The organism is Vibrio cincinnatiensis (assembly GCF_022113815.1).
Lineage (GTDB): Bacteria > Pseudomonadota > Gammaproteobacteria > Enterobacterales > Vibrionaceae > Vibrio > Vibrio cincinnatiensis_A.
This window is the reverse complement of record NZ_SGOM01000011.1, coordinates 57,672-108,420: the sequence shown is the minus strand read 5'-3', so window position 1 is coordinate 108,420 and position 50,749 is coordinate 57,672. Positions and strand designations below refer to the sequence as shown.

General features: G+C 43.4%; 51 protein-coding genes and 1 tRNA gene (1 of these 52 running past the window's edge). 42 read left to right on the top strand and 10 right to left on the bottom strand.

Annotation, left to right across the window (positions count from 1 at the left end):
• The first annotated feature begins 129 nt into the window (after positions 1 to 129).
• Positions 130 to 206 (top strand) — tRNA-Trp (locus EXA13_RS13825).
• Positions 207 to 493: 287 nt separating this feature from the next.
• Positions 494 to 1,216 (top strand): oxygen-insensitive NADPH nitroreductase, encoded by a 723-nt coding sequence (nfsA, locus tag EXA13_RS13820; RefSeq protein ID WP_238133698.1) that lies wholly within the window; start codon positions 494 to 496, stop codon positions 1,214 to 1,216.
• A gap of 44 nt (positions 1,217 to 1,260) precedes the next feature.
• Here the strand turns inward: nfsA and EXA13_RS13815 are convergent, their stop codons facing one another.
• The 4 genes from EXA13_RS13815 to EXA13_RS13800 are packed head-to-tail and all read right to left on the bottom strand — an operon-like array spanning position 1,261 to position 4,993.
• A complete protein-coding gene (locus EXA13_RS13815) occupies positions 1,261 to 2,646 on the bottom strand; it encodes an AmpG family muropeptide MFS transporter (RefSeq protein WP_238133697.1) in 1,386 nt (461 codons plus the stop codon).
• 52 nt (positions 2,647 to 2,698) lie between these two features.
• Positions 2,699 to 3,247 (bottom strand): peptidylprolyl isomerase, encoded by a 549-nt coding sequence (locus tag EXA13_RS13810; protein WP_275949665.1) that lies wholly within the window; start codon positions 3,245 to 3,247, stop codon positions 2,699 to 2,701.
• On the bottom strand, positions 3,240 to 3,815 hold the full coding sequence (locus tag EXA13_RS13805) for a YajG family lipoprotein (protein ID WP_238133696.1): 576 nt from the start codon (positions 3,813 to 3,815) through the stop codon (positions 3,240 to 3,242). The genes EXA13_RS13810 and EXA13_RS13805 overlap by 8 nt, the downstream gene beginning before the upstream one ends.
• A gap of 44 nt (positions 3,816 to 3,859) precedes the next feature.
• A complete protein-coding gene (locus EXA13_RS13800; RefSeq protein ID WP_238133695.1) occupies positions 3,860 to 4,993 on the bottom strand; it encodes a methyltransferase in 1,134 nt (377 codons plus the stop codon).
• A 140-nt stretch (positions 4,994 to 5,133) separates the two neighbouring features.
• On the opposite strand from EXA13_RS13800, the gene bolA reads away from it, so the two are divergent.
• From bolA to EXA13_RS13735, 13 genes are all read left to right on the top strand, one after another.
• Entirely contained in the window at positions 5,134 to 5,442 is a 309-nt protein-coding gene (gene bolA, locus EXA13_RS13795; protein WP_238133694.1) for a transcriptional regulator BolA, read from the top strand.
• Between the two features lie 493 nt (positions 5,443 to 5,935).
• A complete protein-coding gene (locus tag EXA13_RS13790; protein WP_238133704.1) occupies positions 5,936 to 7,276 on the top strand; it encodes a Na(+)-translocating NADH-quinone reductase subunit A in 1,341 nt (446 codons plus the stop codon).
• Between the two features lie 5 nt (positions 7,277 to 7,281).
• Complete coding sequence (locus EXA13_RS13785) at positions 7,282 to 8,529, top strand: NADH:ubiquinone reductase (Na(+)-transporting) subunit B (protein WP_238133693.1); 1,248 nt, start codon at positions 7,282 to 7,284, stop codon at positions 8,527 to 8,529.
• The gene (locus EXA13_RS13780) at positions 8,519 to 9,301 is read left to right on the top strand and encodes a Na(+)-translocating NADH-quinone reductase subunit C (protein WP_238133692.1); all 783 of its coding nucleotides are present in this window, start codon (positions 8,519 to 8,521) and stop codon (positions 9,299 to 9,301) included. The genes EXA13_RS13785 and EXA13_RS13780 overlap by 11 nt, the downstream gene beginning before the upstream one ends.
• On the top strand, positions 9,301 to 9,933 hold the full coding sequence (locus EXA13_RS13775; RefSeq protein ID WP_238133691.1) for an NADH:ubiquinone reductase (Na(+)-transporting) subunit D: 633 nt from the start codon (positions 9,301 to 9,303) through the stop codon (positions 9,931 to 9,933). Before EXA13_RS13780 ends, EXA13_RS13775 begins: the two co-directional genes overlap by 1 nt.
• A gap of 7 nt (positions 9,934 to 9,940) precedes the next feature.
• Complete coding sequence (gene nqrE, locus EXA13_RS13770; protein ID WP_238133690.1) at positions 9,941 to 10,537, top strand: NADH:ubiquinone reductase (Na(+)-transporting) subunit E; 597 nt, start codon at positions 9,941 to 9,943, stop codon at positions 10,535 to 10,537.
• 33 nt (positions 10,538 to 10,570) lie between these two features.
• The gene (gene nqrF / locus EXA13_RS13765; protein ID WP_238133689.1) at positions 10,571 to 11,797 is read left to right on the top strand and encodes an NADH:ubiquinone reductase (Na(+)-transporting) subunit F; all 1,227 of its coding nucleotides are present in this window, start codon (positions 10,571 to 10,573) and stop codon (positions 11,795 to 11,797) included.
• 151 nt (positions 11,798 to 11,948) lie between these two features.
• Positions 11,949 to 12,965 carry an FAD:protein FMN transferase gene (locus tag EXA13_RS13760; RefSeq protein ID WP_238133688.1) on the top strand — a complete coding sequence of 339 codons (1,017 nt, stop codon included), beginning with the start codon at positions 11,949 to 11,951 and terminating at the stop codon, positions 12,963 to 12,965.
• A 9-nt stretch (positions 12,966 to 12,974) separates the two neighbouring features.
• Positions 12,975 to 13,208, top strand: a complete 234-nt coding sequence (gene nqrM / locus EXA13_RS13755; protein WP_238133687.1) for a (Na+)-NQR maturation NqrM — start codon at positions 12,975 to 12,977, stop codon at positions 13,206 to 13,208.
• A gap of 118 nt (positions 13,209 to 13,326) precedes the next feature.
• Entirely contained in the window at positions 13,327 to 13,560 is a 234-nt protein-coding gene (locus EXA13_RS13750) for a DUF2789 domain-containing protein (protein ID WP_238133686.1), read from the top strand.
• A gap of 74 nt (positions 13,561 to 13,634) precedes the next feature.
• Positions 13,635 to 14,702, top strand: coding sequence for a DNA polymerase IV (gene dinB, locus EXA13_RS13745; RefSeq protein WP_238133685.1), 1,068 nt, complete (start codon positions 13,635 to 13,637; stop codon positions 14,700 to 14,702).
• A 78-nt stretch (positions 14,703 to 14,780) separates the two neighbouring features.
• A complete protein-coding gene (locus EXA13_RS13740; RefSeq protein ID WP_238133684.1) occupies positions 14,781 to 15,524 on the top strand; it encodes a DUF2884 family protein in 744 nt (247 codons plus the stop codon).
• Positions 15,525 to 15,806: 282 nt separating this feature from the next.
• Entirely contained in the window at positions 15,807 to 17,162 is a 1,356-nt protein-coding gene (locus tag EXA13_RS13735; protein ID WP_238133683.1) for a sodium-dependent transporter, read from the top strand.
• A 44-nt stretch (positions 17,163 to 17,206) separates the two neighbouring features.
• Here EXA13_RS13735 and EXA13_RS13730 read toward each other — a convergent pair whose 3' ends face one another.
• From EXA13_RS13730 to EXA13_RS13715, 4 genes are all read right to left on the bottom strand, one after another.
• Entirely contained in the window at positions 17,207 to 18,304 is a 1,098-nt protein-coding gene (locus EXA13_RS13730; RefSeq protein WP_238133682.1) for a succinylglutamate desuccinylase/aspartoacylase family protein, read from the bottom strand.
• Positions 18,264 to 19,169 (bottom strand): 30S ribosomal protein S6--L-glutamate ligase, encoded by a 906-nt coding sequence (rimK, locus tag EXA13_RS13725; protein WP_238133681.1) that lies wholly within the window; start codon positions 19,167 to 19,169, stop codon positions 18,264 to 18,266. The genes EXA13_RS13730 and rimK overlap by 41 nt, the downstream gene beginning before the upstream one ends.
• The gene (locus EXA13_RS13720) at positions 19,169 to 19,609 is read right to left on the bottom strand and encodes an ATP-dependent zinc protease family protein (RefSeq protein WP_238133680.1); all 441 of its coding nucleotides are present in this window, start codon (positions 19,607 to 19,609) and stop codon (positions 19,169 to 19,171) included. The genes rimK and EXA13_RS13720 overlap by 1 nt, the downstream gene beginning before the upstream one ends.
• Positions 19,610 to 19,875: 266 nt before the next feature.
• The gene (locus tag EXA13_RS13715) at positions 19,876 to 21,348 is read right to left on the bottom strand and encodes an aminoacyl-histidine dipeptidase (protein WP_238133679.1); all 1,473 of its coding nucleotides are present in this window, start codon (positions 21,346 to 21,348) and stop codon (positions 19,876 to 19,878) included.
• 775 nt (positions 21,349 to 22,123) lie between these two features.
• Here EXA13_RS13715 and EXA13_RS13710 point away from each other — a divergent pair.
• The 14 genes from EXA13_RS13710 (at position 22,124) to pgpA (ending at position 34,524) form a co-directional block, all read left to right on the top strand.
• Positions 22,124 to 23,416, top strand: a complete 1,293-nt coding sequence (locus EXA13_RS13710) for an NCS2 family permease (protein ID WP_238133678.1) — start codon at positions 22,124 to 22,126, stop codon at positions 23,414 to 23,416.
• A gap of 36 nt (positions 23,417 to 23,452) precedes the next feature.
• Positions 23,453 to 23,917 (top strand): xanthine phosphoribosyltransferase, encoded by a 465-nt coding sequence (gpt, locus tag EXA13_RS13705; protein WP_238133677.1) that lies wholly within the window; start codon positions 23,453 to 23,455, stop codon positions 23,915 to 23,917.
• 109 nt (positions 23,918 to 24,026) lie between these two features.
• Complete coding sequence (gene frsA / locus EXA13_RS13700) at positions 24,027 to 25,274, top strand: esterase FrsA (protein ID WP_238133676.1); 1,248 nt, start codon at positions 24,027 to 24,029, stop codon at positions 25,272 to 25,274.
• 93 nt (positions 25,275 to 25,367) lie between these two features.
• Positions 25,368 to 25,757, top strand: a complete 390-nt coding sequence (gene crl, locus EXA13_RS13695; RefSeq protein WP_238133675.1) for a sigma factor-binding protein Crl — start codon at positions 25,368 to 25,370, stop codon at positions 25,755 to 25,757.
• Positions 25,758 to 25,879: 122 nt separating this feature from the next.
• Positions 25,880 to 27,013: a glutamate 5-kinase gene (gene proB, locus EXA13_RS13690; protein ID WP_238133674.1), complete on the top strand. Its 1,134-nt coding sequence runs from the start codon at positions 25,880 to 25,882 to the stop codon at positions 27,011 to 27,013.
• A gap of 11 nt (positions 27,014 to 27,024) precedes the next feature.
• A complete protein-coding gene (locus tag EXA13_RS13685) occupies positions 27,025 to 28,275 on the top strand; it encodes a glutamate-5-semialdehyde dehydrogenase (protein WP_238133673.1) in 1,251 nt (416 codons plus the stop codon).
• Between the two features lie 118 nt (positions 28,276 to 28,393).
• A complete protein-coding gene (nrdR, locus tag EXA13_RS13680; RefSeq protein ID WP_078925473.1) occupies positions 28,394 to 28,843 on the top strand; it encodes a transcriptional regulator NrdR in 450 nt (149 codons plus the stop codon).
• Positions 28,844 to 28,857: 14 nt separating this feature from the next.
• Entirely contained in the window at positions 28,858 to 29,958 is a 1,101-nt protein-coding gene (gene ribD, locus EXA13_RS13675; RefSeq protein WP_238133703.1) for a bifunctional diaminohydroxyphosphoribosylaminopyrimidine deaminase/5-amino-6-(5-phosphoribosylamino)uracil reductase RibD, read from the top strand.
• Between the two features lie 11 nt (positions 29,959 to 29,969).
• Positions 29,970 to 30,626, top strand: coding sequence for a riboflavin synthase (locus tag EXA13_RS13670; RefSeq protein ID WP_238133672.1), 657 nt, complete (start codon positions 29,970 to 29,972; stop codon positions 30,624 to 30,626).
• A gap of 57 nt (positions 30,627 to 30,683) precedes the next feature.
• Positions 30,684 to 31,793 carry a bifunctional 3,4-dihydroxy-2-butanone-4-phosphate synthase/GTP cyclohydrolase II gene (gene ribBA / locus EXA13_RS13665; protein ID WP_238133702.1) on the top strand — a complete coding sequence of 370 codons (1,110 nt, stop codon included), beginning with the start codon at positions 30,684 to 30,686 and terminating at the stop codon, positions 31,791 to 31,793.
• A 189-nt stretch (positions 31,794 to 31,982) separates the two neighbouring features.
• A complete protein-coding gene (gene ribH, locus EXA13_RS13660) occupies positions 31,983 to 32,453 on the top strand; it encodes a 6,7-dimethyl-8-ribityllumazine synthase (protein ID WP_078925467.1) in 471 nt (156 codons plus the stop codon).
• Positions 32,453 to 32,923, top strand: a complete 471-nt coding sequence (nusB, locus tag EXA13_RS13655; protein WP_238133671.1) for a transcription antitermination factor NusB — start codon at positions 32,453 to 32,455, stop codon at positions 32,921 to 32,923. The genes ribH and nusB overlap by 1 nt, the downstream gene beginning before the upstream one ends.
• A gap of 123 nt (positions 32,924 to 33,046) precedes the next feature.
• Complete coding sequence (thiL, locus tag EXA13_RS13650) at positions 33,047 to 34,021, top strand: thiamine-phosphate kinase (protein WP_238133670.1); 975 nt, start codon at positions 33,047 to 33,049, stop codon at positions 34,019 to 34,021.
• Positions 34,018 to 34,524 carry a phosphatidylglycerophosphatase A gene (pgpA, locus tag EXA13_RS13645; RefSeq protein WP_238133669.1) on the top strand — a complete coding sequence of 169 codons (507 nt, stop codon included), beginning with the start codon at positions 34,018 to 34,020 and terminating at the stop codon, positions 34,522 to 34,524. The genes thiL and pgpA overlap by 4 nt, the downstream gene beginning before the upstream one ends.
• A gap of 77 nt (positions 34,525 to 34,601) precedes the next feature.
• On the opposite strand, the gene glnD is transcribed toward pgpA, so the two are convergent.
• Together glnD and map are read right to left on the bottom strand one after the other, a co-directional pair.
• Positions 34,602 to 37,223, bottom strand: coding sequence for a bifunctional uridylyltransferase/uridylyl-removing protein GlnD (gene glnD, locus EXA13_RS13640; RefSeq protein ID WP_238133668.1), 2,622 nt, complete (start codon positions 37,221 to 37,223; stop codon positions 34,602 to 34,604).
• Between the two features lie 118 nt (positions 37,224 to 37,341).
• The gene (map, locus tag EXA13_RS13635; RefSeq protein ID WP_238133667.1) at positions 37,342 to 38,184 is read right to left on the bottom strand and encodes a type I methionyl aminopeptidase; all 843 of its coding nucleotides are present in this window, start codon (positions 38,182 to 38,184) and stop codon (positions 37,342 to 37,344) included.
• A gap of 445 nt (positions 38,185 to 38,629) precedes the next feature.
• On the opposite strand from map, the gene rpsB reads away from it, so the two are divergent.
• The 13 genes from rpsB to lpxA form a co-directional block, all read left to right on the top strand.
• The gene (gene rpsB / locus EXA13_RS13630) at positions 38,630 to 39,358 is read left to right on the top strand and encodes a 30S ribosomal protein S2 (protein ID WP_115174047.1); all 729 of its coding nucleotides are present in this window, start codon (positions 38,630 to 38,632) and stop codon (positions 39,356 to 39,358) included.
• Positions 39,359 to 39,488: 130 nt separating this feature from the next.
• Positions 39,489 to 40,331 carry a translation elongation factor Ts gene (gene tsf / locus EXA13_RS13625; protein WP_238133666.1) on the top strand — a complete coding sequence of 281 codons (843 nt, stop codon included), beginning with the start codon at positions 39,489 to 39,491 and terminating at the stop codon, positions 40,329 to 40,331.
• 143 nt (positions 40,332 to 40,474) lie between these two features.
• Entirely contained in the window at positions 40,475 to 41,206 is a 732-nt protein-coding gene (gene pyrH / locus EXA13_RS13620) for a UMP kinase (protein ID WP_238133665.1), read from the top strand.
• Positions 41,207 to 41,242: 36 nt separating this feature from the next.
• Positions 41,243 to 41,800, top strand: a complete 558-nt coding sequence (frr, locus tag EXA13_RS13615; RefSeq protein ID WP_238133664.1) for a ribosome recycling factor — start codon at positions 41,243 to 41,245, stop codon at positions 41,798 to 41,800.
• 92 nt (positions 41,801 to 41,892) lie between these two features.
• The gene (gene uppS / locus EXA13_RS13610) at positions 41,893 to 42,645 is read left to right on the top strand and encodes a polyprenyl diphosphate synthase (protein ID WP_238133663.1); all 753 of its coding nucleotides are present in this window, start codon (positions 41,893 to 41,895) and stop codon (positions 42,643 to 42,645) included.
• A 16-nt stretch (positions 42,646 to 42,661) separates the two neighbouring features.
• On the top strand, positions 42,662 to 43,504 hold the full coding sequence (locus EXA13_RS13605) for a phosphatidate cytidylyltransferase (protein WP_238133662.1): 843 nt from the start codon (positions 42,662 to 42,664) through the stop codon (positions 43,502 to 43,504).
• Positions 43,505 to 43,552: 48 nt separating this feature from the next.
• The gene (gene ispC, locus EXA13_RS13600; protein ID WP_238133661.1) at positions 43,553 to 44,761 is read left to right on the top strand and encodes a 1-deoxy-D-xylulose-5-phosphate reductoisomerase; all 1,209 of its coding nucleotides are present in this window, start codon (positions 43,553 to 43,555) and stop codon (positions 44,759 to 44,761) included.
• The gene (rseP, locus tag EXA13_RS13595; protein WP_238133660.1) at positions 44,758 to 46,116 is read left to right on the top strand and encodes a sigma E protease regulator RseP; all 1,359 of its coding nucleotides are present in this window, start codon (positions 44,758 to 44,760) and stop codon (positions 46,114 to 46,116) included. The genes ispC and rseP overlap by 4 nt, the downstream gene beginning before the upstream one ends.
• Before the next feature lie 49 nt (positions 46,117 to 46,165).
• Positions 46,166 to 48,574, top strand: a complete 2,409-nt coding sequence (gene bamA / locus EXA13_RS13590) for an outer membrane protein assembly factor BamA (protein WP_238133659.1) — start codon at positions 46,166 to 46,168, stop codon at positions 48,572 to 48,574.
• Positions 48,575 to 48,589: 15 nt separating this feature from the next.
• Positions 48,590 to 49,099, top strand: coding sequence for an OmpH family outer membrane protein (locus EXA13_RS13585; protein WP_238133701.1), 510 nt, complete (start codon positions 48,590 to 48,592; stop codon positions 49,097 to 49,099).
• Between the two features lie 17 nt (positions 49,100 to 49,116).
• On the top strand, positions 49,117 to 50,151 hold the full coding sequence (gene lpxD / locus EXA13_RS13580; RefSeq protein WP_238133658.1) for a UDP-3-O-(3-hydroxymyristoyl)glucosamine N-acyltransferase: 1,035 nt from the start codon (positions 49,117 to 49,119) through the stop codon (positions 50,149 to 50,151).
• Between the two features lie 153 nt (positions 50,152 to 50,304).
• Positions 50,305 to 50,736 carry a 3-hydroxyacyl-ACP dehydratase FabZ gene (gene fabZ / locus EXA13_RS13575; RefSeq protein WP_238133700.1) on the top strand — a complete coding sequence of 144 codons (432 nt, stop codon included), beginning with the start codon at positions 50,305 to 50,307 and terminating at the stop codon, positions 50,734 to 50,736.
• Position 50,737: 1 nt separating this feature from the next.
• Positions 50,738 to 50,749 carry the 5' end (the start) of an acyl-ACP--UDP-N-acetylglucosamine O-acyltransferase gene (lpxA, locus tag EXA13_RS13570; protein WP_238133657.1) on the top strand. Its footprint extends 777 nt past the window's final position, so the window shows 12 of its 789 coding nt (coding positions 1–12); its start codon is at positions 50,738 to 50,740; its stop codon lies beyond the right edge, outside the window.

Sequence of the window (50,749 nt, the reverse complement as noted above, 5' to 3'; positions counted from 1 at the left end):
CGGTAGTTCAGTTGGTTAGAATACCGGCCTGTCACGCCGGGGGTCGCGGGTTCGAGTCCCGTCCGCTCCGCCACTGATTAAAATCTTTGCTGAGGCAAAGATTTTCTGCTATAAGCAAACAACAGATTTAGGGGTGTAGCTCCAATTGGCAGAGCAGCGGATTCCAAATCCGCGTGTTGGGAGTTCGAATCTCTCCACCCCTGCCATCTCACTGAAACCTTAACAGAAATGTTAAGGTTTTTTCGTTTTTATCCCCATCAACTCGATTTTTGACCTATTGAGTTATTTTCTATTTTTTATCCTGTCGTTGGTTTAATAAACCTCGTTAGTTCAGTCGTTTATTGACATTTTCACTGTTATGATAACGTTTAAATCGAGGCATAATGTGCTATTCCACCATTAGGCCATTGTGAATATTACGCGAGTATTGACCACTGCAAAACCTAGTCAATATGATGTCATCTCCAGCATAACTAGGAGTCGGAAAGAAATTATGAATAAGGTTATTGAAACGATCCAAGCACATCGTTCTATTCGTGCGTTTAAAAATATGCCGATTAGCCAGGAACAATTGGATAGTATTATTGCTTCTGGTATCGCTGCTTCATCTTCTAGTTTGATTCAAGCTATTTCCATCATTCGAGTGACGGATAAGAAAAAGCGTGCTCAATTAGCTGAACTGGCAGGGCATCAGCCTTACGTTGAGAGTGCGGCTGAGTTTTTGGTGTTCTGTATTGACTATCAGAGGCATTATTCGATTGATCACGATGTTAAACCGGAGTATATGGAGCTAGCCTTAATTGGTGCGATTGATGCCGGAATTATGGCACAAAACTGCTTATTGGCAGCAGAATCGATGGCATTGGGGGGCGTCTATATCGGTGGTTTGAGAAACTCACCTAATGAGGTGGATCAACTGTTACAGTTACCTCCATACTCAGCGGTTTTATTTGGATTATGTTTAGGTTATCCAGATCAAGACCCTGAATCCAAGCCTCGTTTAAGTTCGAAGGTTATTCTGCATGAAAATTATTATCAGCCGTTAGATTTAAAGCAGATTGAACAATATGATCAAACGATGAAAGACTATTATCAAGCTCGTTCTACCAATACAAAGCAACAAGGTTGGTCGGAACAAATTTGTAGCAAGCTGAGTCAAGAATCGAGACCCTTTATTCTTGATTACTTGAATAAAAAAGGATTAGCCCAAAAATAACAGGCAGAAAAATTCCCCAACCTTTAATAAGGAGGGGGATTTTTTTATGAGTTACTATATTGTTCTGAAGAGGCTTGCTGGTTCTTTCTCGCATTACTGAGCATATCGTTAAAGTAATGGCGTAAGGAGTACAGCATGAATAAGCTTGGGATAACCATTAGTGCCGTTAAAATAAAGAAGAGTGACCAGTTATTAAGGTACTCAGCCAGTTCACCACTGAAGGAGGCGAGAGTGGTTCTGCTGAAATTCCCTAGCGAGGCGAGTAATGCATATTGTGTCGCTGAAAAAGCTTGTCCTGTCATGACTGTTAAAAAGGATACAAATGCAACGGTTGAAAATGCTGTTGTAAAATTATCAACAAAGATCGTGGCGAGAAGCAGGTGCTCATTGGGGCCAGCTTGGGCTATCCAAGCAAACATCAGATTGCTGGCTGACATGGCAATACCGCCAATCATCAAGCCTCGTACAATTCCAAAGCGGACATTGAACATACTACCTACAAACGTAAACAACATGGTCACTCCCCAGCCAATTAGCTTTGAGTAATAGCCGATTTGTTCATTACTAAAGCCAATATCTTTATAAAAAGCGATCGACATTCTGCCGAGAAAAGCCTCGCCTATTTTAAACAAAAAGACAAAAAGTAGTAATGTGATTGCCACTCGAGAGCCATTGCGACGAAAAAAATCAATAAAAGGTTCAAGTAAAGTGACACTTAACCAACTGATGATTTTTGAGTGAACCACTTGGTTATGCCGTTCTTCGGCTTGTTTTTGTAACTCTTCTCTATAGGTTAGGGGTTCACTAACCAATAAAGTAAAAATCATGAGTAAGATAAGAACTGCGGTCATTCCGTAGTAAACCTGATTCCAACCAATATGATCAGCGTTAATAAAAGCAAAGTAACCAGGTAGGGAATATCCCGTCCACCAGCCGATGACGGTCATGGCTGAAGCTTGTGGTAGTTTAGATTGCTCTGATTTTTGAAAGGTATCAATCCTAAAGGCATCAATAGCAATGTCCTGGGTTGCTGAAGCCACAGCTATGCCAAGTGCGAGAATCGACATAGCAAAAAGGTTGTCAGCTGGGTTTATGCCAGCAATTAATAGGGTACAGATAAAAACAAAGAATTGGCAAAAGAGAATCCAGCTCCGTCTTTGTCCTAACCAAGCATGTAAAAAGGGTAATTTTACGCGATCAACCAATGGCGCCCACAAAAAGTTGATGGCATACACAGAAAATACACTACCAAAATAGCCTATAGCCGCAAGAGTTAAACCTGCATCTTTCAGCCATCCAGACATATTGGAACCGATTAATACCCATGGAAAACCACTGGAACACCCCAGCATAAAGACCCACAGAAGTCGGCGATCGAGATAACTTTTAAATGTTTCTGACCAAGTGAGAGACTGAGCTTTGCTCGGCATGAACCTAAATCCTTATCGAGCTAGCCCTAACAAGCGTTAGGGCCAACTAAGATTAATCAATGAGTGTTACTTTCGTAACAATAATCGGCGTGACAGGAACATCATTCATGCGTCCCTGAGTATGAGTAGGCTGGGTTGCCATATGTTGAATTGTGCTAAACCCTTCGATCACTTCACCAAAGACAGCATACCCGGCTTGTTTTGTATTTGCATTGAGAAAATCATTATCAACAAGGTTAATAAAAAATTGTCGGGTGGCTGAGTTCGGGTTAGCTGTTCTTGCCATCGCGATTGTCGCTGCATTATTTTTCAAACCGTTACTGGCTTCATTCTTAATGGATGGATAGTTCTCTTTGGGGGTCATTGTGTTATCAAAACCACCACCTTGAACCATAAAACCAGGAATGATTCGGTGAAAAAGAGTCCCTGTATAGCTGCCGTCCTCAACGTATTTGAGGAAGTTGGCCGTAGTGATAGGCGCTTTTTCTTGATTCAATTCGACAACAAAATGGCCTAAGGACGTTTCAAACTTGACCTTTTGCCCTGCCCAGAGGTTCATACTTACTAAAGTTAAAAGAATCAGTAGCCATTGCTTAGCCATGGAAACGTTCCTTCATATAATCTTTAAGCTCATCATCATTTGCCATTTCTTTAAGAACTAAGTTCATGACATCATTGAGTACTTTTTCTATGTCCTGATTCGACGCGCTTAATGCAGCACTGCGTTTCGCGGTGCCAGTATAGCTTTTTACGAGCTTGCCTCTTGGGGTTTCTGCTGTCACTTCAAGCGTTACTTTCGCATCCATTTCATTGGAGGTAATAGAGTGAGCTACATTAACAAGGAGTTCTTGAACTTCTAGAGTGAGGGTATTTTCACTGTTGACGGTTAAACGGAAACCTTGTGATGAAAACTGCTCTGACAAGGCATTTTCAAGCGCAATTCGGACATTTTGTTTCGGGTGGATAGGTTCGATATTATTACGTCCACTGTCGACGAGCGCTACGTATTGTGCAGAACGGACGTCTTTACTGACTAAAGTAAATGCGGCGTCATCGACAAGGGCGCTATTACTTAGTACCGCTTCAGGCATAAAGTTGATCTGTTCTTGTTTTGGTGCTGCGCATGCAGTAAGTAGAACTAGTGTTGCGGCGATAACCAGTTTTTTCATGGTCAATTCCTTTCGTTAAGTAAATCGGTTTAAGAGCGTCAGTCTTATTGTTTAATAGCCTGTAAGATAACAAATTTTGTATTACTGGCGACAGTTTTTACTTGAGCTTTACCAAATAATCTTTTGAGCTTTATATCGTAGCCGAGATGGCGATTTCCGATCACCAATAACTTTCCTTCTTTTATAAGAACTCGTTTTGAATCACAAAACATTTGCCATGCAATATGATCGGTGATCGCCTGTTGCTGATGAAATGGGGGGTTACAGACGACAAGTTGGGTGCAATGATCCTCAAACCCATCTAAGCAGTTGTTGACTAAACATTCGACGGGGTGATTGGGCATAAGATTATTGAGCAAATTTTGTCTTGCTGACTCCACGGCCATAAAGCTTTCATCTACACAGGTCAGTTTTGCTTGTGGGTTCTGCTGTCCGAGTTTTACAGAGAGCACACCGTTGCCACATCCTAGATCAATGACCGTTTGAATTGTGTCATCAATCGGTAAATAGTTAAGAAGGAAACGAGCTCCTTGGTCGAGTTTTTCTCCAGCATAGACATTGGGTAAGTTTATTAATTCAATCGGATGAGAGTCTACCTTCCAGACTGTGTTGGGTGAGACAGGTTCGATAGGCTTGGCATTCGCTTGGCTAAAAATAAGGCGGTGCTTTTTCCAAGCCAAAGAGGTTTGAGTTTGCCCTAAATATTTAACAAAAAGTTGTAATGTTGAGGTATGAATTTCTTTGGCTTTATTGACCGCAATCACCGGGCAATCGTTAGGCAGAGTATGTCGTAATTGGCTTAATTGCCATACTAAATGACGATTATTGCGAGGTATTTGCATCAACACTAAGTCAATATCCTCGGGGATTTTCGCCATGGTGCTTGTTAGTGTAACGGAGGGACAGCCGTTAGCAGTTAAGTTTTGCTGAATGGCTTGGTGAGCAACAAATGAATCGCTCATTACCGTCACTCTATGTGATTTTGAAAACCAGCAACTGAGCGCTCCAAAATGGTCATTGAGGATCAAAATATGCTTGTTAGGTGTAAGTGATAATGACTCAATATGGGTAATTAGGTATTCGTCTCCGGCATCCCATGCTTGCAGTGTTTCATTACTTCGTGGTGGAAAGCGATGTAAGGTGAAGGTTTGATCATGCAAGGTCAGCTCTGTTTTCATATTGGGTTATCAGCATAAATTAATGACCCTGCTATTGTCGCAAATGGTTGCAGAACAAGAAACCAAAACCTTTCCCTTATTGTTTCCCGCGAGTAGACTTATACTTGTCTTGTATGAACATTGTGTATTAAGGAAACGCTATGCTTCAAGAAGTAATCGAAACGAAATTGCATAATGCATTTCAACCACAGTACCTCAAGGTGGTCAATGAGAGTTATATGCACAATGTCCCCGCAGGCTCTGAAAGTCATTTTAAAGTGATTGTGGTGAGCTCTGATTTTGAAGGGTTAAGATTAATCGCACGTCATCGTCAAGTTAATCAGGCATTATTGGAAGAGCTATCCAACCATATTCACGCATTAGCCATCCACACCTATACACCACAAGAATGGCGCGAACAGCAAGATGGAGTACCAGATAGCCCTATGTGCATGGGGAGTAATCACTAAGGTTACCCCTCTGTGTGATGTCACTGTTTGAAAATGTGCTACTGCGTATTTGTTATTAAAAAATATTAACAAGACTTATCAGTGATAGTGTGAATATCGATTGTGATATTTGATAACTCTACGCAATTATTCGTGAAATTTGTGAAGTATTTTAATTGTGCGATACATCAAATTTATGATTATTAATTAATCTCTGTGGAGTATTTCTTTGTAAATAAAGCGAATGAAGCAGGGATTGGTCATGGCATCACGTTCCCAAAAGATGCTAAACTACTGCACCTAATAAGTCTCATTGCAAAAATGTGATGAGACTTTAAAAAGGATGTTGCGGTTTTGGTGTTTAAAACAACCAAAAGCGGACACTGTAATGTCGTGTCTAGAGTACAGTTAACGGTATTTTGGCTTACATCCTAAAGCCAAAATCGTCGTTTAATGTCTCGAATTTACGCAATGAAAGAATCTTTTTCCCGATAAAAAAGTAGTGCAAGTGCGTATGATTACAATAAAAAAGGGTTTGGACCTTCCTATTGCTGGAACTCCTTCCCAGGTGATTAATGACGGCGTCGCCGTCACAAAAGTCGCCTTGCTTGGCGAAGAGTACGTTGGTATGCGTCCTACGATGCATGTTCGCGTAGGTGATGAAGTAAAGAAAGCTCAAGTTCTTTTTGAAGATAAAAAGAATCCTGGTGTACTGTTTACTTCTCCTGTCTGTGGCAAAGTTATTGAAGTTAACCGTGGTGCAAAACGAGTACTTCAATCCGTTGTGATTGAAGTTTCTGGCGATGACCAAGTTACATTCAATAAATTTGAAGCTAATCAGCTAGCGAGTTTGGACCGTGATGCGGTGAAAACTCAATTGGTTGAATCAGGCTTATGGACAGCACTGCGTACTCGTCCGTTTAGCAAGGTTCCCGCTATTGACTCTCACACTAAGGCCATTTTCGTGACAGCAATGGATACCAATCCATTAGCCGCCGATCCTAGTGTGATCATCAATGAGCAATCTGAAGCCTTTATTGCTGGGTTAGATGTGCTTTCTGCTTTGACAGAAGGCAAAGTGTATGTGTGCAAAAAAGGGACTAGCTTACCTCGCTCATCACAAAAAAATGTTGAAGAACATGTTTTTGATGGGCCTCATCCTGCTGGCCTTGCAGGTACTCACATGCATTTCCTTTACCCTGTCAATGCTGAAAATTTCGCATGGAGTATTAACTACCAAGATGTGATTGCCTTCGGTAAGCTATTTTTGACTGGCGAGCTGTATAATGAGCGAGTAGTTTCCTTAGCTGGCCCTGTAGTTAATCATCCCCGATTACTACGTACCGTAATGGGTGCAAGCTTAGACGAACTAACCAACAATGAATTGATGCCTGGTGAAGTACGCATCATTTCCGGTTCTGTTCTGTCTGGCGTTCAAGCATCAGGCCCTCATGCTTATTTAGGTCGCTACCATCTTCAAGTCTCAGTCTTACGTGAAGGACGCGAGAAAGAGTTTCTTGGCTGGGCCACTCCCGGTAAGAACCGCTTTTCTGTTACCCGCTCTTTCCTTGGCCACCTATTCAAAGGTCAGTTGTTCAACATGACAACTACCACCAATGGTAGTGATCGTGCAATGGTTCCGATTGGTAACTATGAAAAAGTAATGCCGCTAGATATGGAGCCAACGTTGTTACTCCGCGATCTCTGTGCGGGTGATACCGATAATGCTCAACGTTTAGGTGCACTTGAACTGGATGAAGAGGATCTAGCACTATGTACCTTTGTATGTCCTGGCAAATATGAATACGGAGCAATACTTCGTGATTGCCTAGACAAGATTGAGAAGGAAGGGTAATTTTCATGGGCCTTAAAAAGTTTCTTGAAGACATTGAGCATCATTTTGAGCCGGGTGGTAAACATGAGAAGTGGTTTGCATTATACGAAGCCGCTGCAACACTGTTTTATACTCCGGGTACAGTAACAAAAAAAAGCTCGCACGTACGTGATAGTGTTGACTTAAAACGTATCATGATCATGGTTTGGTTCGCCGTATTCCCAGCAATGTTTTGGGGAATGTATAACGCGGGGGGGCAAGCAATAGCTGCGCTTCAACATATGGCCGCGTTAGGTCAGATTGACCTTGCTACTACCATCGCGGGTAACTGGCATTATTGGGGAACCGAGATGTTAGGCGGCAGCTTAGCTGCAGCGGGTTGGGGAACGAAGATGCTTCTAGGAGCAACGTACTTCCTTCCGATCTACGCCATTGTCTTTCTTGTCGGTGGTTTCTGGGAAGTTCTCTTCTGTATGGTGCGTAAGCATGAGGTTAACGAAGGTTTCTTTGTTACTTCTATCCTGTTCGCCCTTATCGTTCCACCAACCTTACCTTTATGGCAAGCCGCTTTAGGGATAACCTTTGGTGTGGTCGTTGCAAAAGAGGTCTTTGGTGGTACCGGTCGTAACTTCCTAAACCCAGCATTAGCAGGTCGCGCCTTTTTATTCTTTGCTTATCCAGCTCAAATCTCTGGAGATTTAGTTTGGACTGCGGCAGATGGATTTTCTGGTGCTACAGCGCTAAGCCAGTGGTCACAAGGGGGGAGTGGTCAGCTCATTAATGCAGCAACAGGACAAGCCATTACTTGGATGGATGCCTTCATCGGTAATATCCCAGGTTCAATTGGTGAAGTTTCGACACTAGCATTAGCCGTAGGTGCTGCCTTCATTGTCTATATGGGCATTGCGTCTTGGCGTATCATTGCTGGTGTTATGATCGGTATGATTGCTCTTTCCACGTTATTTAATGTGGTGGGTTCAGACAGCAACACTATGTTTAGTATGCCTTGGCATTGGCACCTAGTGCTGGGTGGGTTTGCTTTTGGTATGTTCTTTATGGCAACCGATCCTGTGTCTGCCTCATTTACAAATAAAGGTAAATGGGCATACGGTATTTTGATCGGCGCGATGTGTGTGCTAATCCGAGTTGTTAACCCTGCATACCCTGAAGGCATGATGCTAGCGATTCTATTCGCTAACCTATTTGCTCCTCTTTTCGACCATCTCGTTGTAGAGAGAAACATCAAACGGAGACTAGCGCGCTATGGCAAGTAGTAACGATAGCATTAAAAAGACCCTGTTTGTTGTTATCGCACTGAGCCTCGTGTGTTCGATCATTGTATCGGCAGCTGCGGTAGGTTTACGTGAGAAACAGCAGATAAATGCACGTCTAGATAAGCAAAGCAAAATTATTGAGGTTGCTGGTATTGATGCATCAGGTTCTGTACCTGAGCTATATGCACAGTATATTGAACCTCGCTTAATCGACTTCAATACTGGTAACTTTATTGAACAAGCCGAAGATGGTTCTAGCGCAGCTGATTTTGATCAGCGTAAAGCGGCTAAAACAGCGGCTGAGTCCATTAAGCTTCCAGCAGAGAAAGACGTAGCAAAAATTATTCGTCGTTCGAATACTGGCATCGTTTATTTAGTGAAAGAAGGTGATCACGTTTCTCGCGTGATTCTTCCTATTCATGGTAATGGCCTATGGTCGATGATGTATGCTTTTATCGCGGTAGAGACGGATGGTAATACTGTTTCAGGTATTACTTATTACGATCAAGGTGAAACTCCTGGATTGGGTGGTGAAATTGAAAACCCATCTTGGCGTGCTCAGTTTGTGGGTAAGCAACTGTTTGATGAGAATCATAAACCTGCGATTAAAATCGTTAAAGGTGGAGCTCCAGAAGGTTCTCAACACGGTGTCGATGGCTTATCTGGTGCGACGTTAACCAGCAATGGTGTGCAAAATACCTTTGACTTCTGGTTGGGGGATATGGGGTTTGGTCCTTTCCTAACAAAAGTCCGTGATGGAGGTCTTAACTAATGTCTAGCACTAAAGATCTTAAAAAGAGCATTCTTGCACCGGTTTTGGACAATAACCCTATTGCCTTGCAAGTGTTGGGGGTTTGTTCAGCTCTCGCTGTGACCACCAAGCTAGAAACTGCCTTTGTTATGACGTTAGCTGTCATGTTTGTAACAGCATTGTCTAACTTTTTCGTTTCATTGATTCGTCATCACATTCCTAATAGCGTACGGATTATCGTGCAAATGGCGATTATCGCCTCATTAGTGATAGTGGTTGACCAATTCTTAAAAGCTTATCTGTACGATATTTCTAAACAGTTATCTGTCTTCGTTGGTTTGATTATTACCAACTGTATTGTTATGGGACGAGCAGAAGCATTTGCGATGAAGTCGGCACCAATTCCTTCTTTGATTGATGGTATTGGCAATGGCTTAGGTTATGGTTTTGTACTGATTACGGTCGGATTCTTCCGTGAGCTATTAGGTTCAGGCAAGCTATTTGGTTTGGAAGTATTACCACTGATTAGTAATGGTGGTTGGTATCAACCGAATGGTTTGATGCTGCTTGCACCATCAGCATTCTTCCTAATTGGCTTCTTGATTTGGGCGATTCGTACGTTCAGACCAGAGCAAGTAGAAGCGAAGGAGTAAGATAGTAATGGAACATTATATTAGTTTGCTGGTTAAATCGATTTTTATCGAGAACATGGCACTGTCTTTCTTCTTAGGTATGTGTACTTTCCTTGCCGTTTCTAAGAAAGTGAAAACCTCCTTTGGTTTAGGTGTCGCGGTTGTTGTGGTATTAACCATTGCTGTACCCGTTAATAACCTCGTTTATAACCTGATTTTAAAAGAGAACGCATTAGTTGAGGGGATTGATCTTAGTTTTCTTAACTTCATTACCTTTATCGGTGTCATTGCGGCGTTAGTGCAGATCTTAGAAATGATTTTGGATCGTTTCTTCCCACCATTGTATAACGCATTAGGCATCTTCTTACCGCTGATCACAGTAAACTGTGCCATCTTCGGTGGGGTGTCTTTCATGGTTCAGCGTGATTATAACTTTGCTGAATCTGTCGTATATGGTTTTGGTTCCGGTGTAGGCTGGATGTTGGCAATTGTCGCACTTGCGGGCATTCGTGAAAAAATGAAGTATGCCGATGTTCCTCCTGGTCTGCGTGGTTTAGGTATCACCTTTATCACGGTAGGTTTGATGGCGTTAGGCTTTATGTCTTTCTCTGGTGTTCAACTGTAAGTCGGGTAAACCGCAACAATAAAGGAATAGTCAATGCTAAGTATTATTCTTGGTGTCGTGATGTTTACCATTATCGTACTTGCTTTGGTTTTAGTGATTTTATTTGCTAAATCAAAACTAGTACCAACAGGTGACATTACAATCTTAATCAATGGCGATCCTGATAAAGCGATCGTAACTCAGCCCGGTGGCAAACTGCTGAGCGCCTTAGCAGGTGCTGGCGTGTTCGTATCATCGGCCTGTGGTGGTGGTGGCTCTTGTGGTCAGTGCCGAGTTAAAGTGAAATCAGGTGGTGGTGATATCCTTCCAACTGAACTTGATCACATTACTAAAGGTGAAGCTCGTGAAGGCGAACGTTTAGCGTGTCAGGTTGCTGTGAAAACAGATATGGATCTTGAACTGCCAGAAGAAATTTTTGGTGTGAAAAAATGGGAATGTGAAGTTATCTCAAATGATAACAAAGCAACGTTCATTAAAGAGCTTAAGCTACAGATTCCTGATGGTGAATCGGTTCCATTCCGTGCGGGTGGGTATATTCAGATTGAAGCCCCAGCACACCACATTAAGTATTCTGATTTCGATGTTCCCGAAGAGTATCGTGGAGACTGGGATAAGTTTAACCTATTCCGCTACGAATCTAAGGTGGATGAAGATATTATTCGTGCCTACTCAATGGCGAACTACCCAGAAGAGTTTGGCATCATTATGCTTAACGTGCGTATTGCTACGCCACCGCCAAACAACCCTAATGTACCACCGGGTCAAATGTCCTCTTATATTTGGTCATTGAAACCGGGTGATAAATGTACAATTTCAGGTCCATTTGGTGAGTTCTTTGCTAAAGACACGGATGCAGAAATGGTCTTTATCGGTGGTGGTGCAGGTATGGCTCCGATGCGTTCTCATATTTTTGACCAACTTAAGCGTCTTAAATCTAAGCGTAAGATGTCATACTGGTACGGTGCTCGTTCTAAACGTGAAATGTTCTATGTTGAAGATTTCGACATGCTGCAAGCTGAAAACGAGAACTTCGTTTGGCATTGTGCTCTGTCTGATCCGATGCCAGAAGATAATTGGGATGGTTATACAGGCTTTATTCATAATGTTTTGTATGAACACTATCTTAAAGATCATGAAGCACCCGAGGATTGTGAATTCTACATGTGTGGTCCACCGATGATGAATGCGGCGGTAATTGGCATGTTGAAAGATCTCGGTGTTGAAGATGAAAATATTCTTCTGGATGACTTTGGTGGTTAATCTGCTGTAAGCATCATGTCGATGGCTGGCTCTGATGAGTCAGCCATTATTTTTCCAACAGACAAAAGGAATTTGAGTGAGAGAAAATAGGTGTGTTAATACTGACACAATACACCTATGTTTTCGTCACCTTTCCAAGAGGTATAGACACGTGAAAAAGTGGCTTGTCGCATTTGCTGCGTTATTACTATTTTCTGGATGTGAAAAATCGGTTGAGCTGGTGCATTTATCAGGCCCAACAATGGGGACAACTTACAATATTAAGTATACTCAGCAAGCTGGCATTCCTGATTCATCAACGCTTCAAACCGAGATAGATCGTTTACTGGAAGAAGTGAACGATCAAATGTCGACCTATCGTGAGAGCTCCGAACTGAGCCAGTTTAATCGTTATTCGGGTAATGAGCCTTTTTCTGTTTCAGAGCAAACCGCAACGGTTGTAAAAGAGGCAATTCGACTCAATCGATTAACGCAGGGAGCACTAGATGTTACCGTTGGTCCATTAGTGAATTTGTGGGGGTTTGGTCCTGAAGCTCGTCGGGATGTCGTGCCGAGTGAAGAGGCGTTAGCTCAGCGTAAAGCTAAAACGGGTATTACGCATTTATCGGTTGACGGAAATACGTTACGTAAAGATATTCCAGATCTGTATGTCGACCTCTCAACCATTGCGAAAGGTTGGGGCGTTGATGTCGTTGCCGATTATATCGCATCCCAAGGCATTGAGAACTATATGGTTGAAATAGGTGGAGAAATACGCTTAAAAGGATTGAATGGAGACGCTGTACCTTGGCGAATCGCAGTTGAAAAGCCGGATACAGAAGAGCGGGCTGTTCAAGAGGTTATTGAACCGGGAGAGATGGCTATTGCTACTTCAGGGGATTACCGTAACTATTTTGAGCGTGATGGGATACGCTATTCTCATATCATTGATCCAAAGACGGGGTATCCGATCAGTAACTATGTTGTTTCGGTCACGGTGTTGGATAAATCCAGTATGACGGCTGATGGCCTAGCCACAGGATTAATGGTATTGGGGGAAGAAAAAGGAATGGCCATTGCCGAGTTAAACCAAATACCAGTGTTTATGATTGTAAAAACGGCGGAAGGGTTTGAGGAAATAGCCTCTAGCGCATTTAAACCTTACCTCAATCGCCAATTGAACAAGTGAGTTAAGACAATGAATACTTTTCTAATGACTTTTACCATCTTTGTGGCCGTTATTGCGGCAATGGCGGTGGGGTATATCTTCCAGAAGAAAGTGGTGAAAGGCAGTTGTGGAGGTTTGGGGGCTGTCGGTATTGATAAAGTCTGTAATTGCCCAGAACCTTGTGATGCACGTAAAAAACGTGAAGCCCGAGAGGCGGCGCGTGCCGAGCGTATGGCGGCTTGGGAAAAAGATCGTATTGCCTAATAGGCCATCCCGATCAAAATAACCCAGCTTTGGCTGGGTTATTTTTTCTATCAATTAAGGCGGACCTATCGGTGTCAGGCACTATACTCAAAGAGTATTCACTATCTTTGGAGGTACCATGGAACTTCACCAACATAGGATGAGCGAACTATTTGAGCAGTTAGGGCTCGGTAGTTCATCAAGTGAAATCAAACATTTTATCGAATCTCACCGTCATCAACGAGACTCAACACGATTGCACAAAGCGAGTTTTTGGACCGATGCACAGGCCAGCTTTTTGCGTCAGGCGATTGAAGATGATGCTGATTGGGCGGAGTTGGTTGATCAATTGGATGTGATGCTTCGCAAATAGCGGTGCTTTTATCTGACTTTGCAAAAACGTCAAACACTTATATACTGTGTTTTTAAACAGTATATAAGTGGCGAATGTCAGAGCTGATCAGAAAGATTATCCATATTGATATGGACTGTTTTTATGCTGCCGTTGAAATGAGGGACAATCCTGACTATCGCGGTCGCCCCATTGCGGTCGGTGGAAATGAAAAGCAGCGTGGCGTCCTTAGTACCTGTAACTATGAAGCGCGTAAGTTTGGCCTTCACTCGGCAATGCCAACAGCACAGGCAATCAAACGGTGTCCCCATCTTTTGGTAGTGCCAGGTCGTATGTCAGTCTATAAATCCGTTTCTCGTCAAATACACGCCATTTTTCATCGTTATACCGAGATCATTGAGCCTCTATCGCTTGATGAAGCTTTTTTGGATGTCACACAGGCAACCGCATGTCATGGGAGTGCGACTCTTATTGCAGAAGCGATTCGTCATGATATCTGGAATGAACTCCAACTGACCGCATCGGCCGGCGTTGCTCCTATTAAGTTTTTAGCTAAGGTGGCTTCTGATATAAATAAACCGAATGGTCTGTATGTCGTTACACCTGATGAAGTGCAGGGTGTCGTGGATAAACTGCCATTGGGAAAAATTCCTGGAGTGGGTAAAGTTAGCCTAGAAAAGCTTAATCAGGCAGGGTTTTTCTTGTGTGAAGATGTTAAAAATAGTGATTATCGTGAGTTACTGCGCCGCTTTGGCCGTTTAGGTGCTTCCTTATGGAATAAAAGCCATGGTATCGATAATCGGGAGGTAATTACTGAGCGTGAACGTAAGTCGGTGGGGGTTGAACGAACTTTTAGCGAAAACATTGCTACTTATGATGAATGTTGGCAGGTGATAGAACAGCGCTTATATCCCGAATTGGATATAAGGCTGAGCCGTGCTTCTCCTCAGCGGGCCATTATCAAGCAAGGTATTAAAGTGAAATTTGCTGATTTTCAACTAACGACTATAGAACATGGGCATTCTCAGCTCGAATTAGAGGATTTTAAAACCTTATTAATGGAAGTACTTAAGCGGCAAAAAGGAAGAGAGATCCGCTTATTAGGTTTGCATGTAATGCTAAAACCAATTCAACCTTTTCAGCAATTAAGTTTTTTTAGCTAGCGCTGTAAAATGACAAAGGACTAACTTATTTATGTCAGCTTTTCGGTATGGTTATCGAAAATCACTTTTGGATAAATTATGAATAATTCATGGTTAATATTCGGTTTATTGTTTAGCCCTACTTTGTGGGCTTTTCAGTGTCCAGTGGATGTTCAAAATGAACTGCGCATCAACTCGTCACAGATAGAAATTCATACTTCTGCGGATAAGCAAGCCATTCTGGATGAGAAAAATCAACTCTCCATCGCGGGAAAAACGTTAACTTTAACAGCCGATCAGCAAGCAGCGTTAGCCTCTTATCGTGAGTACATTCAAGCGTTATTACCGGAACTTCAGCAGTTAGCTAGTGATAAATTGGCAGTTGTGGATGAGTTATTGGATGATGTGGCTCTTTCTTTAAATACGCCACAAGCCTTTGATAATGTTAAACAGACTATCCATTCCTTAGTGGGGGATATTGAAGCTCGCTACCACCAAAATGATGAGTGGGTATTTCCTGCCCATAGCTTTTCATCCATGCATCAAGAGTGGCAAAAAGAGTTTGAGCAAGCTAAAGCATTCGTCAGCCAAGAGTTTTTTACGGGGGCATTTACTGCATTGAGTCAAGGAATGCAGCATGAAGGAGGCATTAATTTGACCGAACTCGGCAATCGTATGGCAGAGCTTAAAGCTCAGCTTGAACAACGATTAAAATCGTATTCACAAGATGCTGAGCAAGAAGCCAGAGCGTTATGCCGCTCATTCGATGAAATAAAGCAGCAAGAGCAGATACTTCACCAGAAAATTCCTCAGCTTCAAGATTTCCCCGTCCTACTTAAGTAAGAGAGATGAAGAAAGCCCAATCGAAAGACAGATATGGGCTTTTTTCTCATTTGATCTATAAACGACTTTGTTTGCCTTCTTTCTCATCTTAACCATTGTAAGCTTCAACTCCTTTATTCTCTTTGGTCGTTTTTTCAGCATCTCAACAGGGTTACTTTACTAAAAATAGACAATACGGTGGTTTTTTTCGATTCTGTTAGCAAAGTGTTCTATTAACGATTGTTAAATCAATCCTTTTCTATTATTGTACTAGCCTACTAGTTTGATGATGTGTGAGTGGTTATGACACAAAATAGTTCTCGTGAAACGTTTGGCTCTCGTCTTGGATTTATTCTAGCCGCAGCGGGTGCGGCGGTTGGCCTTGGCAATATTTGGGGGTTTCCTACTCAAGCGGCCAGTAATGGTGGTGGTGCATTTCTGCTGGTTTATTTGATCCTGATCTTTATCGTTGCTTTTCCTATGCTGGTGGTTGAAATGGCAATTGGTCGCTCAGGACAAGCAAACCCCGTTGATAGTATGCGTTCATTAACCGCTCATTCATTGGGGAAAAGAGTAGGGGCCTTGGTCGGTTGGGTTGGATTAAGCGTTCCGAGTGCTGTATTAGCGTTTTATAGTATTGTCGGCGGATGGATCATCTGTTTCTTACTGGCGGCATTCACCGATTTATTGGGGATTGAAACGGCAAGCCTCTGGCTGAAAGGTTTTTCTGTTGAACGAAATTTATTCGGTACACTTATCTTCTACCTTCTGACGATTTTAATTGTTCGTGGTGGGGTAAAGCAGGGTATTGAAAAATGGTCAACTCGCTTGATGCCTGCACTATTTATACTGTTTGGTATCTTGTTTATTTACATCATGATGCAGCAAGGTGCGGTGGAGGGATTAAAGCATTATCTGATCCCTGATTTTGAAAAAGTATTAGATAGAAAGTTAATTCTAGCGGCTATGGGGCAAGGCTTCTTTTCTTTGACTATTGGCGGCTGTTCCATGCTGATTTATGGTTCTTACTTAAGCAAGAAAGAAAACTTACCTAAAATGGCAATGAATGTTACTTTGGTGGATACCAGTGTGGCTTTTATTGCTGGCCTTGTGGTTATGCCCGCGATGTTTGTGGCGATGAATAAAGGCGTTGAAATTTATGCGCAGGATGGTTCATTACTCAGCTCAGATACTTTAGTGTTTACCGTATTACCCATGATGTTTGATAGTTTAGGAATTTTCGGGCAACTGTTTGCTGCGGTCTTCTTTTTATTGCTCACCATTGCGGCGCTAACTTCATCTATCTCTATGCTTGAATGCCCCGTAGCTTTGGTGAGTGAGCGCTTGAATACATCACGTGGAGCCACCAGTTGGGTTCTCGGCGGTATTATTGCGTTATTTAGTATTGTCATCGTGTACAATTTTGCGGGTTTATTTGGCCTTGTTGCTATGGCTGCAACACAATATCTACAACCAACAGCGGCATTAATGTTCTGTCTGTTTGGTGGTTGGGTATGGAGCCGTAACGGTAAATTTAAAGAGCTGCAACAAGGTTATCCTGAGTTTTCTCAAAGCTTATTTGCGAAAATCTGGCCGGGCTATGTTCGTTTTGTTTGTCCTGTATTGGTCGCAACTGTAATTTGGGCTTCTTTTGCTTAATATTTGACTAAAGCCCTTGGATTCATAAACCAAGAGCTTTGGGATTAAGCTGGAGAAGGGGGCATGATTTGGCCCGTTGTTAGTGGTTCTAAATCGGTTTCGATGACTTCTTCAATAAAATCACCAACGACTTGTTCAACCATTTCATCACTTTGTCTGAAATAAGCAAGATGGAAAATGGCATCCCCTTCATTGACTAGTGGTAAGGTTTGCTGACCAATGACAATTCCACCTTTATTGGCGGTAATTTCTACTTCAATATTGCCAAGTGGAGAATTGATATAAGCAAGTATTTGTCCTTTCTCGACTTTGTCGCCCAAAGAGACGAGTGTCCGTAGGATGCCATCGGCTTCAGCTCGTTGCCAACTGGTCGACTTAGCAATTACAGAACTCGGTGTTTTTTTACGGCTTGGGCGCAGCATTCCTACGGCTTGCATCACACGTTTTACCCCAACGATACCCGCATTAATTGCAATGGGTTCAAAACGCAGAGCTTCTCCTGCTTCATATGTTAAGACGGTAATTCCTGCTTTTTCTGCTTCGCTGCGCAGTGATCCATTGCGTAGTGGTGAATCAAGAATAACAGGGGTCGCAAAGGCTTGAGCAACACGTAAAGTTTCAGGATTGCTGAGATCAGCTCGAATTTGTGGCAGGTTTGTTCGATGAATGGCCCCTGTATGTAAATCAATAATGTAATCACAATTGAGGGCTACTTGAGAGAAAAAGGTGTGGGCCATTCGAGAGGCCAATGAACCTTTTTCACTACCAGGGAAGCAGCGGTTAAGATCTCGCCTGTCCGGTAAATAACGGGATTTATGGATAAAGCCAAATACGTTAACGATCGGGACAGTGATGAGTGTCCCTCTTAGCTTGTTGGGGTCAATGGTATTAATCAACTGGCGAACAATTTCGACACCGTTCAGTTCGTCACCATGAATAGCGGCATTCACCATCAGAACAGGGCCAGAAAAAGCCCCATTGATAATTTCAATGGGGATGGATAACGGAGAATGGGTGTACAGTTTTGCGGCTTCAAGTTCAATCACTCGTTTTGTCGCAGGGGGAATGGCTTCCCCCAAAAATGAATAAGCGGAATTACGATTAGCCTTTGCCACGTGTTTTTGTCCTTCTACTGGCTGCATTTTTTTCAATAAATTCGACAATCATTCCTGCGATGTCTTTGCCTGTGGCTGCTTCAATACCTTCAAGGCCAGGGGATGAATTCACTTCCATGACCAGAGGGCCGCGTTCCGAGCGAAGTAGATCTACTCCGGCGACATTTAGCCCCATTACTTTGGCGGCATCAATGGCCGTTCTGCGTTCTTGAGGCGTTATTTTTACTAGTGATGCCGTACCACCACGGTGTAAGTTTGAGCGAAACTCACCTTCTGCACCTTGGCGTTTCATTGCGGCGATCACTTTATCCCCAATCACAAAACAGCGAATGTCAGCACCACCCGCTTCCTTGATGTATTCCTGAACCATGATATTGGCTTTTAATCCCATAAAGGCTTCGATAACACTTTCTGCTGCTTTACGGGTTTCCGCTAACACTACACCGATGCCTTGCGTTCCTTCAAGTAATTTGATCACAACGGGAGCACCGCCAACCATCTCAAGCAAATCTTTGACATCATCGGGTTTACTTGCAAAACCAGTGATCGGCATACCAATACCTTTACGAGATAATAGCTGCATTGAACGCAATTTGTCCCGAGAACGGCTGATCGCAACGGATTCATTAACGGGATAGACGCCCATCATTTCAAACTGACGCAGAACAGCCGTACCATAAAAGGTTACAGAGGCACCTATACGAGGGATTACCGCATCAAAACCTGCAAGCTCCTCACCTTTAAAGTGGATCTCAGGTTGTTCAGAATTGATATTCATGTAACAGCGTAAAGCATCGATGACTTTGACTTCATGTCCGCGTTGTTTACAGGCTTCAATTAAACGTTTAGTGGAATACAATGAAGCGTTACGCGACAGAATACCAATTTTCATTATTTCGACTCCTCGAAAGGGATTAAAAAAGATTGAGTTGGGTCAACCATAATTCGATGATGCATAGCCGTTCGGCCTAAGAGCATGCGAAATGCCATGTTTTCACGATTGGTTAGAGTGATCTCTATGGGCCAAGTTTGTCTACCAAGGCAAATATTGGACTCAATCACGTAGCGAGATTCTTCATGTCCCCCTGAATCTCGAACTATACGTTCATCCACGACTTTTGCTTCACAGACGGTTATTTTTTCGGCGTTATGTTGCAGGGGATGAATCCAAAAGCGCACCCAAGGCTCATTGTCTTTATTAAAACTTTCCACTTTAAATGCGTGGAGACAAGATGTCCGGGCTCCGGTATCAATTTTGGCTTTTATTTTCTCAATACCTAATCCGGGAAGGCTTAAGGTTTCACGCCATCCGACAATCATTTTTTTATTCATGGTAATTTCATTTGTGTTGAGCATAGTAGATACGACTCTGGAATCAGCCTATATCAGGATCAGGAGGTGATACGTGATCTCTCGATACATTCTTTATTCGGTCATCGCTTGAATCGAGTCGGGTGAATAACTCAGGGGAAATTCAAGGACGCGAACTCTAGCAGTAGACCGTAGGTATCGCTAATGAATAAAATTTTTCGTATCGATAAAAAACGGTGATAGGCTTGAGGGATTTTTCTCAAGCCTATCTAGTCTAGCCCTTAACTTTAGGCTTTGGCAGGGATATTTTCCAATAAGGCGATCATTTGTTGCCAGAATAGGGCTACTGTATCAATTTTTACTTTTTCATCCGGTGAGTGAGGGAACTTAATGGTTGGGCCAAAAGAGAGCATATCCATTTCTGGATAAGGTTTTTTGAACAATCCACACTCAAGCCCCGCATGAATCACCATGATGTTGGGTTTATGCCCGTAGAGATCTTGGTACATATCACGGAAAATGTGCATGATTTCTGAATCCGCATCCGGTTTCCAACCTGGGTAGGCACCAGAGAAGGTAATGTTTGCTGCAGCAAGTTCAGCGATTGAAGAGAGTATGCTTTGTACTTGGCTGCGACCAGAATCAATCAGCGAACGAATCAAGCAAAGCACCTTCACTTGGTTTTCTTCTGTGGTAATGACACCCACATTTAATGATGTTTCTACCACACCTTCAATATCATCACTCATACGAATAACCCCATTCGGGCAAGCATTGAGTGCCGCAATGAAACGTTGCTGGCTATTGAGAGTAAAGACTTGATGATCCGTTTCAACGGTTTCGTTGAACGTGATGATATCCGTTTCAACTTTACCTAATTCTGTTTTTAATAACTCACTATAGGCGGTGAATTGTTTATCTAATTGGCTAATCTTTTCAGCTGGTAGTGCCACTGTCACAAACGCTTCACGAGGAATGGCATTACGTAGGCTTCCTCCACGAAACTCGATCAAGCGAAGATCCAGTTCTTGTGCATAATCAGCAAGGAAGCGGGTCAGCAATTTATTGGCATTACCACGGCCGGTATGAATATCACAACCAGAGTGGCCACCTTTTAGACCTTTGAGCGTCAATTGACGGGTAATAAAATCGACCGGTTGTTCTTCTCGCTGAATATCAAAACTTAGGGCTGCATCAACACCGCCAGCGCAACCCATATAGACTTCACCTTCTTGTTCGGAATCGGTATTTAGCAGAATATCTCCATCCAGCCAGCCGGCTTGTAGGCCGAATGCCCCTGTCATACCGGCTTCTTCATCGATGGTTAATAACACTTCAAGGGGGCCATGCTTAATATCCTTTGAGGCAAGAACCGCCAAACAAGTCGCCATACCGATACCATTATCTGCACCGAGTGTTGTGCCTTTTGCTGTCACCCATTCACCGTCAATGTAGGGTTGGATAGGATCTTGAGTGAAGTCATGGTCTGTTTCTTCGTTCTTCTGTGGCACCATATCGATATGAGCTTGGAGTACCACCCCTTTTTTATGCTCCATGCCTGGTGTGGCTGGTTTCTTAATAAATACGTTGCCAGTAGGATCTCGGCGCACGTTTAACCCTTGGCTGGTTGCCCAGTCAATGATGAATTGAGCCAGAGCTTGTTCATGTTTTGAAGGGTGAGGAATAGAACAGATTTTATCGAAAAACTGCCATACAGGGCTTGGTGATAATTTACTGATTTCAGAATGGAACTCAGACACAGGTGACTCCTTTTATGTGATTTTCCCCGATTATTGTTAGGTTTTTTGTTCTATTTTAGAGAAATAGACTGCAATCGGGCTATGACATAGTGACTGGAAACAGCATACCACTATGTCCTAAGTGGGAGTAGCGCCTTTGTGGATCAATTCTGTTTTTGATTGTGCTATTTATTTCACTTTTCAGTAAGGGAAAGGCGAAGTAAAGCACAGGTATCTTTTAAAAGTACTGATTGTTTTGTAATTTAATTACCAAATAAATATGATCAAGATCATTTTTGCCTTTTTGTGTGATTTTCATCACCAATATTGTTGTAATAAAATTTCTTGGTGGTATATTTATAACCAACTTCACAAGTGAAGAGAAAATGCTCAAAGGATGAGTCCGATTTATCGCCTCCAAGGAACCGAGAAATCAATAAACAATGTTTGATTTTAATGGTGATAGTTATGAATAAAGGTTTATCGTCTGTAATGTTCTGGAAAAATAACACTGTATTTACTGGCAACTTTACATACCCCTCAAGCTTTGGTTACTGAACTTAAGCTTGCATCTTGAACGGTTTTGTTCACCCCTATATTGGAATTTATTTTTAATCACGTTTGATTAGTATAATTCACCGCCACCTACTGTTAGGTGGCGTTTTTTTATCCTAAAAGTGGGCGAATTCCTTCCTGTTACCTCCAATTCCGTGTGGAATTTATCGGTTGATAACTTTATAATCGGCGACCAATCGATTACGCAACCGTTTACTTTTTACGTTATTAGGACTCGAACATGCTGGAAAGACTATTTAAACTCAGTGAACATGGCACGAATGTGCGCACTGAGATCATTGCAGGGGTAACGACCTTCCTGACAATGGCCTACATTATTTTTGTCAACCCGGCGATTCTTTCAGATGCAGGGATGGATCGTGGAGCGGTATTTGTCGCAACGTGTTTAGCGGCCGCGATTGGCTGTTTTATCATGGGGTTTGTTGCCAATTACCCTATTGCACAGGCTCCGGGTATGGGGTTGAATGCCTTCTTCACCTATGTGGTGGTATTGGGCATGGGTTATACCTGGCAAGTCGCACTGGCGGCTGTATTCTGTTCGGGGATCCTGTTTGTCTTATTAAGTTTGTTTAAGATCCGTGAGTGGATCATTAACTCGATTCCAATGTCATTACGAACGGGGATTTCTGCGGGGATTGGTCTCTTTCTGGCGTTTATTGCTTTAAAAAATGCCGGCATTGTTGTGGATAATCCAGCAACGTTAGTCTCTATGGGGGCGATTACTTCATTACCCGCGGTATTAGGAGCACTGGGCTTCTTTTTAACCATCGCTTTAGTGCATCGCGGTGTTCAAGGCGCGGTGATGATCGCCATTTTAGTCGTGACTGCAGTTGGGCTTATTTTTGGTGATGTGACATGGGGCGGAATTATGTCTACGCCACCGAGTTTGGCACCGACGTTTATGCAATTGGATTTTTCAGCCATTTTTGAAGTGGGAATGATCTCCGTTGTCTTTGCTTTCTTGTTTGTTGATTTGTTTGATACAGCGGGCACGTTAGTTGGAGTGGCAAGCAAAGCTGGCTTTATTGGTAAAGATGGCAAAATTCCTCGCTTAAATCGTGCATTACTCGCTGACTCTACAGCGACTTCCGTTGGGGCTTTACTGGGTACATCAAATACCACGTCTTTTGTTGAAAGTGTTTCCGGTGTTGCTGCGGGTGGGCGCACTGGGTTGACAGCGGTTGTGGTTGGCATTTTATTTCTTCTTGCATTATTCTTTTCGCCATTAGCGGGAATGATTCCGGCTTATGCAACAGCAGGTGCGCTGTTTTATGTCGCCATCTTAATGCTTTCTGGTTTAGTGAGCATTGATTGGCGAGATCTGACAGAAGCCGCTCCTACAGTGGTTACTTGTTTATTGATGCCGCTGACGTTCTCTATTGCAGAAGGCATTGCGCTTGGCTTTATCTCTTACGCTCTGATCAAACTACTTAGTGGTAAGGGGCGTCATGTTTCACTCAGTGTATGGGTGATGGCCGCTGTCTTTATTATTAAGTTTATCCTTGAGGCGTAAACATACCCAATTTCCAAACAATTAGGTTTAATTACAATGAGTAAAAAATTCGTTATCACTTGGGACAATATGCAGAAATTTTGTCGTGAACTTGCACAACGCCAAATGCCTGCAGAACAATGGAAAGGTATCCTAGGTGTAAGCCGAGGTGGTCTAGTTCCGGCTGCAATTTTAGCCCGTGAATTAGGAATTCGTTATGTCGATACAGTATGTATCTCCAGTTACGATCATGATCACCAACGCGACATGAGTATCTTAAAAGCCCCAGAACATGATGGCGAAGGGTTCCTCATTGTTGATGATTTGGTGGACAGTGGTGATACCGCTCGTCAGATTCGTCAAATGTACCCTAAAGCGAAATTCGTCACGGTGTGTGCAAAACCGGCGGGTAAAGATTTAGTCGATGAATATATTGTTGATATCGAGCAAGATACTTGGATTGAGCAACCTTGGGATATGGTTCTCTCTTATGTTGAGCCAGTAAATCGTAAGCAAAAGTAATAGAACTTTTTAATCGTCACTACTTTTCATAAAGAATGAGAAAATGGTCCTGCAAAGGGCCATTTTTTTGATTACTATAAAAGCTAATACCCTACCAATGAGATGTATTATGTCTGAATCAAGTAGTATCAACCTTTCTGAGACGCTATTCCAAAAACATAAACAAGCCAAAGAAACGTCCTCCTTGACACAATACATGCCGAGCAGTCATGCATTTCTTGAACAAAAAATGGAAAAAGATCCCTTTGCTTGGTATCGAAATCTACGCCGCTTACAGTGGGCTTGGCTTGGTGTGGATCCTATTGATCAAGAAGAAGTTCTAGCGCATATCGCCTCTTCGCAACATTCAAGAACGCATGATAAATGGCTCGATACGGTGATTGGCTATCATAGTGGTAACTGGACTTATGAATGGATCCGTTTAGGGGCTCGTTATCATAAGCAGGGGGAAGCATTATCCGGTGATGAAGCGGCTGAACGGATGTTCAGTGCTGCTCTTTGTTATGGTATTGCCGGTTATCCTCATATAAAAAATGACACCTTGGCAATACAAGCTCGAGTATTAGCAAATGAAGCTTACAAGCAAGCGGCTGAACGGACTAAATACATCATCAAACAGTTAGAATTTGATTACCAAGGTAAAAAAATCGTTGGCCATCTTCATCTATCAAACACGGATGAACCGCAACCGGTGGTGATGGTGAGCGCTGGGTTAGATAGTTTACAAACCGATATGTGGCGACTCTTTCGAGACTATTTAGCTAAACGTAATATTGCCATGTTAACCATTGATATGCCTTCACTGGGCTACAGTGCACATTGGTCACTGACACAAGATTCCTCATGTCTACACCAAGCCGTATTGAACCAATTAGCCTCACTCCCTTGGGTTGATCATCATCGAGTCGGGCTGGTGGGTTTCCGATTTGGAGGAAATGCGATGGTCCGTTTGTCATTTTTAGAGCAAGATAAAATTAAGGCATGTGTTTCGATCGGTGCGCCAGTGCATGATGTACTTGTTTCTCAAACAAAAATGAAGTTAATGTCAAAAATGTATTTGGATGTATTAGCTTCGAGACTGGGGAAAAGTGCGGTAGACATTAACAGCTTATCGACCCAATTAATGGCATGGTCGCTGAAAGTACAAGGAATACTGGGCACCCGACGTATTAAAGTCCCAATTTTAGCATTATCGATGGAAGGCGATCCTGTTTCTCCTCCTAGTGATAACCACTTGATAGCAACATTTAGTCAAGGTGGGCAATCCAAGCTAGTAAAAAGTGAAAGTATTACGCGAGGATATGAGCAATCCCTCGATTTAGCAATAAAATGGCTAGAAGAGCAACTCTGTGGATGACTTTTAGCTTTAATTAGTTAAGAGTGAGTGCCGTACGTTTTTTAAGCGTATGATTATTATAATGAATAGGCATTCTAACTATGGAGAGACAAAATGTCAGAATTGGCGAAAACCCCAACCCATCATCGTTTGTTGTCAGTGTTGAAAGCGATCGGTCCTTATTTACGTGAAGGACAATGTCAAGAAGGGGAATACCTGTTTGACTGTTTGGCGGTTTGCATCAATGATAAAAAATCCCCAGAAAAACGCGAGTTTTGGGGCTGGTGGATGGAATTAACCGAAACCGATGATGGCTTTGAAGCCAACTACCATATTGGTCGATATAATGTAGCTGGTCACTGGGAAGTGTCTTCTCCTCCAGAGCAAGCAATGGGTGAGGTGGTGAGAACTCAACAAGAATTCCACCAAAAACTCGCCCAAACGTTACAAGAACGTTTCTTATTAGCCCTTGCTTTGCATCAACAATCTGCCGAATTTGCCTAGATTCATACCAAGATAGGTGAAAGAGTCAAAAAAGAGGCGAATTCGCCTCTTTTTCCTCTTGTACAACCTGCGCTTGATTGCTAAAACATCACCTCTTAATGTTTTTCATTGCAGAAGAAATCATGACAACGAATCAACCATGCCAAATTACGCCACAGACGGTTGTGGTAAAGTTAGGAACCAGTGTTTTAACCGGTGGTACTTTGGCGCTTGACCGAGCACATATGGTGGAGTTAGTTCGCCAATGCGCTGAACTTAAAAAACAAGGGCACAAAGTAGTGATTGTTTCATCGGGTGCAATTGCTGCGGGGCGAGAGCATCTGGGTTATCCAGCGTTGCCCCATGCCATTTCCAGCAAGCAGCTCTTGGCGGCGGTAGGTCAAAGTCAGTTGATTCAAGCATGGGAATCTCTATTTGCTCTGTATGGAATAAAAATAGGGCAAATGCTACTGACCCGAGCAGATTTAGAAGATCGAGAGCGTTTTCTGAATGCTCGTGACACCATCAATGCATTAGTTGATAACGATATTATTCCTATCGTCAATGAAAATGATGCGGTGGCCACCAATGAAATTAAAGTGGGTGATAATGATAACCTCTCGGCTTTGGTTGGCATTTTGTGCGGCGCGGATAAATTGTTACTGTTGACCGACCAAAAAGGTTTGTTTACTGCAGACCCTCGTAAAGATCCAAATGCTGAATTGATCAAAGAAGTAAAAACCATTGATGATACGCTGCGGAAAATTGCAGGCGGAAGTGGCACCACACTCGGTACTGGTGGCATGGCGACCAAACTGCAAGCCGCTGATATCGCTCGTCGAGCGGGAATTGAAGTCATCATTGCTGCTGGCCGAGCTCAGAATGTGATTTTTGATTCGCTAAGCGATCAGCCACAAGGCACACGATTCTTAGCATTAGAAGAGGCTTTGGAAAACCGTAAACGGTGGATATTAGCCGGCCCCGCTGCTTCAGGAGATATTATTATCGATTTAGGCGCAGCTAAGGCATTACTAGAGAAAGGCAGTAGCCTACTCGCCAAAGGCGTGGTGCAAGTTGAGGGAAAATTTGCTCGTGGGGAAGTGATTCGGGTAAAAGATCAACATCATCATTTAATCGCCCGAGGTATCAGTGCTTATTCAAGTCGTGATCTAGCGAGAATTGCGGGTAAACACAGTAAGATGATCATTGAAATTCTCGGTTATGATTACGGAGCAGAAGTCATTCATCGTGATAATATGGTCGTTATTCAAGAATAGGGAGAAATAGCGTGGATTTAATCCAAATGGGTCAAGCGGCAAAAGCGGCCTCTTTTCAACTCGCAACTGCATCAACCTCACAGAAAAACCGTGCATTAGCCATGATTGCGGATGAACTTGAAGCCAATGCCGCCATTATTTTAGCCGCAAATGCAAAAGACATAGCATTGGGTAAAGAGGCGGGGTTGAGTGACGCATTACTGGATCGCCTACTCCTGAATAAATCTCGCTTAGACGCTATTGCCAGTGATGTGCGTAATGTGATCAGTTTGCATGATCCTGTGGGTAGTGAAATTGACAGTAAAGTGCTAGAAAATGGGATGTCTCTTGCTCGTCGTCGCGTCCCTCTTGGCGTGGTTGGTGTGATTTATGAAGCCCGTCCTAATGTCACCATTGATATTGCTGCTTTATGTTTAAAAACGGGTAATGCCGCTATTTTACGCGGCGGAAAAGAGACCTTTTTTTCTAATATGGAATTGGTCAAAGTTATCCAGTCGGCATTAGCCAAAACACAGTTACCTATTGCTGCCATCCAGTACATTGAAAACCCGTCTCGTGAGTGGGTTTCTCAGTTACTCAAATTGGATGACTATGTGGATATGATTATTCCTCGTGGTGGTGCTGGTTTACATAAGATGTGCAAAGAAAACAGTACGATTCCGGTTATCATCGGTGGTTTTGGGATCAGCCACATTTTTGTTGATGAAAGTGCCGATCTCGATAAATCCGTTGATGTGATTGAAAATGCCAAACTACAACGACCTTCTGCGTGTAACTCCTTGGATACTTTATTAGTTCATGAGGCGATTGCGCAGCCGTTACTCAAAAAACTGGTGGTGAAACTCAATGATAAGGTCACTTTTGTAGCAGAAAATCAGGCCAAAGTCTTGATGGGCGAAGCGCACGATATTCGCTCAGCAGAGCCGGGTGACTTTGATACCGAATGGTTAAGTTATACTTTAGGGGTGAAAGTGGTCAAAGATGTGCATGAAGCGATTGAGCATATGCGTACGCATAATGCCAGTCACTCTGATGCCATTATGACTAATGACCTCTTTAATGCAGAATTATTCATCAACTCGGCAGGTTCAGCCGCCGTTTATGTCAATGCATCAACGCGCTTTACTGATGGAGCCCAATTTGGCTTAGGGGCTGAAGTGGCGGTATCGACTCAAAAACTGCATGCACGCGGCCCAATGGGATTAGAAGAACTGACCAGTTACAAATGGGTTGGTAAAGCGAATTATCTATCACGGCCGTAAACCAAGTAATGTGACGCGGCGTCAGGGTTAACAGATTGAGAAAAGGGGCAAATAAGCCCCTTTTTCTTTTGTTCATATCCGCATTTCGGTACACTGAGTACCTTGTTATGGAGGTAATATGCATTGTCCTTTTTGTTCTGAAAACGACACGAAAGTGATCGACTCTCGCTTGGTCGCTGATGGTCATCAAGTGCGCCGTCGTCGGCAATGTTTGGCGTGTAGTGAGCGTTTTACAACCTTTGAAACAGCTGAACTCGTGATGCCTAGAGTGATTAAATCCAATGGTAATCGAGAGCCGTTCGATGAAGAAAAAATGGTGGGCGGTATGCAGCGTGCGTTAGAAAAACGTCCGGTAAGTGCCGATGCGATAGAGTTGGCGATCAGCAATATTAAATCCAAATTGCGTGCCACTGGGGAACGTGAAGTTCCCAGCCAACTGATTGGCAATTTAGTGATGGAACAACTTAAAGAGTTAGATAAAGTTGCTTACATCCGTTTTGCTTCCGTTTATCGTAGTTTTGAAGATATCCGAGAGTTTGGTGAAGAGATTGCCAAACTGGAAAATTGAACTTGAGTCATAATATGTCCAGCTTTACTCGTTTTGATTACCAAATGATGGCCCATGCACTAAAACTGGCTGAGCGTGGCCGCTTCACAACGTCGCCTAATCCCAATGTTGGTTGTGTGATAACACAACATGACAAAATCGTGGGCGAAGGGTTTCACTATCGAGCGGGGCAACCACATGCGGAAGTGCATGCGCTACGAATGGCGGGAGAACTTGCGCAAGGGGCAACGGCTTATGTCACGCTAGAACCTTGTTCTCATTACGGAAGGACTCCACCTTGTGCCAAAGGATTAATTGATGCGGGAGTGAGTAAAGTCATTTGTGCAATGCAAGATCCGAATCCACAAGTTTCTGGTCGTGGCATCGCTATGTTACGGGAGGCGGGTATTGACGTTGCTGTAGGGTTGCTTGAAAGTGATGCTAATGCCTTAAACCTAGGGTTCATTAAACGAATGAAAACGGGGATGCCTTTTGTTCAACTAAAATTAGCGGCTAGCCTTGATGGACAAACAGCCCTTGCCAATGGTCATAGCCAATGGATAACCTCACCTCAAGCGCGGCAAGATGTTCAAGCTTACCGTGCTCAGGCTGGTGCCATTTTATCGACCAGCCAAACTGTGGTGAACGATAATGCCTCTTTAGCTGTTCGCTGGTCAGAATTACCCGCTTATATACAGTCAGACTATTCCCAGCACGAACTTCGCCAACCCGTACGTGTGATTTTAGACCGCCAGCATCAACTGCACTCATCTTTACGCCTGTATCAAACCGAAGCCCCCGTGTTGCGTGTAGCTCATCAGCAAGCGGAGGTGTGTGTCGCGTTGGATCCACAAGGTCGATTAGATCTTCGCCAAACCTTGGCAACGTTAGCACAGCAAGAAAATATCAACCATCTCTGGGTGGAAGCTGGGTCAACCCTAGCCAAAGCGCTTCTAGAAGAAAAGCTTGTGGATGAGTTAATTATCTATTTAGCCCCTAAGATTATGGGCAGTGATGGACGAGGACTGTTTGGCGCATTAGGCTTAACGGAAATGGCACAAGTGTTGGATTTGGACATCACAGATTGTCGAATGATTGGTCCAGACCTTCGTATAACTGCAACCTTAAAACAATAAGATACGACATTATGTTTACTGGAATTATTGAAGCGGTGGGGACGTTAACCGCGATGACTCAGCAAGGCGAAGATATTTCTATCACCGTCAATACTGGAAAATTAGCAATGGATGATGTCAAGCTTGGAGACAGTATTGCAACGAATGGCGTTTGTTTGACGGTAGTTGCGATGACATCACACAGTTATAGCGCGGATCTTTCTCTGGAAACTCTCAATAAATCGGCATTTGCTGATTATCAAGTGGGTGATAAGGTCAATTTAGAAAAAGCCATGTTGCCAACCACCCGGTTTGGCGGGCATATCGTATCTGGGCATGTAGATGGTGTCGGTGAAATACTGGAACTACACCGAGTAGGACGAGCGATAGAACTTTGGGTCAGTTTACCTTCTGCGCTGAATAAATATGTCGCAGAAAAAGGTTCAATTACGGTGGATGGTATCAGTTTAACCGTTAATGCCTTACGTAAAGGGGCGTTTAAGTTAACCATTGTCCCTCATACTTCACAAGAAACCACGATCGAGGCATTGAAACTCGGTCATAAAGTGAATCTAGAAATTGATGTCTTGGCTCGTTATCTGGAACGATTACTTCGAGGAGATAGCCATGAAGTGGCTCCTCAATCTCGCTTAACGATGGAATTCTTACAACAAAATGGTTTTGCTTAATATCGATGTTGATTTATGCATTGATGTAAGAAAAGGCCTATTTATAGGAAAGGAATGATGGCAATTAGTACCCCTAAAGAAATTATTGAAGATATCCGTTTGGGTAAAATGGTTATCCTGATGGATGATGAAGACCGCGAAAATGAAGGCGATCTGATCATGGCCGCCGAACATATAACCCCTGAAGCGATTAACTTCATGGCGACGCATGGTCGTGGTCTTATCTGTTTAACGATGACCAAAACCCGTTGTCAGCATCTAGGTCTAGCCCCGATGGTACAAGACAATAATGCTCAATATACAACGAATTTTACTGTCTCCATTGAGGCGGCTGAAGGCGTTACCACCGGAATTTCAGCCGCTGATCGTGCCCGTACTGTTCAAGCGGCTGTCGCTCAAGATGCGAAAGCTTCAGACTTGGTGCAACCTGGACATATTTTTCCGTTAGCGGCGCAAGATGGTGGTGTTTTAACCCGCGCTGGACATACAGAAGCGGGGTGTGATTTAGCGCGATTAGCGGGGTTAGAGCCCGCTTCTGTCATTGTCGAAATTCTTAATGAAGATGGCACAATGGCTCGTCGCCCTGATCTGGAAATTTTTGCTGAAAAGCATGGCATCAAATTAGGGACAATTGCAGATCTTATTGAATACCGTAACCATACGGAAACCACCATTGAGCGTGTCGCACAGTGTTTACTTCCTACAGAGTTTGGTGAGTTTGAACTTGTCACTTATCGTGATGTAATTGATAACCAAATTCATTTTGCTTTGAAAAAAGAAATAGCTTCTGCTCAAGCTCCTTTAGTTCGTGTTCATTTGCAAGATACCTTTACTGATTTATTACGGAGTGATCGCAGTGCTGAACGTAGCTGGAGTTTAGATAAAGCCATGAAGCGTATCGGGCAAGAAGGGGGCGTTCTAGTGATTTTGGGGAATGAAGAGTCTACCGAACTTTTGCTGCACCGAGTGAAAATGTTTGAACAGCAAGATAAAGGCGATGCGCCTGCTTTAGCCAAAAAACAAGGCACTTCTCGCCGAGTCGGGGTCGGTTCACAGATTCTGGCTGATTTAGGGGTTAGTGAAATGCGTTTACTTTCTTCAGCCAATAAGAAGTACCACGCATTAGGTGGCTTTGGCCTTAATGTGGTTGAATACGTATGTGAATAAGGTGAAACCTAGCCATTGTTTGACGGTGGCTAGGTTTCAATGTGAGTAATCATTCAGATCGAGTCATGCTCACAAGGAGGAGACTTTCGGCGGTGTTCGGATGCGTGTCAATTTCCATTAGATATCGCTCACAAATTTGTGCTAGAATCCGGCGATTCTCACTTGATGAACAGAGTTAAAGGAAAGCTTATGAAAGTGATCGAAGGTGGTTTCCCAGCACCCAATGCTAAAGTTGCGATTGTGATTTCTCGTTTCAACAGTTTTATTAACGAAAGTCTATTGTCTGGTGCCATCGATACTTTGAAGCGTCATGGCCAAGTGAGCGACGATAATATTACCGTTGTTCGTTGTCCCGGAGCCGTTGAACTTCCCCTTGTTGCACAGCGTGTAGCAAAAACGGGTAAATTTGATGCAATTGTCTCACTCGGTTCTGTAATTCGTGGTGGTACACCACACTTTGACTATGTTTGTAGTGAAATGAATAAAGGTCTTGCCCAAGTTTCGATGGAATTTAGCATTCCAGTCGCCTTTGGTGTTTTGACTGTAGATACTATCGATCAAGCTATTGAACGCGCAGGAACCAAGGCTGGTAATAAAGGTGCCGAAGCCGCACTAAGCGCACTTGAGATGATTAACGTTCTTTCTGAAATTGATTCCTAATGGGGGCCAGCGTGAAACCAGCCGCACGTCGTAATGCACGCCAATTTGCACTACAAGCGATTTATTCATGGCAAATTACTAAAGAGAATGTGGCGACTATTGAAGAGCAGTTCTTATCCAGTGGTAAGTACGATGAAGAAGAACATCATGCTGCTGAGCCTGCTCTTGCGGCTCCAGAAACCGACGTCACCTATTTTCGTGACCTTCTAGCCGGTGTTGTTCTTAACCATACTGAATTGGATAGTAAATTGCGTCCTTTTGTTTCTCGTCCAATGCAAGATCTTGATATGATGGAACTTGCGTTGCTTCGCCTAGCGATGTACGAGATGACTCGACGTGATGATGTTCCCTATAAAGTTGTGATTAATGAAGCTATTGAATTGGCAAAAATTTTTGCCGCTGAAGATAGTCACAAATTTGTAAATGGAGTGCTGGATAAAGCCGCACCTCATGTACGAAAAAAAGCGTAAGATTACTAATGAAAGGTCAGCATCTGCTGGCCTTTTTTCTATAGCATGAGTATGGATAAGTGAACGCTCATTCACCATTCCCTGTATTCGTAAATTCTGTTCGCAAGCCTAGGGATTATTCCGATGTTTGGTGAATTTAACTTAATTGAAAAATACTTCTCTGATCGCCAACCTCAGCGTAAAGATGTTCATTTAGCACTTGGGGATGATTGCGCGATCGTCAATGTTCCCGATAATGTTCGAGTTGCGATCAGTACTGATACGTTAGTAGCGGGTACTCACTTTTTGGCTGACGCTAACCCGGCTTGGGTTGCCCATAAAGCTCTCGCCTCTAATATCAGCGACTTAGCAGCAATGGGAGCAACGCCAGCTTGGGTGTCGATGGCGCTGACTTTGCCGAGTATTGATGAAACTTGGTTAGCCCCTTTTTGTTCGGCTTTTTTTGATTTAGCGAATTACTATAATGTTCAGTTGATTGGGGGTGATACCACTAAAGGGCCACTAGCCATCACTTTGACGGTACAAGGATTTGTTCCCCGCGATCAAGCATTACGACGTAATCAGGCAAAGGTGGGAGACTGGATTTATGTCACAGGTGAACTGGGCGATAGCAAAGCGGGGTTAGACGTTATCCTTGACTCAACGAAACGATCACTTCCCTTTGCAGCAGAGTTAGAACAGCGTCATTATCTCTCCACTCCACGAGTGTTGGTTGGTCAAGCGTTGCTGAATCTTGCTTCTTCGGCTATTGATATCTCCGATGGTTTAATGGCTGATTTAGGGCATATTTTGCATTGCTCCCAAGTGGGAGCGAGCATTGATGTCAATGCCTTACCTATTTCTAAAGCTCTGAGACAGTTTATTGGTGATGATATGCTTGCCCAACAATATGCATTGACCAGTGGTGAAGAATATGAGCTTTGCTTTACTGTCCCAGAAGAAAATAAAGGTTCGTTAGAAAGCGCCTTGGCTCATACCGCCAGCAAAGTGACCTGCATCGGTCAAATTCGCCCCCAAGGGATTGTTGAGCTTACGCGTCAAGGTGAAAAGCTTGACTGGTCTTTGACAGGTTATGATCACTTCAAGGAGTCCGTATGAGCAATCCGATTTCACGCCTTTCTATGCGCAACCCTTGGCATTTACTGGCAACTGGATTCGGGAGTGGGTTATCTCCCGTTGTCCCGGGAACGATGGGAACATTAGCCTCGGTTCCTTTTTATCTGCTATTGGCACATCTTTCTTTTTGGCCTTATGTACTATGGGTTCTGCTTGCTTGTTTGATTGGGGTGAAAATTTGTCAAGTGACATCAACGGATATGAAGGTCCATGATCATGGTTCGATCGTGTGGGATGAGTTCGCTGGTTTTTGGATCACGATGCTTATTGTGCCTTTTCTACAACTATCGGTTTGGGATTGGCGCTGGCCAGTAACGGGCTTTATCCTATTTCGTTTCTTTGACATGGTTAAGCCGTGGCCGATTGGTTGGTTAGATAAACGAGTTGAAGGCGGGCTTGGGATTATGCTTGATGATATTGTCGCTGGTATTATGTCGGCGATAGTGCTCGTTATGGTTGGTTTTTGGGCTGGCTGGCTAAATTAACTCAATGACTTGGCTTTTTTATGCGCATCTATTTGGAAGTAAGCTTTTCTCCCAGGAATAGATGCGCATTTCATTAGCTAAGGGGCCAGTTTGGTGACCTTTTCCATTAACTGCTCCCGCAGCACGATTTCTTCCTCTTCCGTTAATTTTCCACCATCATTGCTCGTGAGAATAAATAAGTCTTCTGCTCGTTCGCCGATCGTCGTGATCTTTGCAGCATGCAGATTGATATTCAGTTCAGAAAAAGTTGCCCCAACCGTAGCAAGTAGCCCTGGTGTATCTAATGCCACAAACTCCATTAAGGTACGTTTCTTACTTTTGGTGGGGAGAAAATCAACCTGAGTGCGTACTTTAAAGTGCTGTAAATTGCGTGGTATACGTCGAGTTTTGATTTTTGTCGGGCGACCGTCGTGCAACACATGTACTAAATGCTTTATCAATGGCTTATGACGTAATTCTTCAATCGCTTGCCCGTTGTGATCTAAGACCATAAAAGTATCGAGTACATAGCCATCTTTACTGGTCATGATCTGCGCGTCATGAACGTTAAGGTTACGCCTATCCAGTTCTGCCACCACGGTAGCAAATAATGCGGGTTGGTCTTTGGTGTAAACAAAGACCTCTGTCCCGCCTCGAGTGGCCTTCTTGCTGATCAAAACCAACGGCTGGCTTGGCTCATTATGTGTCAGTAGGTGACTGCCATGCCAAGCGATTTGCTTATGAGTATGACGTAAGAAATAATCGGCTTTGAAACGCTGCCAAAGTAGCTCAATGTCACGGCTTGCAAACCCTTCTTTACGCAGTAAAGCAGAAGCCATCTGTTGATTGTGGCGAATTCGTTCTCGGATATCGACTGGATACTCCAATCCACGCCGGAGTGCTCGTTGGGTAGAATAGAACAGTTCTGCAAGTAAGGTTCGCTTCCAACTGTTCCAAAGTTCGGGGTTAGTCGCGCAAATATCAGCAACCGTTAAGCACACCAGATATTCGAGATGTTCTTCATCGCGGACTTTTTTGGCAAATTCAATGATCACATCAGGATCGTAAATATCGCGCCTTTGGGCTGTGACTGACATTAAGAGATGGTTTTGTACCAACCAAGCGACCAGCTTTCCTTCTGGTTTGGACAATCCATGCTCAATACAGAAGTCGTAAGCCTCTGTCGCACCGATTTCTGAGTGATCACCGCCGCGCCCTTTTCCTATATCATGGAATATAGCGGCGATAATCAGTAACTCTTTTTTCTGTATTTTAGGGTAAATTTCACAGCAAATAGGGTGATGTTGGTGATTTTTAGGGTCATTAAACAAGTTGATGTGTTTAAGTAGTCGAATGCTGTGTTCATCAACGGTATAAGCGTGAAACAGATCAAATTGCATCTGCCCGACAATTTGGCTCCATTGAGGAAGATAAGCCGCCAAAACACCTAATTTATGCATCTGGCCGAATGCTTTGAGTAAGGCATTGGGATGGCGAGTTAATGCCATAAATTTTTCTCGGGCCGCTGGAATTGTGTGTAAAAACTTATTTAAACGACGGCGGGCAGTGCGTAGTTGACGCATCGTTGAGGGGGCAACCCCCTGAATCGTGGAATCACTCGCCATATGTAAGAACATATCTAAGATGGTTTCAGGTCGAGCTTGAAACAGAGCGGGCTTACGAGCTTCAATCAATGCACCACGACGTTGAAAATCATCATCAATGATTTCCGGCTTACTCTCTTCACCATGATTTAAGATCGCTTGATCAAACAACTTAAGGAGCATTTTGTTCAGTTCAGCGACACGGCGTAGGGTTCGATAGAACTCTTTCATCATCATTTCTACGGGGCGGTTACCTTCACCAGTAAAACCGAGATGTTCAGCGACTTGCGCTTGATGGGCGAAGGTGAGTCGGTTGTCGTAGCGTTTAAGTTCAAGGTGTAAGGCAAAACGGATGCGCCATAAAAAGTCTTGGCATTCAACTAACTCTCGATATTCAGCATCGGTAAGAAAGCCAAAGCGGCTCATTTCATACAGAGATTTTGCACCAAAGTGGCGGCGAGCTACCCAGCTCAAGGTATGAATATCTCTTAACCCGCCAGGAGTTGATTTTATATCTGGTTCAAGATTATAGGTCGTGTCATGGTAGCGAGCATGGCGTTTACGCTGCTCTTGAATTTTGGCTTGGTAGAATGTTTCGCTTGGCCAAAAAGAGTCAGAATCGACGATAGACTTTAGCTGTAAAAAGACGGCTTCACTTCCGCACAGTAATCGGGCTTCTTGTAAGTTGGTTGCAACGGTTAAATCTTCTCGGCCAATTTCAGCGCATTCTGATAATGTGCGGACTGCATGGCCAACTTCTAGGCGTAAATCCCATAATAGGGTAATAAATTCGCTGATCTTACGGCCTAGTTCATCGGCCAGTTTATGTTCTGATACCACCAAAATATCAATGTCAGAGAGAGGGTGAAGTTCACCTCGACCATATCCTCCGACAGCTGCAAGAGCGATTTCAGGATGATGCTGAAAGCCTAAGTATTGCCATAGTCGGTGCAATAACAAATCCATGTATTCTGCTCGTCCAAGTACGAGATCGGTCACTGGATGACGTGCTAAAAATTCTTGGCGTTGATAAAGAGAGAAACCATCGAGTTGTTGTTTTAGTTCATCGACATTCAGTTGAGCATCGGTAAAGCGGAGAGGGGATAAATAAGGCATAGCATGCGGTCCGTGCAAGAGAGTGAACTCAGGTCTGTTACTGAATCTAACAGAGATCAATCCCCGAGCTCAAGCTCTCCTTTATATCGTATCGATAGGACCGACAAGCTTTTTGCTATTAGGCGTTGTGGAAAATACGTGGGATGCTTTCTTCTTCACGTAAGGTTAAAATTTCACAACCATCGGCAGTGACCAATAAGGTGTGCTCCCATTGCGCTGAATTTTTGTTATCGGCGGTATAAACTGTCCAATTGTCTTCATCATCAAGACGGCAACCAAATTTACCCGCGTTGATCATGGGTTCAATGGTGAAAATCATCCCTTCACGCAATACCGTACGATCGTTATTGCGGTAGTGCACCACTTGAGGTTCTTCATGGAATTCAGCCCCTATGCCGTGCCCACAGTAATCACGCACAATAGAGAATTTCAAGCGCGGATTATTTTTATTGTTGGTTTTGATGTGTTTTTCAATCGCGGTACCAATTTCACCTAGCTGTACACCTGGTTTAACTTTTTTCAGTGATAGATAGAGGCACTCTTGTGCGACGAAACACAGACGTTTATCGGCAGGAGAAACATCACCGACAAGAAACATTTTGGAGGTATCGCCATGGTAGCCGTCTTTAATAACGGTGATATCAATATTCATAATATCGCCATCTTTTAGCACGGCGGGGCGCAGGATTTGACCAAAATGACTGTCTTGTGTGGCTGGGATACCGTGACATACGATGTGGTTAATCGAGGTGCAAATTGACTTTGGAAAGCCATGATAATTAAGAGGGGCTGGAATTGCACCTTGCACTTCAGTGATATATTGGTGGCAAATTTTATCCAGTTCTTCGGTGGTGACCCCTGGCTTGACATGAGGTTCAATCATTTCCAGAACTTGCGCAGCAAGTCGACCTGCGACTCGCATTTTTTCAATTTCTTCAGCATTTTTAATTTTTACAGACATCGGCTTTCTCTACTAATTTTTATGCACACCCGTGCTAATCGTAATATTGTAACAGTGCGAAAAGGAAGCGCAAGAACAGGGTGGAAGAAGAATGAGAATGACAGCGAATAAGTCCATATTATGGGTTGTTGGCGGGCTAACTGTTGAGTGGTAACGTTATGCCGCTTAGGTGAAAGTGAAGTTCAACTCGTGGTAATGATAGATTTCTCGCTGTGTATCCGCCGACGTTACGGTAATTTTTACTAGCCATATTAGGGCCAAATATGATATAAAGCGCGCCGGAATCTCGGTCTGTTTTCTTCATTTTGGCGAAGCGGATCGGCTCCACACACATTTAATTTTAAATCACACACATTCCGACACGTGTTCCGGGGTGCTTCCAGTTTTCACTGAGAAGTCGGAGACATGGGGGATGTGGAGGCCTAACCCCATAGAGGATTATATAATGGCAACTGTATCAATGCGCGATATGCTAAAAGCTGGTGTTCACTTCGGTCACCAAACTCGTTACTGGAACCCAAAAATGAAGCCATTCATCTTTGGTGCTCGTAACAAAGTTCATATCATCAACCTAGAAAAAACCGTACCAATGTTCAATGAAGCGCTTGCTGAAATGACAAAAATCGGTGAGAAAAAAGGGAAAGTTCTTTTCGTAGGTACTAAGCGCGCTGCCTCTGAAGCTGTTAAAGAAGCTGCAATTGCAAGTAACCAATACTACGTAAACAACCGCTGGTTAGGCGGTATGCTAACTAACTGGAAAACAGTTCGTCAGTCAATCAAGCGTCTAAAAGATCTTGAAGTTCAGTCAACAGACGGTACTTTTGACAAACTGACTAAGAAAGAAGCTCTAATGCGTACTCGTGAAATGGAGAAATTAGAGAAATCTCTTGGTGGTATCAAAGATATGGGTGGTCTACCAGACGCTCTATTCGTTATCGACGCTGATCACGAGCACATCGCAGTTAAAGAAGCAAACAACCTAGGTATTCCAGTATTTGCGGTTGTTGATACTAACTCTAACCCAGATGGTGTTGATTACGTTATCCCAGGTAACGATGATGCAATCCGTGCTGTTCAACTATACTTGAACGCGGCTGCTGAATCAGTTAACGAAGGTCGCAACAAAGATGTCGCGGCAGTTGCTGAAAAAGACGGCTTTGTAGAAGCGGAATAATTTGCGGCTCTGAGTCACACTTAGCCTTATGTGTCATATGAATGCATAGGCTAAGTTATCGTTAGCATTGGGGGCCGCATAGATAGGCCCCTAATTTTTACCATATCCTGAATCAACTGAGGAATAGAGAATGGCTGTTACTGCTGCTCTAGTTAAAGAACTGCGTGAACGTACTGGCGCAGGTATGATGGAATGTAAGAAAGCGCTTGTTGAAACCAATGGCGATATCGAACTTGCTATTGAAAACATGCGTAAAAGCGGCGCTGCTAAAGCGGCGAAAAAAGCAGGCAACATTGCTGCTGAAGGCACAATCATCATCAAAGAAGGTGAAGGTGTTGCTGCTCTGGTTGAAATCAACTGCCAAACTGACTTCGTTGCAAAAGATGGTAACTTCCTAGCGTTTGCTAATGAAGTTGCAGAAGCGGCTCTAGCGTCTAAATCTGACGTAGAAGCGCTGCAAGCTCAGTTTGAAGAAACTCGTATTGCTCTTGTGGCTAAAATTGGTGAAAACATCAATATCCGTCGCGTACAGTACATCGAAGGTCAAGATTTGGCTTCATACAGCCATGGTGCTCGTATCGGTGTTGTTGTTGCTGGTGCTGCTGATGCAGAAACGCTAAAACACATCGCAATGCACGTAGCGGCTTCTCGCCCAGAATACGTTAATCCTGAAGATGTGCCTGCTGATGTTGTTGCGAAAGAACGTGAAGTTCAAGTTGAAATCGCAATGAACGAAGGCAAGCCAAAAGAAATCGCAGAGAAAATGGTTGAAGGCCGTATGAAGAAATTCACCGGTGAAGTTTCTCTGACTGGTCAACCTTTTGTAATGGAACCAAAGAAAACTGTTGGTGAAATTCTAAAAGAAAAAGGTGCTTCTGTTTCTTCTTTCGTTCGCCTAGAAGTGGGTGAAGGTATCGAAAAACAAGAAGGCCTAAGCTTTGCTGAAGAAGTAGCAATGGCTCAAAAAGGTTAATCGCTGTTCGATTACGCTATCAAGACCGTAGCCAAGGCTGCGGTCTTTTTACGAATACGGTGAGATTAATTGTGATGAATATATTTACACGGCAAGTCTATTCATGACTGTTAATTAACAACACTCTTTGGAAGGTAAAGTCCATGACAACGAACCCTAAACCCGCGTATCAACGTATATTGTTAAAACTGAGCGGCGAAGCATTACAAGGCGATGAAGGTTTTGGTATCGACCCAGCTGTACTTGATCGTATGGCACAGGAAGTGAAAGAACTAGTGGAATTGGGGGTTCAAGTTGGTGTCGTGATCGGTGGCGGCAACTTATTCCGAGGTGCAGGCCTTGCTTCTGCTGGCATGAACCGTGTTGTGGGTGACCATATGGGGATGTTGGCAACAGTGATGAATGGCTTGGCGATGCGCGATGCCCTACACCGTGCGTATGTGAACGCCCGTGTCATGTCAGCGATTCCGCTAAAAGGCGTTTGTGACGATTATAATTGGGCTGATGCGATCAGCCAACTGCGCCAAGGTCGTGTCGTTATTTTTTCTGCAGGAACGGGTAACCCATTCTTCACGACGGATTCCGCGGCTTGCTTACGAGGAATTGAAATTGAAGCGGATGTTGTGTTGAAAGCGACAAAAGTAGACGGAGTCTACAGTGCTGACCCTGTGGCTAACCCAGATGCTCAACTGTATGATAAACTCGATTACAGCGATGTACTGGACAAAGAACTCAAAGTGATGGATCTTGCGGCCTTTACCTTGGCACGTGATCACAAGATGCCAATCCGTGTCTTTAATATGAATAAACCTGGGGCGTTACGCCGTGTGGTGATGGGTGAAGCGGAAGGCACGTTAATCAGTGCCGCAGTATAATCACTCTCAAGATGAAATAAGAATTAAGGTGATATTGTGATTAATGAGATCAAAAAAGACGCTCAAGGGCGTATGGAAAAAAGTGTAGAAGCACTAAAGAACAACCTTTCTAAGATTCGTACTGGTCGTGCTCACCCAAGCTTACTTTCTGGTCTATCTGTCGAATACTATGGTGCAGCCACACCGTTGAATCAAATTGCCAACGTTGTAGCAGAAGATGCTCGTACATTAGCGATTACGGTCTTTGATAAAGAGTTGACACCAAAAGTCGAGAAAGCGATTTTAATGTCTGATCTTGGTCTTAACCCTATGTCTGCTGGTACTGTAATTCGTGTTCCACTGCCGCCATTGACAGAAGAACGCCGCCGAGATCTTGTTAAGATCGTACGTGGAGAAGCGGAAGGCGGGCGTGTTGCTGTTCGTAATATTCGCCGTGACGCTAACAACGATCTTAAAGCTCTTCTGAAAGACAAAGAAATTTCAGAAGATGAAGAGCGTAAAGCACAAGATGAAATTCAAAAGCTAACAGATGTCGCAGTCAAGAAAATTGATGATGTATTAGCGGCAAAAGAAAAAGAGCTTATGGAAGTTTAATTTCACAAAAACTATGTAAAAGAACGCTGTGCTCACAGCTCAGCGTTTTTTTATGCTACCCTTCATCATCTTTTTGTCATCATTACGTTTCTATGCAAAATTCGCCACTCTCTTCAGATGTACTTCCCAAGCATATTGCAATCATTATGGACGGCAATGGTCGTTGGGCAAAAGCACAGGGTAAACCTAGGGTTTTTGGCCATAAAAATGGGGTTTCGGCGGTACGCAAAACGATCTCAACGGCAGCTAAGTTAGGCATAAAAGCCATCACTTTATTCGCTTTTAGCAGTGAAAATTGGCGTCGTCCTGAAGAGGAAGTCGGCGTGTTGATGGAGCTTTTTATCAGTGTTCTGTCTACAGAAGTTAAAAAGTTACACAAGAATAATCTACGCCTTCGCATTATTGGGGATAAAAGTCGTTTTAGTGAGCGGTTACAAAGTAAAATAGCTCAAGCTGAAGCCTTAACCCAAAATAATACAGGGATGGTGATTAATATTGCGGCCAATTATGGTGGCAAATGGGACATTACTCAGGCGGTACGTGATATTGCCGCTCAAGTGAGCCGTGGTGAGCTTTTGTTGGAAGAGATTGATGAAGCCGTCGTTGCGAATCATTTGACCATGGCTGACCTTCCTGAGGTGGACTTACTCATTCGCACCAGTGGTGAGTGTCGAATCAGTAATTTTATGCTTTGGCAGTTAGCCTACGCAGAAATGTACTTTACCCCGGTTTTTTGGCCTGAGTTTGGTGAAGAGAGTTTAATTGAAGCGGTGACTTGGTTTGTGAATCGGGAGCGACGGTTTGGTTGTACTGGTGAGCAAATTAAGGCATTGATGACATCATAAAATAGGACGTCTAAGTTTGAAGCAAAGAATTATTACAGCGCTCTTACTTGCCCCCTTGGTTATTGCTGGGATCTTTTTTCTACCTCTAACCGGATTTATTTTGGCCTTAGCCGTGGTCACTTTTCTGGGCTTTTGGGAATGGACTCAGTTCGTTTCCTCTTCTTCTCGTTATTTAGCATTATTACCGAGCCTCATTGTTGGGGGGGCTAGCTATTTCTTTATTGCACCTCAACTGACGTTATCGAGTGAACTATCATCAATACAGATCGGGGTGGTAATCATAGGGGCGGCTTGGTGGATTTTTTCCAGTGGCCTTGCTATCACCTATCCAAAATCTCGTTGTTGTTGGGAATCATCAAATAGCATTCGTCATCTGTTTGGTTTGCTGACCTTATTGCCTTTTTTCTGGAGCGTGATTTTTTTACGAGCAGAAGACTTTTCCGTCGATAGCTTTCATGGTGCAAAACTCGTCTTATTTGTTTGCCTGATTGTTTGGGCTGCTGATAGTGGAGCATACTTTGCGGGTAAAAGTTTTGGTAAACATAAAATGGCACCAGCTGTTAGTCCCAATAAAACCATTGAAGGTTTAATTGGAGGGATTGTGGCCGCTATGGTGGTGGGGTGGTTCTTTGCTGACGCTTTTTTAATCCAGTTTTCCTCCCCTTTTGTTATGGTACTGACCATCTTGTTGACCGTGGTGATTTCTGTTTTAGGTGACTTAGTGGAAAGTATGTTCAAGCGAGTCTCTGGTATCAAAGATAGCAGTAATATCATTCCCGGACATGGTGGTATTTTAGACCGTATTGATAGCTTAACGGCTGCTTTTCCTGTGTTCACACTTCTCTATTTCTTGTTCTAATGTCGAGTAATCTAGCATTATTCGACTTAAACCATGGCGTTTTTGGATATGCGTAAATTAACGATTCTGGGAGCAACGGGGTCTATCGGAGCCAGTACACTTAAAGTTGTCGCCGAGAATCCTGAGCAGTTCACCATCGTCGCTTTAGCGGCTGGACAAAATGTGACCAAGATGCGTGAGCTTTGCCAAATCTGGCAGCCTAAGTATGCCGTGATGGCGGATGCCAAAGCTGCTCGACGGTTGATGGAACAGTTAACCGCTTTACACCTGAACACCGAAGTGTTGTATGGGGAAGAGGCGATGTGCTATGTCGCGGCCCATGAAGAGGTCGATACCGTGATGGCTGCTATTGTTGGAGCTGCGGGGCTTATTCCAACAATGGCGGCCATTAAAGCCGGCAAACGAGTTTTACTGGCGAATAAAGAAGCCCTTGTCATGTCTGGTCAGCTATTTATTGATGCCGTAGACACGTATGGTGCGACACTGTTGCCTGTCGATAGTGAACATAATGCAATTTTCCAATGTTTACCTGCAGAGGCTCAATTTCGTTTAGGACGTTGTGATCTCCCTGCCAGTGGTATTTCCCATATTCTTCTTACCGGTTCTGGCGGCCCTTTTCGTTACAGTGATGTTGCTTCACTGAGCGGTGTGACTCCAGAGCAGGCAATTGCACATCCGAATTGGTCTATGGGGCCAAAAATTTCCGTTGATTCGGCAACGATGATGAACAAAGGCTTAGAGTATATTGAAGCCAAATGGCTCTTTAATGCTTCTCGTGAACAGTTAAATGTCCTTATTCATCCTCAATCTGTAATTCATTCTATGGTTCAGTATCAAGATGGGTCAGTCATTGCACAATTAGGTGAGCCAGATATGGCGACGCCGATAGCACAGTCTTTGGCTTACCCTCAGCGAATTCCAGCAGGGGTTCCCCCATTGGATTTTACTCGACTAAGTGAGCTGACCTTTATGGATGTCGATTATCAACGTTATCCGTGTTTGCAACTGGCTATCGATGCTTGTTACTTAGGGCAGCATGCAACGACATCATTGAATGCTGCCAATGAAGTGGCGGTTGATGCCTTTTTGCGAGGTCAAATTCGTTTTACCGATATCGCAACCATCAATGATAAGGTATTGTCTAAAGTTTGTGGAACTCACAGTCCGTTACATTCCTATAACTTGGAAAGCCTACTTGAGCTAGATACAATAGCGCGCAGTTTTGCTAACCAAACCTTAAAAGAGCACATGTTATGAGTGGTATTTTGTGGAACTTTATCGCCTTTGTTGTTGCCCTAGGTATTTTAGTGGCGGTACATGAGTATGGTCACTTTTGGGTAGCGAGAAGGTGTGGCGTTAAGGTTGAAAAGTTTTCGATCGGCTTTGGACGAGCGATCTGGAAACGAATGGGGAAAGATGGAACCGAATACAGTCTTTCGATTATCCCCTTAGGCGGTTATGTCAAAATGCTCGACAGCCGCGTTGCTGAAGTACCTATTGAACAGCAGCAATTTGCCTTTGATAAAAAATCTTTATGGCAGCGTTCTGCGATTGTGAGTGCGGGGCCTGCCTTTAATTTTCTTTTTGCTTTGGTTGCCTATTGGTTGGTGTTTTTTATTGGGGTGCCAGCCGTTAAACCCGTGATTGGTGAAGTTACCCCTTATTCGATTGCCGCACAAGCTGGCGTTGAACCAGGTATGGAAATTAAAGCGGTTTCTGGTATGAAAACCGTTGATTGGGAATCGGTCAATATGGGACTTATCCGCCATATTGGTAACGAGCGTTTAACATTGACGGTTTCTTCGCCAGATGGAATTGGAATCGATGAAATCAAGACTTTTGACTTACGGTCATGGAACTTTGACCCTGAAACAGAGTCTGCTATGGGAGCGTTAGGATTTAAACCTTTTGTGCCCGCCGTTTCGACTGAGTTAGCCAGTGTTTCATCGAGCAGTGCTGGGGAACGTGCTGGTTTGCAAGTCGGTGATGTAATAATGGGGGTAAATGGCCAACCAATTTCCAACTGGCAGCAAGCGGTCGCGGAAATTCAAGCCAACCCAGAGCAAACATTACGACTAGACGTTGAGCGTAATCATGAAGTGATTGTTGTATCACTGACGCCCGATAGCCGAGCATTAAAAAATGGTGATGTGATAGGTTTTGCTGGCATTGCTCCTCAAGTGGCTTCGTGGCCTGAAGGGTATCGTTTTGAGTTGCAATTTGGTCCTTTTGAGTCAATTGGCAAGGCCATTGACAAAACAGGACAAGTTATTGAGTTAACGCTGAGTATGCTGAAGAAGTTGCTGGTTGGTGATGTCGGCTTAAATAACCTTAGTGGTCCAATTTCAATCGCTAAAGGGGCCGGAACCACCGCGGATTATGGATTGGTCTACTTCTTAGGTTTCTTAGCGTTGATCAGTATTAACCTTGGCATTATTAACTTGGTACCACTTCCTATGCTTGATGGTGGCCATCTGCTTTTCTTTGCCATCGAAGCTGTGATTCGACGTCCTGTGCCAGAAAAAGTCCAAGAAATGGGCTATCGATTAGGGGGAATCATCATTTTCTCCTTGATGGCTTTGGCAATATTTAACGATTTTACTCGCCTGTGATAGATAAGCATTAGGCAATGGTTTGTAGTAAGGAATAACTAAAACATATATGGCGATAAAAAAAATCCTGTTAGCGACACTGCTCGCAACGAGTGTATCAGTCAATGGTGCCGAAAAATTTGTTGTTCAGGACATTCAGATTCAGGGCTTACAACGTGTCGCTCTTGGGGCGGCATTGTTAAAAATGCCAGTACGTATTGGTGATACGGTCGATTCTCAAGATGTTGCCCAAATCATTCAAGCTTTGTACGCTTCTGGAAATTTTGAAGATGTTAAAGTTTTACGTGACGGCTCCGTTTTAGTGGTACAAGTGCAGGAGCGCCCAACCATTGCTAGTGTTTCTTTTTCTGGTAACAAAGCTATTAAGCAAGAGCAACTTCAGCAAAACTTAGATGCTTCGGGGATTCGAGTTGGGGAAGCCTTAGACCGAACCACCTTAAGTAATATTGAAAAAGGGCTAGAAGACTTTTATTACAGTGTTGGTAAATACAATGCGAATGTAAAAGCCGTCGTAACCCCTTTACCCCGTAACCGTGCTGATTTGAAATTTGTTTTTACCGAAGGCGTTTCGGCTAAAATTCAACAGATAAACTTTATTGGTAATGAAGTCTTTAGCAATGAAGAATTATTATCACGGTTTGACCTTAATGTTGACCTCTCTTGGTGGAACTTCCTTTCTGATGACAAATATCAAAAGCAAGTCCTTGCTGCAGATATTGAGGGGTTGCGTACTTTTTATCTGGATCGGGGATATCTCAAATTTAAAGTCGATTCGACTCAAGTATCTATTTCGCCAGATAAAAAAGGGGTCTATATCACTCTGAACCTTGATGAGGGCTTACCTTACACCGTTAAAGATGTTCAATTTCGTGGTGAGCTGATTGGAAAAGAAGAAGAGTTCCGTTCGTTGATTCCCTTCGAATTGGGAGAAACTTACCAAGGCTCTGCGGTGACACAATTGGAAGAGAGTGTTAAGCGCGTTTTGGGTGAGGCGGGTTATGCTTACCCACAGGTACAAACGATTCCTGAATTTGATGATGAGACTCAAGAAGTTTCATTAGTCGTACATGTTGAAGCGGGCAAACGAATGTATGTTCGAGACATCCGCTTTGTCGGAAATAATACGACTCGTGATGAAGTGCTACGACGAGAAATGCGTCAAATGGAAGGTAGTTGGCTTAACTCCAAAGCGATTGATACAGGTAAAGCTCGTTTGAACCGCTTAGGTTTCTTTGAAACGGTCGACGTACAAACTGTGCGTGTTCCCGGTTCAGAGGATCAAGTTGACCTTGTCTACAGTGTTAAAGAAGCGAACTCAGGTAGTATTAACTTCGGGGTCGGTTATGGTACTGAATCTGGTGTAAGTTTTACGGTCGGGTTAACACAAGACAACTTTATGGGGACAGGAAATCGGGTCAGCGTCAGCGCGACAACCAATGATTACCAACAAAATGTCACCCTAGAGTATCGAGATCCTTATTGGAATATTGATGGTGTCAGTTTAGGTGGGCGTGTATTTTATAACAAATTTGAAGCCTCAGAGGCGGGGATTGTTGATTATACCAACCAAAGCTATGGAACCAGTTTAACGTGGGGGTTTCCTTTTGATGAGCTGAACCGCTTTGAATTTGGTGTCGGTTACACGCATAACAAAATTGGTAACCTTACCCCTTACCTACAAGTGGAACAATTTCTCTGTAACCTCGGGGATTGTAATCCTAATAATTTGATTACCGATGATTTTGATATCAACGTGGCTTGGACGCGTAATAACCTGAATAAAGGATATTTCCCAACTGCGGGTAATCACCAACGTGCTTTTGCTAAAATGACGGTTCCAGGCTCTGATGCACAATATTTTAAGTTGCAATACGATGTTCGCCAATATATTCCATTGACGAAAAAACATGAATTTACTCTGCTGCTTCGTGGGCGTTTAGGGTATGGTAATGGTTATGGTCAAACCGATGGCAAAGATAACCTTTACCCATTTTATGAGAACTTCTATGCAGGGGGCTTTACTACCTTGCGAGGCTTTGGTTCTAACTCTGCCGGTCCTAAAGCCGTATACCGTGATTACTCTGGCTCAAATAATGGCAAAGACAGTGCCACCGATGATTCGGTGGGCGGCAACGCTATCGCACTAGCGAGTATGGAGCTGATCGTTCCAACGCCTTTTGCTTCTGATGAAGCGCGTAGCCAAGTTCGCACCAGCCTCTTTATTGATATGGCCAGTGTGTGGGATACTGAGTTTGATTATCGTTCTGGTGGTGCCAGCTATGGTGACCGTTATTACTATGATTATTCAGATCCAAGTAAATATCGCTCTTCGTATGGAGTAGCCTTACAGTGGATGTCTCCAATGGGACCACTGGTCTTCTCCCTTGCTAAACCCATTAAAAAATACGATGGTGATGATGAAGAATTCTTCACTTTTACTATCGGACGAACCTTCTAACTTGAGGAAAATATGTTGAAAAATACTATCAAAGCAGCCAGCGTTAGCCTTATTGTTCTTAGCTCAGCGTTTTTTGCTCAGGCTGCGGATGCGGCGCAAAAAATCGGTTTTATTAACACAGCGCAAGTGTTCCAAGCTTTACCTCAGCGTGAAGTGGTTCTTCAGCAAATGCAGGATGAATTCAAAGATAAAGCGGCGGAACTGCAAAGTCTACAAGCTCAAGCTAAAACCAAAATTGAAAAATTAAGACGTGATGCTGAGTTAATGAGCCAAGATGATGTAGAAAAACTGCGGATTGAAATTGGTCAACTCGATAGCAAATACAAAATCAAAGCGCAGGCATTAGAACAAGCTTCTGCTCGTCGTGAAGGCGAAGAGAAACAAAAACTGTTTAAAATTATTCAAGATGCAGTACAAAAAGTGGCTGAAAAAGAAGGCTACGACATCGTTGTGGATGTCAGTGCTATGCAATATGGTAAAGCCGAATACAATATTTCAGAAAAAGTAATTCAAGCAATCAAATAACAATAATTTTTAAGACTATGAAAACACTGACTTTAGCCGATTTGGCAACCATTACTGGGGGCACTTTACATGGTGATGCCCATGCAACAGTGAGCGCTGTTACCCCTATGGATCGAGCACAAGAAGGGGATGTCACCTTTCTTTCGAATTCTAAATACAGCAAACATCTCGCTCAGTGCCAAGCAACCGTTATTATGGTGAAAGAGTCTGAACGTGAATTATGTCCATCCAATGTACTTGTCGTTGCTGACCCTTATGTGGCTTTTGCTAAGGTTGCTCAAGCATTGGATAGTACACCGTTACCAGCAACCGAAGGCATTGCTGCGAGTGCTGTTGTGGCGGATGATGTGACGCTCGGCCAACATGTTTCTATTGGTGCGAATGCGGTGATTGAGTCTGGTGTTGTGCTGGGTGATCACGTGGTCATTGGTGCAGGCTGTTTTGTGGGTAAGAATGCTCAATTAGGCGAACAGACTAAACTGTGGGCGAATGTAACGATTTACCATGGTGTTCAAATTGGTAGTCATTGTTTAATTCAGTCAGGTACCGTGATTGGTGCGGATGGATTCGGTTATGCGAATGAACGTGGTGAATGGATAAAAATTCCACAACTTGGTTCTGTTCGTATCGGCAATCGAGTGGAAATTGGAGCCTGTACCACGATTGACCGTGGTGCGCTTGATGATACCGTGATTGAAGATAATGTGATCATCGATAACCAGCTACAAATCGCGCATAATGTACACATCGGATATGGTACCGCGATGGCGGGTGGTACAGTCGTTGCTGGCAGTACTCAGATTGGTAAGTACTGCATTATTGGCGGCGCTTCTGTCCTTAATGGCCACATCCAGATCGCTGATGGTGTGACCATTACTGGAATGGGAATGGTGATGCGCAGTATTGAAGAGAAAGGAATGTATTCTTCCGGCATTCCACTGCAAACGAATAAAGAGTGGCGTAAAACAGCGACTCGCGTTCATCGAATTGATGATATGAATAAGCGTTTAAAAGCTGTGGAAAAACAACTTGAGCAAAAAGCAGACAGTTAATTTTTTGTTGTTTTGCTAAAAAGGCTCGCAATGCGCGAGTCTTTTTCGTCTATAATGCGCCAAGACTAATTTGCTCCGCCTACACAGGTTTGGAGCTTAACCATTTAATCTATTTTAAATAGGAATATGACTTTGACTACTGAAAAGAAAATGATGGATATCACTGAAATTCAGGAGCTTCTTCCGCACCGTTACCCTTTTTTATTGATCGATCGAGTCACAGATTATGAAGAAGGAAAGTATCTTGTAGGGCTCAAGAATGTGTCAGTGAATGAACCTCAGTTTACTGGTCATTTCCCTAAGTTCCCCGTTTTCCCTGGCGTACTGATTTTAGAAGCTATGGCTCAAGCAACCGGGCTTTTAGCCTTTAAAACGTTCGGTGCGCCTAAAGAAAACGAACTGTATTATTTTGCCAGTATCGATAATGCTAAATTCCGTAAACCTGTCGGCCCTGGTGATCAACTAGTAATTGAAGTTGAATTTCTAAAAGAACGTCGTGGAATAGCCCTATTCAATGGTGTGGCGAAAGTGGATGGTGGCATTGTTTGTTCCGCAGAATTGAAATGTGCACGCAGAGAGTTTTAATATGATTCATCCA

What these genes read in the sequence shown, in the direction of transcription:
- nfsA (WP_238133698.1), top strand. Translation starts at nt 494, where the DNA reads ATGAATAAGGTTATTGAAACGATCCAAGCACATCGTTCTATTCGTGCG.
- EXA13_RS13815 (WP_238133697.1), bottom strand. Translation starts at nt 2,646, where the DNA reads ATGCCGAGCAAAGCTCAGTCTCTCACTTGGTCAGAAACATTTAAAAGT.
- EXA13_RS13810 (WP_275949665.1), bottom strand. Translation starts at nt 3,247, where the DNA reads ATGGCTAAGCAATGGCTACTGATTCTTTTAACTTTAGTAAGTATGAAC.
- EXA13_RS13805 (WP_238133696.1), bottom strand. Translation starts at nt 3,815, where the DNA reads ATGAAAAAACTGGTTATCGCCGCAACACTAGTTCTACTTACTGCATGC.
- EXA13_RS13800 (WP_238133695.1), bottom strand. Translation starts at nt 4,993, where the DNA reads ATGAAAACAGAGCTGACCTTGCATGATCAAACCTTCACCTTACATCGC.
- bolA (WP_238133694.1), top strand. Translation starts at nt 5,134, where the DNA reads ATGCTTCAAGAAGTAATCGAAACGAAATTGCATAATGCATTTCAACCA.
- EXA13_RS13790 (WP_238133704.1), top strand. Translation starts at nt 5,936, where the DNA reads ATGATTACAATAAAAAAGGGTTTGGACCTTCCTATTGCTGGAACTCCT.
- EXA13_RS13785 (WP_238133693.1), top strand. Translation starts at nt 7,282, where the DNA reads ATGGGCCTTAAAAAGTTTCTTGAAGACATTGAGCATCATTTTGAGCCG.
- EXA13_RS13780 (WP_238133692.1), top strand. Translation starts at nt 8,519, where the DNA reads ATGGCAAGTAGTAACGATAGCATTAAAAAGACCCTGTTTGTTGTTATC.
- EXA13_RS13775 (WP_238133691.1), top strand. Translation starts at nt 9,301, where the DNA reads ATGTCTAGCACTAAAGATCTTAAAAAGAGCATTCTTGCACCGGTTTTG.
- nqrE (WP_238133690.1), top strand. Translation starts at nt 9,941, where the DNA reads ATGGAACATTATATTAGTTTGCTGGTTAAATCGATTTTTATCGAGAAC.
- nqrF (WP_238133689.1), top strand. Translation starts at nt 10,571, where the DNA reads ATGCTAAGTATTATTCTTGGTGTCGTGATGTTTACCATTATCGTACTT.
- nqrM (WP_238133687.1), top strand. Translation starts at nt 12,975, where the DNA reads ATGAATACTTTTCTAATGACTTTTACCATCTTTGTGGCCGTTATTGCG.
- EXA13_RS13750 (WP_238133686.1), top strand. Translation starts at nt 13,327, where the DNA reads ATGGAACTTCACCAACATAGGATGAGCGAACTATTTGAGCAGTTAGGG.
- dinB (WP_238133685.1), top strand. Translation starts at nt 13,635, where the DNA reads ATGTCAGAGCTGATCAGAAAGATTATCCATATTGATATGGACTGTTTT.
- EXA13_RS13740 (WP_238133684.1), top strand. Translation starts at nt 14,781, where the DNA reads ATGAATAATTCATGGTTAATATTCGGTTTATTGTTTAGCCCTACTTTG.
- EXA13_RS13735 (WP_238133683.1), top strand. Translation starts at nt 15,807, where the DNA reads ATGACACAAAATAGTTCTCGTGAAACGTTTGGCTCTCGTCTTGGATTT.
- EXA13_RS13730 (WP_238133682.1), bottom strand. Translation starts at nt 18,304, where the DNA reads ATGCAGCCAGTAGAAGGACAAAAACACGTGGCAAAGGCTAATCGTAAT.
- rimK (WP_238133681.1), bottom strand. Translation starts at nt 19,169, where the DNA reads ATGAAAATTGGTATTCTGTCGCGTAACGCTTCATTGTATTCCACTAAA.
- EXA13_RS13720 (WP_238133680.1), bottom strand. Translation starts at nt 19,609, where the DNA reads ATGAATAAAAAAATGATTGTCGGATGGCGTGAAACCTTAAGCCTTCCC.
- EXA13_RS13710 (WP_238133678.1), top strand. Translation starts at nt 22,124, where the DNA reads ATGCTGGAAAGACTATTTAAACTCAGTGAACATGGCACGAATGTGCGC.
- gpt (WP_238133677.1), top strand. Translation starts at nt 23,453, where the DNA reads ATGAGTAAAAAATTCGTTATCACTTGGGACAATATGCAGAAATTTTGT.
- frsA (WP_238133676.1), top strand. Translation starts at nt 24,027, where the DNA reads ATGTCTGAATCAAGTAGTATCAACCTTTCTGAGACGCTATTCCAAAAA.
- crl (WP_238133675.1), top strand. Translation starts at nt 25,368, where the DNA reads ATGTCAGAATTGGCGAAAACCCCAACCCATCATCGTTTGTTGTCAGTG.
- proB (WP_238133674.1), top strand. Translation starts at nt 25,880, where the DNA reads ATGACAACGAATCAACCATGCCAAATTACGCCACAGACGGTTGTGGTA.
- nrdR (WP_078925473.1), top strand. Translation starts at nt 28,394, where the DNA reads ATGCATTGTCCTTTTTGTTCTGAAAACGACACGAAAGTGATCGACTCT.
- ribD (WP_238133703.1), top strand. Translation starts at nt 28,858, where the DNA reads ATGTCCAGCTTTACTCGTTTTGATTACCAAATGATGGCCCATGCACTA.
- EXA13_RS13670 (WP_238133672.1), top strand. Translation starts at nt 29,970, where the DNA reads ATGTTTACTGGAATTATTGAAGCGGTGGGGACGTTAACCGCGATGACT.
- ribBA (WP_238133702.1), top strand. Translation starts at nt 30,684, where the DNA reads ATGGCAATTAGTACCCCTAAAGAAATTATTGAAGATATCCGTTTGGGT.
- ribH (WP_078925467.1), top strand. Translation starts at nt 31,983, where the DNA reads ATGAAAGTGATCGAAGGTGGTTTCCCAGCACCCAATGCTAAAGTTGCG.
- nusB (WP_238133671.1), top strand. Translation starts at nt 32,453, where the DNA reads ATGGGGGCCAGCGTGAAACCAGCCGCACGTCGTAATGCACGCCAATTT.
- thiL (WP_238133670.1), top strand. Translation starts at nt 33,047, where the DNA reads ATGTTTGGTGAATTTAACTTAATTGAAAAATACTTCTCTGATCGCCAA.
- pgpA (WP_238133669.1), top strand. Translation starts at nt 34,018, where the DNA reads ATGAGCAATCCGATTTCACGCCTTTCTATGCGCAACCCTTGGCATTTA.
- glnD (WP_238133668.1), bottom strand. Translation starts at nt 37,223, where the DNA reads ATGCCTTATTTATCCCCTCTCCGCTTTACCGATGCTCAACTGAATGTC.
- map (WP_238133667.1), bottom strand. Translation starts at nt 38,184, where the DNA reads ATGTCTGTAAAAATTAAAAATGCTGAAGAAATTGAAAAAATGCGAGTC.
- rpsB (WP_115174047.1), top strand. Translation starts at nt 38,630, where the DNA reads ATGGCAACTGTATCAATGCGCGATATGCTAAAAGCTGGTGTTCACTTC.
- tsf (WP_238133666.1), top strand. Translation starts at nt 39,489, where the DNA reads ATGGCTGTTACTGCTGCTCTAGTTAAAGAACTGCGTGAACGTACTGGC.
- pyrH (WP_238133665.1), top strand. Translation starts at nt 40,475, where the DNA reads ATGACAACGAACCCTAAACCCGCGTATCAACGTATATTGTTAAAACTG.
- uppS (WP_238133663.1), top strand. Translation starts at nt 41,893, where the DNA reads ATGCAAAATTCGCCACTCTCTTCAGATGTACTTCCCAAGCATATTGCA.
- ispC (WP_238133661.1), top strand. Translation starts at nt 43,553, where the DNA reads ATGCGTAAATTAACGATTCTGGGAGCAACGGGGTCTATCGGAGCCAGT.
- rseP (WP_238133660.1), top strand. Translation starts at nt 44,758, where the DNA reads ATGAGTGGTATTTTGTGGAACTTTATCGCCTTTGTTGTTGCCCTAGGT.
- bamA (WP_238133659.1), top strand. Translation starts at nt 46,166, where the DNA reads ATGGCGATAAAAAAAATCCTGTTAGCGACACTGCTCGCAACGAGTGTA.
- lpxD (WP_238133658.1), top strand. Translation starts at nt 49,117, where the DNA reads ATGAAAACACTGACTTTAGCCGATTTGGCAACCATTACTGGGGGCACT.
- fabZ (WP_238133700.1), top strand. Translation starts at nt 50,305, where the DNA reads ATGGATATCACTGAAATTCAGGAGCTTCTTCCGCACCGTTACCCTTTT.